At 70.6% G+C, this 52,897-nt stretch carries 61 protein-coding genes and 1 tRNA gene (1 of these 62 cut by a window edge); 34 read left to right on the forward strand and 28 right to left on the reverse strand.

Annotated elements, in window-relative coordinates:
• Window positions 1-259 precede the first annotated feature (259 nt).
• A complete protein-coding gene (locus DW296_RS06040; protein ID WP_240743010.1) occupies window positions 260-1,477 on the forward strand; it encodes an ROK family transcriptional regulator in 1,218 nt (405 codons plus the stop codon).
• On the opposite strand, the gene DW296_RS06045 is transcribed toward DW296_RS06040, so the two are convergent.
• Window positions 1,429-2,565: a Gfo/Idh/MocA family protein gene (locus tag DW296_RS06045; RefSeq protein WP_136051505.1), complete on the reverse strand. Its 1,137-nt coding sequence runs from the start codon at window positions 2,563-2,565 to the stop codon at window positions 1,429-1,431. The genes DW296_RS06040 and DW296_RS06045 overlap by 49 nt on opposite strands.
• Window positions 2,565-3,371 (reverse strand): sugar phosphate isomerase/epimerase family protein, encoded by an 807-nt coding sequence (locus DW296_RS06050; protein ID WP_136051506.1) that lies wholly within the window; start codon window positions 3,369-3,371, stop codon window positions 2,565-2,567. Before DW296_RS06050 ends, DW296_RS06045 begins: the two co-directional genes overlap by 1 nt.
• 106 nt (window positions 3,372-3,477) lie before the next feature.
• Between DW296_RS06050 and DW296_RS06055 the strand changes: the two genes are divergently transcribed.
• Genes DW296_RS06055 through DW296_RS06065 form a run of 3 tightly spaced genes read left to right on the forward strand, consistent with a single transcriptional unit; the run spans window position 3,478 to window position 5,750 of the window.
• Window positions 3,478-4,125, forward strand: coding sequence for a TetR/AcrR family transcriptional regulator (locus DW296_RS06055; protein WP_136051507.1), 648 nt, complete (start codon window positions 3,478-3,480; stop codon window positions 4,123-4,125).
• Between the two features lie 9 nt (window positions 4,126-4,134).
• Window positions 4,135-4,767, forward strand: coding sequence for a DUF4166 domain-containing protein (locus tag DW296_RS06060; protein WP_136051508.1), 633 nt, complete (start codon window positions 4,135-4,137; stop codon window positions 4,765-4,767).
• Window positions 4,764-5,750 carry an epimerase gene (locus tag DW296_RS06065; RefSeq protein WP_136051509.1) on the forward strand — a complete coding sequence of 329 codons (987 nt, stop codon included), beginning with the start codon at window positions 4,764-4,766 and terminating at the stop codon, window positions 5,748-5,750. The genes DW296_RS06060 and DW296_RS06065 overlap by 4 nt, the downstream gene beginning before the upstream one ends.
• A 22-nt stretch (window positions 5,751-5,772) precedes the next feature.
• On the opposite strand, the gene DW296_RS06070 is transcribed toward DW296_RS06065, so the two are convergent.
• From DW296_RS06070 to DW296_RS06085, 4 genes are read right to left on the reverse strand one after another with little or no spacing between them, the layout of a single operon-like run.
• Entirely contained in the window at window positions 5,773-6,717 is a 945-nt protein-coding gene (locus tag DW296_RS06070) for a DUF1214 domain-containing protein (protein ID WP_136051510.1), read from the reverse strand.
• A 33-nt stretch (window positions 6,718-6,750) separates the two neighbouring features.
• Complete coding sequence (locus DW296_RS06075; RefSeq protein ID WP_136051511.1) at window positions 6,751-7,137, reverse strand: PLDc N-terminal domain-containing protein; 387 nt, start codon at window positions 7,135-7,137, stop codon at window positions 6,751-6,753.
• 39 nt (window positions 7,138-7,176) lie between these two features.
• Window positions 7,177-8,106 carry an aldo/keto reductase gene (locus tag DW296_RS06080; RefSeq protein ID WP_136051512.1) on the reverse strand — a complete coding sequence of 310 codons (930 nt, stop codon included), beginning with the start codon at window positions 8,104-8,106 and terminating at the stop codon, window positions 7,177-7,179.
• A 55-nt stretch (window positions 8,107-8,161) separates the two neighbouring features.
• Window positions 8,162-8,356 carry a helix-turn-helix domain-containing protein gene (locus tag DW296_RS06085; RefSeq protein WP_136051513.1) on the reverse strand — a complete coding sequence of 65 codons (195 nt, stop codon included), beginning with the start codon at window positions 8,354-8,356 and terminating at the stop codon, window positions 8,162-8,164.
• A gap of 118 nt (window positions 8,357-8,474) precedes the next feature.
• Between DW296_RS06085 and DW296_RS06090 the strand changes: the two genes are divergently transcribed.
• From DW296_RS06090 to DW296_RS06100, 3 genes are read left to right on the forward strand one after another with little or no spacing between them, the layout of a single operon-like run.
• Window positions 8,475-8,846: a helix-turn-helix domain-containing protein gene (locus DW296_RS06090; protein ID WP_240743011.1), complete on the forward strand. Its 372-nt coding sequence runs from the start codon at window positions 8,475-8,477 to the stop codon at window positions 8,844-8,846.
• 24 nt (window positions 8,847-8,870) lie between these two features.
• Window positions 8,871-9,266, forward strand: coding sequence for an ImmA/IrrE family metallo-endopeptidase (locus DW296_RS06095; RefSeq protein WP_136051515.1), 396 nt, complete (start codon window positions 8,871-8,873; stop codon window positions 9,264-9,266).
• 38 nt (window positions 9,267-9,304) lie between these two features.
• Complete coding sequence (locus DW296_RS06100; RefSeq protein WP_136051516.1) at window positions 9,305-9,907, forward strand: GNAT family N-acetyltransferase; 603 nt, start codon at window positions 9,305-9,307, stop codon at window positions 9,905-9,907.
• A 24-nt stretch (window positions 9,908-9,931) separates the two neighbouring features.
• Here DW296_RS06100 and DW296_RS06105 read toward each other — a convergent pair whose 3' ends face one another.
• On the reverse strand, window positions 9,932-10,138 hold the full coding sequence (locus tag DW296_RS06105) for a hypothetical protein (protein ID WP_025105563.1): 207 nt from the start codon (window positions 10,136-10,138) through the stop codon (window positions 9,932-9,934).
• An 88-nt stretch (window positions 10,139-10,226) separates the two neighbouring features.
• Between DW296_RS06105 and DW296_RS06110 the strand changes: the two genes are divergently transcribed.
• Entirely contained in the window at window positions 10,227-10,838 is a 612-nt protein-coding gene (locus DW296_RS06110; RefSeq protein WP_136051517.1) for a flavodoxin family protein, read from the forward strand.
• 9 nt (window positions 10,839-10,847) lie between these two features.
• Here DW296_RS06110 and DW296_RS06115 read toward each other — a convergent pair whose 3' ends face one another.
• The 4 genes from DW296_RS06115 to galU all read right to left on the reverse strand — a co-directional run bounded on the left by DW296_RS06115 (window position 10,848) and on the right by galU (window position 13,798).
• On the reverse strand, window positions 10,848-11,159 hold the full coding sequence (locus tag DW296_RS06115; protein ID WP_136051518.1) for a DUF7882 family protein: 312 nt from the start codon (window positions 11,157-11,159) through the stop codon (window positions 10,848-10,850).
• A gap of 148 nt (window positions 11,160-11,307) precedes the next feature.
• A complete protein-coding gene (locus DW296_RS06120; protein WP_136051519.1) occupies window positions 11,308-12,171 on the reverse strand; it encodes a hypothetical protein in 864 nt (287 codons plus the stop codon).
• A gap of 82 nt (window positions 12,172-12,253) precedes the next feature.
• Window positions 12,254-12,865 (reverse strand): GNAT family N-acetyltransferase, encoded by a 612-nt coding sequence (locus tag DW296_RS06125; RefSeq protein ID WP_060921801.1) that lies wholly within the window; start codon window positions 12,863-12,865, stop codon window positions 12,254-12,256.
• A gap of 45 nt (window positions 12,866-12,910) precedes the next feature.
• Complete coding sequence (galU, locus tag DW296_RS06130; RefSeq protein WP_136051520.1) at window positions 12,911-13,798, reverse strand: UTP--glucose-1-phosphate uridylyltransferase GalU; 888 nt, start codon at window positions 13,796-13,798, stop codon at window positions 12,911-12,913.
• 40 nt (window positions 13,799-13,838) lie between these two features.
• Between galU and DW296_RS06135 the strand changes: the two genes are divergently transcribed.
• From DW296_RS06135 to mscL, 3 genes are read left to right on the forward strand one after another with little or no spacing between them, the layout of a single operon-like run.
• A complete protein-coding gene (locus DW296_RS06135) occupies window positions 13,839-14,435 on the forward strand; it encodes a 5-formyltetrahydrofolate cyclo-ligase (protein ID WP_071328804.1) in 597 nt (198 codons plus the stop codon).
• 15 nt (window positions 14,436-14,450) lie between these two features.
• A complete protein-coding gene (locus tag DW296_RS06140) occupies window positions 14,451-14,723 on the forward strand; it encodes an FmdB family zinc ribbon protein (RefSeq protein WP_025105556.1) in 273 nt (90 codons plus the stop codon).
• Between the two features lie 24 nt (window positions 14,724-14,747).
• Entirely contained in the window at window positions 14,748-15,179 is a 432-nt protein-coding gene (mscL, locus tag DW296_RS06145; RefSeq protein WP_062636366.1) for a large conductance mechanosensitive channel protein MscL, read from the forward strand.
• Window positions 15,180-15,247: 68 nt separating this feature from the next.
• On the opposite strand, the gene DW296_RS06150 is transcribed toward mscL, so the two are convergent.
• Window positions 15,248-15,445, reverse strand: coding sequence for a hypothetical protein (locus tag DW296_RS06150; protein ID WP_136051521.1), 198 nt, complete (start codon window positions 15,443-15,445; stop codon window positions 15,248-15,250).
• Window positions 15,438-19,118 (reverse strand): AAA family ATPase, encoded by a 3,681-nt coding sequence (locus tag DW296_RS06155; protein ID WP_240743012.1) that lies wholly within the window; start codon window positions 19,116-19,118, stop codon window positions 15,438-15,440. The genes DW296_RS06150 and DW296_RS06155 overlap by 8 nt, the downstream gene beginning before the upstream one ends.
• A 227-nt stretch (window positions 19,119-19,345) precedes the next feature.
• Here DW296_RS06155 and DW296_RS06160 point away from each other — a divergent pair, with 227 nt between their 5' ends.
• On the forward strand, window positions 19,346-19,858 hold the full coding sequence (locus DW296_RS06160; protein ID WP_136051522.1) for a methylated-DNA--[protein]-cysteine S-methyltransferase: 513 nt from the start codon (window positions 19,346-19,348) through the stop codon (window positions 19,856-19,858).
• Window positions 19,859-19,920: 62 nt separating this feature from the next.
• On the opposite strand, the gene DW296_RS06165 is transcribed toward DW296_RS06160, so the two are convergent.
• Together DW296_RS06165 and DW296_RS06170 are read right to left on the reverse strand one after the other, a co-directional pair.
• Window positions 19,921-21,558 carry a solute symporter family protein gene (locus DW296_RS06165; RefSeq protein WP_136051523.1) on the reverse strand — a complete coding sequence of 546 codons (1,638 nt, stop codon included), beginning with the start codon at window positions 21,556-21,558 and terminating at the stop codon, window positions 19,921-19,923.
• Window positions 21,555-21,902: a DUF485 domain-containing protein gene (locus tag DW296_RS06170; protein ID WP_136051524.1), complete on the reverse strand. Its 348-nt coding sequence runs from the start codon at window positions 21,900-21,902 to the stop codon at window positions 21,555-21,557. Before DW296_RS06170 ends, DW296_RS06165 begins: the two co-directional genes overlap by 4 nt.
• Window positions 21,903-22,011: 109 nt before the next feature.
• Between DW296_RS06170 and DW296_RS06175 the strand changes: the two genes are divergently transcribed.
• Both DW296_RS06175 and DW296_RS06180 read left to right on the forward strand, forming a co-directional pair.
• Window positions 22,012-22,863: a LuxR C-terminal-related transcriptional regulator gene (locus DW296_RS06175; protein ID WP_136051525.1), complete on the forward strand. Its 852-nt coding sequence runs from the start codon at window positions 22,012-22,014 to the stop codon at window positions 22,861-22,863.
• 89 nt (window positions 22,864-22,952) lie between these two features.
• The gene (locus tag DW296_RS06180; protein WP_062636350.1) at window positions 22,953-23,312 is read left to right on the forward strand and encodes a histone-like nucleoid-structuring protein Lsr2; all 360 of its coding nucleotides are present in this window, start codon (window positions 22,953-22,955) and stop codon (window positions 23,310-23,312) included.
• A gap of 17 nt (window positions 23,313-23,329) precedes the next feature.
• Here DW296_RS06180 and DW296_RS06185 read toward each other — a convergent pair whose 3' ends face one another.
• The gene (locus tag DW296_RS06185) at window positions 23,330-23,962 is read right to left on the reverse strand and encodes a MarR family winged helix-turn-helix transcriptional regulator (RefSeq protein WP_136051526.1); all 633 of its coding nucleotides are present in this window, start codon (window positions 23,960-23,962) and stop codon (window positions 23,330-23,332) included.
• A gap of 75 nt (window positions 23,963-24,037) precedes the next feature.
• Here DW296_RS06185 and idi point away from each other — a divergent pair, with 75 nt between their 5' ends.
• The 8 genes from idi to DW296_RS06225 are packed head-to-tail and all read left to right on the forward strand — an operon-like array spanning window position 24,038 to window position 31,942.
• A complete protein-coding gene (gene idi, locus DW296_RS06190) occupies window positions 24,038-24,559 on the forward strand; it encodes an isopentenyl-diphosphate Delta-isomerase (RefSeq protein ID WP_102209005.1) in 522 nt (173 codons plus the stop codon).
• A 3-nt stretch (window positions 24,560-24,562) separates the two neighbouring features.
• Window positions 24,563-25,645, forward strand: a complete 1,083-nt coding sequence (locus DW296_RS06195; RefSeq protein WP_136051527.1) for a polyprenyl synthetase family protein — start codon at window positions 24,563-24,565, stop codon at window positions 25,643-25,645.
• Window positions 25,642-26,550, forward strand: coding sequence for a phytoene/squalene synthase family protein (locus DW296_RS06200; RefSeq protein WP_136051528.1), 909 nt, complete (start codon window positions 25,642-25,644; stop codon window positions 26,548-26,550). The genes DW296_RS06195 and DW296_RS06200 overlap by 4 nt, the downstream gene beginning before the upstream one ends.
• Entirely contained in the window at window positions 26,547-28,139 is a 1,593-nt protein-coding gene (gene crtI, locus DW296_RS06205; RefSeq protein ID WP_136051529.1) for a phytoene desaturase family protein, read from the forward strand. The genes DW296_RS06200 and crtI overlap by 4 nt, the downstream gene beginning before the upstream one ends.
• A complete protein-coding gene (locus DW296_RS06210) occupies window positions 28,139-28,486 on the forward strand; it encodes a lycopene cyclase domain-containing protein (RefSeq protein ID WP_136051580.1) in 348 nt (115 codons plus the stop codon). The genes crtI and DW296_RS06210 overlap by 1 nt, the downstream gene beginning before the upstream one ends.
• Window positions 28,483-28,821 carry a lycopene cyclase domain-containing protein gene (locus DW296_RS06215; protein WP_136051530.1) on the forward strand — a complete coding sequence of 113 codons (339 nt, stop codon included), beginning with the start codon at window positions 28,483-28,485 and terminating at the stop codon, window positions 28,819-28,821. Before DW296_RS06210 ends, DW296_RS06215 begins: the two co-directional genes overlap by 4 nt.
• Window positions 28,818-29,711 (forward strand): prenyltransferase, encoded by an 894-nt coding sequence (locus tag DW296_RS06220; RefSeq protein ID WP_136051531.1) that lies wholly within the window; start codon window positions 28,818-28,820, stop codon window positions 29,709-29,711. The genes DW296_RS06215 and DW296_RS06220 overlap by 4 nt, the downstream gene beginning before the upstream one ends.
• A gap of 44 nt (window positions 29,712-29,755) precedes the next feature.
• Window positions 29,756-31,942: an MMPL family transporter gene (locus tag DW296_RS06225; RefSeq protein WP_136051532.1), complete on the forward strand. Its 2,187-nt coding sequence runs from the start codon at window positions 29,756-29,758 to the stop codon at window positions 31,940-31,942.
• An 18-nt stretch (window positions 31,943-31,960) separates the two neighbouring features.
• Here DW296_RS06225 and DW296_RS06230 read toward each other — a convergent pair.
• The 4 genes from DW296_RS06230 to DW296_RS06245 form a co-directional block, all read right to left on the reverse strand.
• Window positions 31,961-32,034, reverse strand: a tRNA-Arg gene (locus DW296_RS06230).
• A gap of 48 nt (window positions 32,035-32,082) precedes the next feature.
• Window positions 32,083-32,580 carry an HNH endonuclease gene (locus tag DW296_RS06235; protein WP_060921795.1) on the reverse strand — a complete coding sequence of 166 codons (498 nt, stop codon included), beginning with the start codon at window positions 32,578-32,580 and terminating at the stop codon, window positions 32,083-32,085.
• A gap of 306 nt (window positions 32,581-32,886) precedes the next feature.
• Window positions 32,887-33,606, reverse strand: coding sequence for a M23 family metallopeptidase (locus DW296_RS06240; protein ID WP_240743013.1), 720 nt, complete (start codon window positions 33,604-33,606; stop codon window positions 32,887-32,889).
• Window positions 33,607-33,948: 342 nt separating this feature from the next.
• Window positions 33,949-34,650 (reverse strand): metal-dependent transcriptional regulator, encoded by a 702-nt coding sequence (locus DW296_RS06245; protein ID WP_025105536.1) that lies wholly within the window; start codon window positions 34,648-34,650, stop codon window positions 33,949-33,951.
• A gap of 101 nt (window positions 34,651-34,751) precedes the next feature.
• Here DW296_RS06245 and serC point away from each other — a divergent pair, with 101 nt between their 5' ends.
• Window positions 34,752-35,864: a phosphoserine transaminase gene (gene serC, locus DW296_RS06250; protein ID WP_136051534.1), complete on the forward strand. Its 1,113-nt coding sequence runs from the start codon at window positions 34,752-34,754 to the stop codon at window positions 35,862-35,864.
• Between the two features lie 9 nt (window positions 35,865-35,873).
• Here serC and DW296_RS06255 read toward each other — a convergent pair whose 3' ends face one another.
• Entirely contained in the window at window positions 35,874-36,476 is a 603-nt protein-coding gene (locus tag DW296_RS06255) for a DUF3027 domain-containing protein (protein WP_136051535.1), read from the reverse strand.
• Window positions 36,460-36,840, reverse strand: a complete 381-nt coding sequence (locus DW296_RS06260) for a cold-shock protein (protein ID WP_025105533.1) — start codon at window positions 36,838-36,840, stop codon at window positions 36,460-36,462. Before DW296_RS06260 ends, DW296_RS06255 begins: the two co-directional genes overlap by 17 nt.
• Window positions 36,841-36,953: 113 nt before the next feature.
• Between DW296_RS06260 and DW296_RS06265 the strand changes: the two genes are divergently transcribed.
• From DW296_RS06265 to DW296_RS06275, 3 genes are read left to right on the forward strand one after another with little or no spacing between them, the layout of a single operon-like run.
• Window positions 36,954-37,229 (forward strand): hypothetical protein, encoded by a 276-nt coding sequence (locus tag DW296_RS06265; RefSeq protein WP_060921798.1) that lies wholly within the window; start codon window positions 36,954-36,956, stop codon window positions 37,227-37,229.
• A gap of 10 nt (window positions 37,230-37,239) precedes the next feature.
• A complete protein-coding gene (locus tag DW296_RS06270) occupies window positions 37,240-38,943 on the forward strand; it encodes a helicase-associated domain-containing protein (RefSeq protein ID WP_136051536.1) in 1,704 nt (567 codons plus the stop codon).
• A gap of 36 nt (window positions 38,944-38,979) precedes the next feature.
• Window positions 38,980-40,620: a DNA repair helicase XPB gene (locus tag DW296_RS06275; protein WP_071328824.1), complete on the forward strand. Its 1,641-nt coding sequence runs from the start codon at window positions 38,980-38,982 to the stop codon at window positions 40,618-40,620.
• Window positions 40,621-40,635: 15 nt separating this feature from the next.
• On the opposite strand, the gene DW296_RS06280 is transcribed toward DW296_RS06275, so the two are convergent.
• Entirely contained in the window at window positions 40,636-41,643 is a 1,008-nt protein-coding gene (locus tag DW296_RS06280) for a CPBP family intramembrane glutamic endopeptidase (RefSeq protein ID WP_168428991.1), read from the reverse strand.
• Between the two features lie 118 nt (window positions 41,644-41,761).
• Here DW296_RS06280 and DW296_RS06285 point away from each other — a divergent pair, with 118 nt between their 5' ends.
• The 3 genes from DW296_RS06285 to DW296_RS06295 all read left to right on the forward strand — a co-directional run bounded on the left by DW296_RS06285 (window position 41,762) and on the right by DW296_RS06295 (window position 44,613).
• Window positions 41,762-42,454, forward strand: coding sequence for a response regulator transcription factor (locus DW296_RS06285; protein WP_025105529.1), 693 nt, complete (start codon window positions 41,762-41,764; stop codon window positions 42,452-42,454).
• A gap of 61 nt (window positions 42,455-42,515) precedes the next feature.
• The gene (locus DW296_RS06290) at window positions 42,516-44,204 is read left to right on the forward strand and encodes a sensor histidine kinase (protein WP_136051538.1); all 1,689 of its coding nucleotides are present in this window, start codon (window positions 42,516-42,518) and stop codon (window positions 44,202-44,204) included.
• A 121-nt stretch (window positions 44,205-44,325) separates the two neighbouring features.
• Window positions 44,326-44,613, forward strand: coding sequence for a WXG100 family type VII secretion target (locus tag DW296_RS06295; RefSeq protein ID WP_136051539.1), 288 nt, complete (start codon window positions 44,326-44,328; stop codon window positions 44,611-44,613).
• Window positions 44,614-44,681: 68 nt separating this feature from the next.
• Here the strand turns inward: DW296_RS06295 and groL are convergent, their stop codons facing one another.
• From groL to DW296_RS06315, 4 genes are all read right to left on the reverse strand, one after another.
• Window positions 44,682-46,301 carry a chaperonin GroEL gene (groL, locus tag DW296_RS06300; protein WP_136051540.1) on the reverse strand — a complete coding sequence of 540 codons (1,620 nt, stop codon included), beginning with the start codon at window positions 46,299-46,301 and terminating at the stop codon, window positions 44,682-44,684.
• Between the two features lie 124 nt (window positions 46,302-46,425).
• Window positions 46,426-46,992, reverse strand: a complete 567-nt coding sequence (locus tag DW296_RS06305; protein WP_240743014.1) for a LytR C-terminal domain-containing protein — start codon at window positions 46,990-46,992, stop codon at window positions 46,426-46,428.
• A gap of 66 nt (window positions 46,993-47,058) precedes the next feature.
• Window positions 47,059-47,319: a DUF3263 domain-containing protein gene (locus DW296_RS06310; RefSeq protein ID WP_136051541.1), complete on the reverse strand. Its 261-nt coding sequence runs from the start codon at window positions 47,317-47,319 to the stop codon at window positions 47,059-47,061.
• 9 nt (window positions 47,320-47,328) lie between these two features.
• Window positions 47,329-48,321 (reverse strand): DUF2332 domain-containing protein, encoded by a 993-nt coding sequence (locus tag DW296_RS06315; RefSeq protein ID WP_136051542.1) that lies wholly within the window; start codon window positions 48,319-48,321, stop codon window positions 47,329-47,331.
• Window positions 48,322-48,392: 71 nt separating this feature from the next.
• On the opposite strand from DW296_RS06315, the gene msrB reads away from it, so the two are divergent.
• Window positions 48,393-48,797: a peptide-methionine (R)-S-oxide reductase MsrB gene (gene msrB, locus DW296_RS06320; protein ID WP_136051543.1), complete on the forward strand. Its 405-nt coding sequence runs from the start codon at window positions 48,393-48,395 to the stop codon at window positions 48,795-48,797.
• Entirely contained in the window at window positions 48,794-49,480 is a 687-nt protein-coding gene (locus DW296_RS06325; RefSeq protein ID WP_136051544.1) for a nitroreductase family protein, read from the forward strand. The genes msrB and DW296_RS06325 overlap by 4 nt, the downstream gene beginning before the upstream one ends.
• On the opposite strand, the gene DW296_RS06330 is transcribed toward DW296_RS06325, so the two are convergent.
• Window positions 49,477-50,391, reverse strand: a complete 915-nt coding sequence (locus tag DW296_RS06330) for a DMT family transporter (protein WP_136051582.1) — start codon at window positions 50,389-50,391, stop codon at window positions 49,477-49,479. The genes DW296_RS06325 and DW296_RS06330 overlap by 4 nt on opposite strands.
• Window positions 50,392-50,555: 164 nt before the next feature.
• On the opposite strand from DW296_RS06330, the gene DW296_RS06335 reads away from it, so the two are divergent.
• The 3 genes in view from DW296_RS06335 to DW296_RS06345 are tightly spaced (at most 8 nt apart) and all read left to right on the forward strand, a layout consistent with a single transcriptional unit that may run on beyond the window.
• A complete protein-coding gene (locus DW296_RS06335) occupies window positions 50,556-51,467 on the forward strand; it encodes an ABC transporter ATP-binding protein (protein ID WP_071329116.1) in 912 nt (303 codons plus the stop codon).
• Window positions 51,464-52,288 (forward strand): ABC transporter permease, encoded by an 825-nt coding sequence (locus tag DW296_RS06340; protein WP_136051545.1) that lies wholly within the window; start codon window positions 51,464-51,466, stop codon window positions 52,286-52,288. Before DW296_RS06335 ends, DW296_RS06340 begins: the two co-directional genes overlap by 4 nt.
• 8 nt (window positions 52,289-52,296) lie before the next feature.
• Window positions 52,297-52,897: the beginning of a sensor histidine kinase gene (locus tag DW296_RS06345; RefSeq protein WP_240743015.1), read on the forward strand. The gene runs 668 nt beyond the window's last position; only the first 601 of its 1,269 coding nucleotides appear in the window; its start codon is at window positions 52,297-52,299; the stop codon falls past the right edge of the window.

Below are 52,897 nucleotides of genomic sequence, written 5' to 3' on the forward strand. Positions count from 1 at the left end.
GCCCTCGGCGGACCGGGTGGCGACGGCGCGCAGCGCGCCGCCCGCGTCTCGGGCGGCCGTGCGGTGCACGCGGGCCATGAAGCCCCCGCCGAGGATCCCGGTTCGGATCGTCCCGAGACCGGTGTCAGTGACATCCGTTGTCATGCCGGTGAGTCTGACACAGCGGCGACTACTTTTGCTAGTCCCTCGTCAAAAGTTGTTTGTAACGAATCCGAAGTCGCACAGCCGACTGCGAGAAGTGCTGTGCTTTACTGACGCCATGGTTGACGTGCTGAGACCGCTCGCGGCGCCCTCCCCCGGGACCGGCGAGATCTTCCAGATCCTCCGCGACGGACACGCGCGCACCAAGGCGGAGCTCGCCGCCCTCACCGGCCTCGCCCGCTCCACCGTCGCCTCCCGGGTCGACGCGCTGCTGGCCGCCGACCTCCTCCGACCCGCGGGGGAAGCGGTGTCGACGGGCGGCCGCCCTCCGGCCCGCGTCGCCTTCAACCCCCGCGCCGGACTCGTCCTCGCCGTCGACCTCGGAGCCACGCACGCGACCGTGGCCGTGGCCGACCTCGCGGGCGTGATCCTGGACGCGCGCACCCGCACCATCGACATCGGCGACGGCCCCGAGGCCCTGCTCGACGCGATCCTCGCGGAGGGGACCGCCCTGCTCGCCGCGGTCGCCGAGGGCCTTCCCCTCGTGGGCGTGGGCATCGGCGTGCCCGGCCCCGTCGAGCACTCCACGGGGCGCCCGACGAACCCGCCGATCATGCCGGGCTGGGACCGCTTCGACGTGCCCGGCTACGTGCAGCGCACCCTCGACGTCCCGGTCCTCGTCGACAACGACGTGAACATCCTCGCCCTCGGCGAGCAGGCCACGAGCTGGCCCCGGGTGGACGACCTCGTGTTCGTGAAGGTGTCGACGGGCATCGGCGCCGGCATCATCGCCGGCGGTCAGCTCCAGCGGGGTGCCCAGGGGTCGGCGGGCGACATGGGGCACGTCCAGGTGCCGATGAGTGCGGGATCGGCACGGGAGCCGGGCGACGAACGGGATCTCGAGGCCCTCGCGAGCGGATCGGCTCTCGCCGACGCCCTGCGCGCCGAAGGGCACGACGTGCACAGCGCCTCCGACGTCGTCGACCTCGTGCGCGCCGGCAACGCCGCGGCCATCGAGGCCACCCGTCAGGCCGGACGCGATGTCGGCGAGGTGCTCGCGACGGTCGTGAACCTGCTCAACCCGTCGATCATCGTGCTCGGCGGCAGCATCGCCCGCGCCGGCGAGCACCTGCTCGCCGGCGTCCGCGAGGTCGTCTACCGGCGTTCGATCCCGCTCGCCACCCAGCACCTCGCGATCGTGCAGTCGCAGGCGGGCGACCGCGCGGCGGTGCTGGGGGCGGCGATCATGGTCGCCCGCGAGGTGCTCTCCCCCGCGAACGTGGACCGCTACGTCGCCGCGAAGGGATCGAAGTCGGCGGGCAGCGCTCCCACCTGATCCAGCGTGCTCGCGACTTCCACGAACGTGCGCCGCGCTGCGGCCTCCTCGATCGAGAGGAGCGTGTCGAGCACGTGGTACCCGAACTCGCCGGTGGCGACGTGGGGTCGGTCCTCCGCGATCGCGCGCACCATGTCGAGCAGCCCGAGCCCGCGCCCCGCGAGCACCCCCTCCGGCGCGACATCGACGACCTCCTGCACCACCGGCTCCGGGGGCACGAAGTGCCGGGACAGCGGCCGGGTGATCGTGATCGGTCCCCCGAACGTGTTCGGGTCGGGGATGACGAGGGTGCCCTCGGTTCCCGTGATCTCCACGATGCCCTGCCGCACCAGCGGCGAGTCCGTGCTGTAGAGGCTCTGTGCCTGCCCTCCGCCTTCGAAGTCCATCAGGACGCTGAGCGTGGACGGGATCTCGACCGGAAACTCCTCGCCGGCACGGTCGCCGACCTGCACGCGGCGGGTCGGCGACCCCTGCAGCCCGAGGGCGGCCACGGCGGCCACCGGCCCGAAGACGTGGACCAGGGTCGAGACGTAGTACGGCCCCATGTCGAGGAGCGGCCCCGCCCCCTTCGCGTAAAGGAACGCGGGGTTCGGGTGGAAGATCTCCGGCCCCTGCCACTGGAAGGTCGTCTGGCCGAACAGCGGACGGCCGATGTCGCCGCGGGCGATGGCGCGCTTCGCGGTCTGCACGCCGGGGCCGAGGACGGTGTCGGGCGCGACGCCGACACGGAGCCCGGCCGACGCAGCGGCCTCCAGCAGACGTCCCGCCTCCTCGCGGTCCACGCCGAGCGGCTTCTCCGTCCACACGTGCTTCCCGGCGGCGACGATCGCCTCCGAGACGGCGACGTGGGCGGCCGGGATCGTGAGGTTCACGACGATGTCGATGTCGGGATCGTCGAGCACGACCTCGACACCCCCAGCCTGCGGTACGCCGTACGCCGTGGCCTGCGCGCGTGCCCGCTCCTCGACGAGGTCGCCGATCGCGCGCACCTCCACGTCCGGGAAGCGCGTGAGGTTCTGCAGGTACTGGTCGCTGATGTTGCCCGCGCCGATGAGGCCGACGCCGACGGCTCCGCCGCCCCGCACCATCAGCGCGCCGTCCCGGCGTCGAGGAACACCCGGCTGCGCTCGATGGCGTCGAACAGGTCACCCTCGTAGTGGTCGAACTCCACGATGGCGAGTTCGAGCGCGGGCGCGGCGGCCATGGCCTCCCGGAGCGGCACGGTCCCGTCGCCCGCGGGCACCTGATCGGCCGGCGGGTAGGCGTCCAGCAGCGCGGGGTCGAGGGTGCCGTCCTTCGCGTGCACGGCGATCACGCGCTCGCCGAGACGCTCCACGAGGGCCACCGGGTCGACGCCGCCGCGGGCGACCCAGTACAGGTCGACCTCCAGCACGACGCGCTCGTCGAGGTGCTCCGCGAGGATCTCCAACCCGGTCACCCCGTCGAACACGGCCTCCAGCTCGTGCGCGTGGTTGTGATAGCCGACCCGCACACCCGCCTCGGTGCCGATCTCCGCCGCCTCGTTGAGCAACCGGGCGGTCTCGACGATCTGGTCGATCGATTCCCAACGCGCCGGCTCGGTGTAGGGATCGATCACCGTGTCCATGCCGAGCGTGCGCGCGGCGGCGAAGACCTCGGCGGGCGGCGGGACGGGAGCCGTGGTGCCGGAGCCGTCAGGGCGCACGAAGGTCGGCGTGGCCAGGAAAGCGTGCCCGGAGGGGGCGGTCAGCCCGGCGGCCGACACCGCGGCGGCCATGGCCTCCGCCCTGCGCACGAAGTCGTAGGGCTCGACCGCGGTGAATCCGCGCGCCGCCACCGCGGCGAGCGTGCCCTCGAGGTCGGCCTCCAGCTGCTCGCGGATCGTGAACAGCTGCAGAGAGGTCTGGATCGTCATCGGTCGTGCTCCTCGGTCGTCGGTGACAGGAGGGCGTCGCGCGCCCTGCAGGCACGCTAGCACCGAATACCTCCATGTGGAAGTTTCTTCTCGATAGACTCCGAGCATGCCCACCGCACCCGCAGCCGCCGAGGACTCCGAGCGCCCGCGCCCCCGTGGCGCCTATGCGAAGGGGATCGCACGACGGCAGGAGATCCTGGATCGCGCGATCGAGGTCTTCGCCGCCCGGGGCGCCGACCGCACGAGCCTGCGGGCGATCGCGCGCGAGGTGGGCGTGACGCACGCCGCCCTCTCCCATTACTTCGGGTCGCTCGAGGAGCTGCTCGTCGCGGTCTACGTGGAGAGCAACGCCCCGGGACGGAAGACCGACCCGGAACCGGTCAACCCCGTCGAGGGGATGATCCGGTCGGCCAGGGCCAACCGCGAGGTGCCGGGCCTCGTGCAGTTGTACTCCACCCTCGTGGCCAGCGCTCTCGAGGAGGGGCATCCCGCCGCCCGCACCTTCGCGACCGAGCGCTTCGCCCGCCTCCGGGCCGACATCGCCGAGACCGTCCGGGAGCAGCAGCGGGAGGGGCGCCTCCGCTCCGACGCCGATCCCTCCGCGGTCGCCGCACTCGTCGTCGCGGCCTCCGACGGTCTGCAGACGCAGTGGCTGCTGGACGACGCGGCCCCGCAGCACGAGGCCCTCGCCCTCCTCGACCGCCTGCTCCGCCCGGCGGACGCCCCGGGCCGGGACGGCACTTCCGCGGACTAGGCTCGAACCGTGACGCCCGTGCCGCAGTCCCCGTATGCGAGGGCGCTCGGCGAGCGCCTGGCCGAGCTGCACCCCCGGCTGCGGACCTACTTCCAGGCGGTCCCGGAGGGGATGGTCGGCGTCGGCGAAGGCACGTTCCAGCGCGTCGGCACGCCCCGCCGCGCGCTCTGGCCGCTCCTCCGCCGCCTCGAACGGCGCGGGGTGATCGCCGCACGTTGGGAGCGCGACGTGCCCTTCCGGATCGAGAACCGCACCATCGCCTCCCGTGCGATCGCCGAGCGCACCTTCCTGTTCGCGAGCGGGCCATGGGTGATGCGCGACGCCGTGGCACCGACGCGGCACGGCCGCATCGTCGACGAGCTCGGCGAGCCCGGGCTTGTCGTAGCCTGCTTCGCCGTGGAGCCCCGCGCGGGCGCCCTGCACCTGACCAGTCGCGCGGTGGGCATCCGCCTCGGGCGCTTCCGGCTCCGCATCCCGCGGATGGTGGCTCCCGTGGTCCGGCTCGTCGAGCGCTGGGACGACGAGGCCGGTCGTCAGCGGGTGCGCCTGACGGTCGACGCCCCGATCCTCGGCCGCCTCTACGAGTACCGGGGCGACTTCGACTACGCCCTCGAACCCGATCGGAAGGACGACAGCGCATGAGCACGGACCGGGTGGTCATCGGCGGGGCCACAGGATTCATGGGGCGCTTCCTCTCGGCACGGCTCCGGGATGCCGGGCGCGAGGTCGTCACGATCTCCCGCTCGGGAAGCGACCTCACCTGGAGCGATCAGGACGGCATCGACGCCGCCGTCGACGGGGCCTCGCTCGTGATCGGTCTGGCGGGCAAGAGTGTGAACTGCCGCTACACGCCGCGCAACCGTGCCGAGATCTTCCGCTCCCGCCTGGACACGACCGCGGCCTTGAGCCGCGCCATCTCCCGCGCGGCCACCCCGCCGCCGCTGTGGATCAATTCCTCGACGGCCACGATCTATCGGCACGCGGAAGACCGCCCGATGACGGAGTCCTCCGGCGAGATCGGCACGGGCTTCTCGGTCGAGGTCGCCAAGGCGTGGGAGCGTGCCCTCTTCGCCGACGCGCTCCCCGGCACCCGCCGCGTGGCCCTCCGCACTGCCATCGTCCTCGGCGACGGCGGCGTGCTGGAACCGCTGCGCACGCTCGCACGGCGGGGACTCGGCGGCCCGCAGTACGACGGGTTCTGGCCGGTCGGTCCCGCGCGCCGCGCCGCCGGCACCGCACACCTTCCCGGCGCCCGTCGCGGTCGGCAGCGCTTCAGCTGGATCCACATCGAGGATGTGGCGCACATCATCGAGTTCCTCGAAGAGACCCCCGCTCTGGACGGGCCGGTCAACGCCGCCTCACCGCACCCCGTCGACAACGCCGCCTTCATGGCCACCGTGCGCCGCGTGCTGGGGGCGAAGGTCGGCCCGCCGATGCCGCGCTGGATGCTCGAGCTCGGCGCCATCGGCATCCGCACCGAGACCGAGCTCATCCTCAAGAGCCGCTGGGTGCTCCCCGAGAAGCTCACCGCCGCCGGCTTCACCTTCCGCTACCCGGACCTCGAGGAGGCCGTCCGTGCCTCCTTCGCCGCCGCGGACGCGAACGCCCGGACGCACGTGGCCTGACCGCGGTCGCGCGAAGAGCCCGTCAAGCCGACTCCGGGAGCGTCGGGAACGTCCAGCTGCCGTCGAGCACCTCGGGGCGAGGGCGGTAGAGCCGGACGAGGTAGTTCCAGCCCTCCGTGATCGGCAGCACGTTCGGCACGCCCTCCGGATGGTCGCCGAAGCGGACGGTGATCGTGCCGTCGTCGTTGCGGACGCCGGTGATGTCGTTGATCGTGTAGGCGTCGCGATCGTTCGGCTCGAAGAAGCCGTCCGCGTTGTACACCGAGATCGACCAGAAGCCGTCGACCGGCACCTCGCCGACCGTGAGCTCGTACCGGCCCACCGGCAGACGGGGGTCGACGCCGATGTAGCTCGCCTCGGATGACGGCAGCCCACCCCAGCCCGCCGCCGTGCCGATGAGGTGCCGCACCGGGTCGACCTCGTCCTCACTGCCGAACATGCGGTCGAAGCCTCGCAGGTTCCGCGCCAGCGCGAGCAGCGCCTGGCGGGTCTCGTCGAGGCTGACGGTGTCGTAGTCCGGCATCGCGAAGGGCGTGGACGACCCGCTGTGCAGCGCGATGCGGTCCTGCAGCGCCCCCACCGCCGCCACATCCGCCGGGTCCGCGGGGTCCACGAGGATGCGCACGGCCAGCACGACGTACGGCGTCCCGAACTGCGCCACCGTCAGCGTGTGCTCGCCCGCCTCGTGGAAGATCGCATCGACGTAGTGGTGCTCGTTGACGACCATCGCCGAGAGGTAGCGCTCGCCGTGCTCCGGGATGGTGAACGTCGCGCCCTCGCTGATGTCGAGGACCGCGAAGCTGTACAGGGTGTCCCGGTTCAGCCGGATCACGGTCTGCCGGTCGATCGCGGCCGGAGCCCTGTTGTGCAGGAACCGATCCACACCCCCGGCCTCCTTCTGGAGGTCGCGCATCATGCGGTGGGTCTCGGCGAGGGCGAAGTTGTCGACGTTCACGAGGATGCTCATGACGGCATCCTGGCAGGCTGGACCGCTCGGCGGCTAGGACGAAGGAAGAGCGTCGTCTCCCCGCTCCCGACGCCGCTTCTCGATCTCCTCGCGGAGCCGCCACTCCTCGATCTCGCGGTCGAGGTCCGCGATCTGCTGCTCGGTGGAGCGGACGTCGACCGGCGGCGCGGGGCGTGCGACCGTGGTCGTCGGGGCGGTCGGGCGCTCGGCGCGTCGCATCCGCGGGAGCGGGACCCCTGCCTCCCCGTACTCGCGGCCGATCGCGAACCACAGCGCGCTGCCGATCAGCGGCAGGAGGATCACGATGATGATCCAGACCATCTTCGGCAGGTACTTCACCTGGGAGTCGTCGCGCGTGATGATGTCGATCAGCGCACCGATCATCAGCGCGATGACCAGAAGCGAGAACAGGAACGGCATGGGTTCAGGGTAGACGACGCACGGGCCGGAGCCGAGGGTTCACGGCAGCAGGTGTCCGGCGGCGCGGAAGAGCTCGTACCACTCGGCCCGGGTGAGCACGACGTCCACCCCGGCCGCCGCCTCCTGCACGCGGTGCGGGGTCGTGGTGCCGAGCACGACCTGCATCCCGGCGGGGTGCCGCGTGATCCAGGCGGTGGCGATCGCGGTCGGTGTCACTCCATGGATTCCGGCCAGACGCTCGATCACCGCGTTGAGCTCGGGGTAGTCCGGGTGTCCGAGGAAGACGCCGCCGCCGAAACCGCTCTGGTAGGGCGACCAGGCCTGCACGGTGATGCCATGGATCCGGCAGTAGTCCACGATGCCGCCGCCGTCGCGCCCGATGCTCTGATCGTGCCCGGCCATGTTCGCGGCCACCGGCTGCGCGATGATCGGCGCGTGCGTGAGGGACAGCTGCAGCTGGTTCGCGACCAGGGGCTGCCGCACTGCGGTCTTCAGCAGCTCGATCTGCGAGGGCGTGTGATTCGACACCCCGAACGCCCGGACCTTGCCCGAGGACTCGAGGTGGTCGAAGGCGCGGGCCACCTCGTCCGGCTCGACCAGAGCGTCCGGCCGGTGCAGCAGGAGCACATCGATGCGGTCGGTGCGCAGAGCCGCGAGCGAGCCCTCCACCTGCCCGACGATGTGGTCGTAGGAGAAATCGAACATGCCCTGCGCCGGCACGATGCCGCACTTGGTCTGCAGCACGATCTCGTCGCGCTCCGCGCCGCCGAGCCGGAGAGCGTCCGCGAAGCGCGCCTCGCAGTGGTGCATCTGGCCGCCGTAGATGTCCGCGTGGTCGAAGAAGTCGATCCCGGCGTCGCGTGCGGTCGTGTACAGCGCGCGGATCTGCTCGTCGTCGAGGCTGTCGATGCGCATCATCCCGGCGACCAGGGCCGGAGCGGTCGTCGATCCGAAGGGAACGGTCTTCATGCGCCCACGCTACTTCATCGCGTCACGCCCGGCCGAGGCCCGAGCGGGCACCGCCTCAGGGCGCGCACGGAAGCAGGCGCGTGACGGGGACGCCGAGGACCATCGCGATCCCCGCGACATCCTCCATCGTGAAATCCGCACGCTCCTCGAGGAGGTCTGCCAGGGCGGGAGGTGCGATCCCGGCCTGCTCCGCGAGCTCCATGAACGACACTCCGGCGTGCAATCGCGCCGCCTCTACCGCCGATGCCATCAGATGACGCAATTCTGTCCCCATGCGCCTACGGTACCGCCACGCACGGACACCCACGCTCCCAGAACCCACCAATATGACGGCATCCTGCTGTCGGCGCGCTGCTAAGGTGAGCCGAATGAAGACACCAGCCGAGCAGTTCAACGAGGCGATCGGTCGTCAGATGCGGGCGGAGATCGCGGCGGCACGCAGCAGCATCGCCGCCATGGCGCGCGACGTGGGCATCGCCCGGAGCGCGCTCGACAATTACGTGACGGGCAAGCGCGCCATTCCCGTCCCCGTGGTCTACGCGGTATGCGCCACGCTCGGGGTCGAGCCGCACGTCCTTGTCGCCCGGGCCGAGGAGCGCCTGGCCGCCGACGGCATGTCGGCGATCATCACCCCCTTCCGGCGCCGCACCGATGTCGCCACCCCGCGCGACAATACCCGCGAGGTCGCCTTCGAATCCGGATCCACCCGCGAGACGGACACCGACGACCTCTACGAGTAGACGACACCGACCGGACGGAGGCCCATGCAGCAGCTTCTCCGCCTGGCCGACGAGCTCGGTCTCCGTGTGATCGAACGCACAGGTCCCACCCCCGGGGGCTTCCAACCCGTCACCCGGACCATCCGGCTCGCCCCGGGGATGAGCAGGCGTACCGCCCGCAGCGTGCTCGCCCACGAGCTCGGCCACGCCCACCTCGGCCATCAGCCCACATGGCAAGCCGCCTTTCGCGCGCGACAGGAGCGGCAGGCCGATGAGTGGGCCGCGCGATGTCTGATCACGCCGGCGGCGTACGCAGCGGCGGAGCAGCTCCGCGGCACCCACCTGGCCAGCCTGGCGTTCGAACTCGACGTGACGATCGAGATCGTCCTCGCGTTCCAGCGCGTGCTCCTCCGGAAGCACGCGTCCGTCTCCGCCGCCTAATGATCGGGGTCGGCGGGCGACGCTGGTTGAATGACCTCATGGTCTTCCTCGTCACCCCCGCCCCCGTCACTCTCACCGGCGAGCTCGTCGAGCTCCGCCCTCTCGACCGGTCGCACGTCGACGGACTCGTCGAAGCGGTCACCGAGGGCGACCTGTGGAGGACGGCCTGGTACACCTCGGTTCCAGCGCCCGACGGAGTCGCGGCTGAGGTCGACCGCCGCCTGGGCCTCGTCACCACCGGCGAGATGGTGCCCTTCACGGCCTTCGACACCGCCGGCCGTGTGCTGGGCCTCACGTCGTACTACGACATCGTCGCCGACGTCCCCCGGCTGCACATCGGATACACCTGGAACCGCCCGTCCGCGCACGGCACGGGCACCAATGCGGAGTCGAAGCTGCTGCTCCTCCGCCACGCCTTCGAGACGCTGGGGGTGTTCCGGGTCGGTCTGACGACCCAGTGGGTGAACTTCCAGTCCCGCGCGGCGATCGAACGGCTGGGAGCGAAGCAGGACGGTGTGATGCGGGCCATGAGCCGCTACCGCAACGGCGCACTCCGCGACAGCGTGGAGTACTCCATCATCGAGCCGGAATGGCCCGCGGTGCAGGCGAACCTCGAAGCGAGGCTCGCCCGGCGACGGTGAGCGCGGGGCGCCGCCCCGCGCTGGTCACTCGGTCGGGCTGCCGGTCCAGTTCTTGGAGCGACGTGTGGCGGAACCGCGCTGACGCATCGCGAACCCGAGGGCCAGCGAGACGAGCAGGATGCCGCCGACGAACGTGAGCGCGGCGAGCGTGTCCGGCATCTCGTGGGCGATCCCCAGCAGCCAGAAGCCTCCGAGGAACATGATCATGAAGAAGAGGAAGCTGAGGATCACGGGATCTCCTGTCGTCGGTGCTCTACCAGGATAGCCCGGACCCGGAAAGGCCCTGTGCCGCCGCCCGGATGTCTGGTGGGGTCGGAGCATGGACACCTCCCTCACCGCCCTCGCGATCTCCTGCACCCTCAAGCCCTCCCCCGCATCGTCGAGCTCCGATCTGCTCGCGCGTCAGCTCCTCGATGCCCTCGCCGAGCACGGGGTGACGGGCGACCTCGTCCGTGCCGTCGACCTCGACATCCGCCCCGGCGTCGAGAAGGACATGGGCGACGGCGACCAGTGGCCGACCCTGCGTCAGCGCGTCCTCGACGCTGACATCCTCGTGTTCGTCACGCCGACGTGGATGGGACAGCACTCCAGCGTCGCCCAGCGCGTGCTGGAGCGTCTCGACGCCGAGCTCAGCGAGACCGACGAGCAGGGCCGCCCGATCCTGTTCGACAAGGTCGCCATCGCCGGTGTGCTCGGTAACGAGGACGGCGCGCACCACATCTCCGCGATCCTCTTCCAGGCGCTGAACGACATCGGCTACACGATCCCCGCGCAGACCTCGGTGTACTGGAACGGCGAGGCCATGCAGACCGTGGACTACAAGGACCTCGACGAGACCCCGGAGGCCGTGAGCTCCGCGATCACGACAGCATCCCGGAACGCGGCGCACCTCGCGCGGCAGCTTGCCGCGCAGGCATACCCCGCCGAGTAGCGGAGCCGCTCAGTCGGCCGGGCCGTCGATGACCTCGTCGACGAGGCTGATGCCTCCGGACGAGCTCGCCTCGACCATGAGGGCCTGGACCCACTTCACGTTCAGCTCCGGCGTCTCCGGCTCCGAGAAGGTGAAGCGCAGCGGAATCGACGGATGCAGCCAGATCGTGGAGCGCCCGGGGACGTCGCCATCGGGGTGCTTCCAGGACAGCGTGAAGCTCTCGTTCCGGCGGAGCTTGGTCGCGATCGCGACCTTCAGATGGGCCAGGGCGCGGTCCTCGATCTGGATCTCGCTGCCGGAGCCGTACTGCATGGTTCCCATCCCCCGACTCTACGGGTGGACACGGCGCCGACGCGAGCAGCGACACTCTCGCGCGTCTTCGGCGCGCCGGTACGGACGGGGTGTCGGCATCGCTCTCGGAGAGCGGCACCGAGGCGTCAGCGGTGCAGACCCGCGCTCACCGCGACGGTCATCCGGCGGCCCGACGCTGGAGAAGCTGGCGGACGTGCGCCTCGATCTCGGCGTCGTCGACGAAGCCCATGCGCGCGTACGGGGATTCCGCTGCTGCCGCCGGCGCTGCCGGGAGACTGACGGGCGCTGCCGGCGCCATCTCCTCGGCGCGGGCACGGAGCGCGGCGACCCGAGCGGCCTTGCGGCGCTCCTCCTGCGCATCGATCTCGGCGCGAGCCGCCTGGGCGCGCGATCCCGCGACCGACACCATCGGCTCTGGCAGCGGGCGCGGGGTCCAGGTGGCGGGGCCCTGGTCGTGCAGTGCCGGGGCCACTCTCTCCTCGACGGCCTCGACGACCGCGGGCTGCGGACGACGGGCAGCGCGTACCGCGACCGCAGCCATCCGCTGCAGGACGATGGTGGCGATGAGGGCTGCCACCCCACCGCTCCAGAGGAGCACCGCTCCCCCGGTGGCCAGGAGCTGCCAGACGCCGAGCCCGACGGCGGCGAGGCCGAGGACGAGCGCGACAGTCGCCGACAGCCGCACCCGTCGGCGGGCGCGGGCCCGACGGATCACGGGATCGGCGCGGGTGGCGGCGAGCTCCTGGCGGAGCGCCTCGAGCTCTGCGGCCTCTCTCTCGGCCTGCAGCCGCTTCGCGAGCTTCTGCTGGGCGACGACGGTGCGGGCGTTGAGCTCCATGTGCACCTCGCTGGGCGTCTCACTCGTCTCGGCGAGGATCCGCAGCGCCTGGTTCAGCCGTACGGCGTTCCGCTCGGCCGCGTTGTACTGGAAGCGACCGCGCCACGAGGGCAGCAGGTACAGCATCCACAGGAGCACGGCGACGAGCACGATCACTCCCCCGCTCAGCACCGGCCCGTCCATAGGTCAACGGTAACGGCGGCAGACCGGCCGCGCCGTGCAGTCGGGGCGCGTGTCGCGGCGTGTCCTTCCGCAACGGGCGATGTCAGAGGCTGATGCGGTCCGCCGGCGGGATCGTCGCCGCGTGCGGCGGCACCTGTCCGTGGATCCACCGGGCGAGGACGCCCTGGGGAACCTCCTCCTGCGTGAGGGCGAAGGCGTAGTGGTCGCGCCAGTCCCCGTCGATGTGGATGTACCGACGGCGCAGCCCCTCGTACCGGAAGCCGAGTTTCTGGACCACCCGGAGACTCGCGGCGTTCTCGGGCCGGATGCAGATCTCCATCCGGTGCAGCCCGTACTCGGTGAAGCAGGCATCGGTCGCGAGCGCGACCGCGGTCGGGGTGATCCCCCGACCCGCGAAGCGCTCACTCACCCAGTAGCCGATCGTCGCCGAGCACAGCGAGCCCCGGGCGACACCCCAGACGTTCAGCTGTCCGGCGACCTCACCGTCGTACTCCATGACGAACGGGTAGCCTCCGCCGTCCCGATACTGCTGGAGCAACCGACGGATGCTGACCCGCATGTCGAAGGAGACCGCCCCGTGCGGGATCGTCGCCTCCCACGGCTGCAGCCACGCGCGGTTCGCGAGCAGCTCCTGCTGCAGAGGCCGCGCGTCCTTCGTCCGGATCAGACGCAGCTCGACCGGTCCGTGCCGCATCCCCGTCGACAGCTCCACGCCGCACCTCCGACGACCGCGAGGCGCCTAGAGGCGCTCCGCGAAGTCCTTGAGCCAGGGGCGCAGCTCCGCGCCCAGGTCGTCGCGGTCGGTCGCGAGCTGCACGATCGCCTTGATGTAGTCCACGCGGTCGCCGGTGTCGTAGCGGCGACCCCCGAAGACGACGCCGACCACGCCCGGTCCGCCGTCCGCCGTCGCGAGCTCCTGCAGGGCGTCGGTGAGCTGGATCTCTCCGCCCTTGCCTGGTTCGGTGCGCTCGAGGATCTCGAAGACCGACGCAGGGAGCACGTAGCGTCCGATGATCGCGAGGTTGGACGGGGCGTCCTCCTTCGCGGGCTTCTCGACGAGACCCGTGACGCGCACGGCGTCGGATCCCTCGATCGCCTCGACGGCGGCGGCGCCGTACATGTGGATGCTGTCCGGGTCGACCTCCATGAGGGCGATGACGGCGGCGCCCGTGCGCTCGTGCTCCGCGATCATCTCCGTGAGCAGCGGGTCGCGCTCGTCGATGAGGTCGTCGCCGAGCAGCACCGCGAACGAGCTGTCGCCGACGTGCGTCCTGGCGCGGAGCACGGCGTGCCCGAGACCCTTGGGCTCGCCCTGGCGGACGAAGTGGATGTCGGCGAGGTCGCTCGACTTCATCACGCGCTCCAGCCGACCGGTGTCGCCCTTCTCCATGAGCTTCACCTCGAGCTCCGGCACGGAGTCGAAGTGGTTGGAGATCGCGTTCTTGTTGCGTCCGATGATCACGAGGATGTCCTCGATCCCGGCGTTCGCCGCCTCCTCGACGACGTACTGGATCGCCGGCTTGTCGACGACGGGGAGCATCTCCTTCGGCATCGCCTTCGTCGCGGGCAGGAATCGTGTCCCCAGTCCGGCGGCGGGAATGACAGCCTTGATCTTCTCGTGAGCCATTCCCACAGCCTACCGGTGGGGGCCGCCCTAGACTCGGACCATGGCTAACGACGTCGAGCACGCCAAGCGAGCCCTCCGCGCGGAGTTGCGGGAGCGGCGTCAGCTGCTGTCCGATCCCCAGCGCGAAGCCGCCGCCGCAGCGATCGGCGAACGGCTCGACGCCCTCGTCGACGAGCTCGGCGCCCGCTCCGTCTCCTGCTTCCTCTCCACCACCACGGAGCCGGGCACCAGGGAGTTCGTCACCCGCGCGGTCCGCCGCGGGATCCGGGTCCTCCTCCCCGTCACTCGCTCCGACGGACTGCTCGACTGGGCGGTCGCCGACGACACCGACGAGATCGCGGAAGGCCTGTACGGGCTGCCGGAGCCCACCGGCGAAGTGCTGGGGCCGATCGCGGTGAACGACGTCGACCTCATGATCGTCCCCGCCGCCGCCGTCGACCGCTCGGGGATGCGCATGGGCTGGGGCCGCGGCTACTTCGACAAGACCATCGGCTCCATGGAGAAATGCCCTCCGGTGTACGCGGTGATCTATGATTCCGAGGTACTCGACGAACTGCCGCGCGAGGTGCACGATCAGCCGGTCGACGGCATCGTGACCCCGTCGCAGACGCTGCATCTGTCGCCTCGGCGACGCTGACCCGCAAGGACCGCCATGCCCACCTACGCCTATGCCTGCACCGCGTGCGGGCACCAGTTCGACGCCGTCCAGAGCTTCTCCGACGACGCGCTCACGGTCTGCCCCGAATGCGGCGGCGCACTGCGCAAGCAGTACGGCTCGATCGGCGTGACCTTCAACGGCTCCGGCTTCTATCGCACGGACTCGCGCGCCAAATCCGGGGGTTCGAAGGATGCTTCGGCATCATCGAAGTCGGATTCGACGACGAGCGCCAAACCGGCTGCTGCGTCGACTCCCGCCTCGAACTGAGGCCCAGTCGACTTGGGGGTATCCATGCTCAAAGGATTCAAGGACTTCCTGCTCCGCGGGAACGTCATCGATCTGGCCGTCGCGGTCGTCATCGGCACCGCCTTCACGGCCGTCGTGACGGCCGTGGTGAACAGCGTCATCAACCCGCTCATCGCGCTCTTCCTCAAGGCCGATGCAGCCGGCAAGTTCGGCATCCAGATCACGAACATCTACGGCGAGAAGGTCACCTTCCCGATCGGCGACCTCATCTCGGCGATCATCAGCTTCCTCGCCGTCGCGGTCGTGGTCTACTTCGTCTTCGTCCTGCCGATGAACACGTTCAAGGCCCACGTCGAGGCACGCAAGGGCACGCCGGCCGAGGAGCCGGAGGAGGAGCCGGCCGCCGCGACCGAGGCGGAGCTGCTCGTCGAGATCCGTGATCTGCTCAAGACGCAGCAGGGACCGCGCGGCGTCTGACCACACCGCCCTCACGACCCACGGCTCTCCTCGGAGGGCCGTGGGTCTTCCACTTTCCGGGGGCCGCGTCAGTAGTGCGGGGGCACGTCGCGGAGGAGCTGGTCGTCGTTGGGACCCTTGCGGTCGCCCGGGGCGGACCGCCGCGGCGCCTGGCCCTCCGGGACCTCCGGCGCCGGGTCGCTGCCCTCGACCGGCGTCAGGCGCGCCCGCCGGGAGCCCGGCACCCGGACGACCCGCTGACGCGGCTCGTCCCGGCCGTCAGTCATTCCGGTGGTCGCCGAGGTCGAGCGGCTGCGTGTCGTTCTCCGCGCGGGGGGCCGTCTCCGAGATGCCGAGCACCGTCGCGATCCGGGACGCCACAGTGCGCGGGTCGCTGTAGAGGTCGAACGCGTGCACGCGGACGTAGTGCCAGCCGAGGCGGCGGAGCACGTGAGGGCGCAGCCGGAGCGTCTCGCGCAGGGACTCCCCCCGGGACTCCGGATCGGACTCGATCACGACGGCCTTGCCGTTGTGCTGCGCCACGAGCGGCAGGAGTCCCCGGTAGTCGACGTCGACGGACGCCCCGAGACGCCGGAGCTCCCTGGCCAGTGCGAGCGTGAGCGGGTCGGCCAGATCCTCCAGGCGCGCGTCGCGGGCACGCGCCGCGAGACCGCCGAGGATCGACATGAGCGTCGCCGCGCCGTGCTCGAGACGGCCGTCGTCGAAGGCCGAGGGGCGGATGGAGGACACGATCACCATCGAGCGCCGCGCCCGGGTCATCCCGACCGTCAGCAGCCGCTCGCCGTCCGGCGTCGACAGATCGCCGAAGTCGCTGAGGACCCGGCCGTGCTTGGTCAGCCCGAAGCCGAGGGAGAAGATGACGCGGTCGCGGCTCTCCGCGACGGACTCCTCGAGCGTGAGCACGGCGAACGGCTCCGCGGTGTCGCGGGCGACGAAGTCGGCGACGTCCGAGCGGCCGGCGAAGGCGGCGGTCACGGCGGCGCGCACACGCTCCGCGTGACGGGTGCTGGCGGTGACCACCATGAGCGACTCCGTCGGGCGGTGCACCGCGTGCTCGACGACGAGGGTGACGACGCGGGCGACCTCGGCGTCCGGGCTCTCGACGGCGCCGGAGACGGGGTCGGGCGTCCCGGTGCCCCCTTCGACGTAGTCGACGGTGAGGCTGCCACGGCCCAGGTACGAACCGGCCCACGGAAGGGAGACGATCTCGCCGCCGTAGAACGCATCGTTGATGAGCTCCGCAAGATCCTCGCCACCGGCGCGGTAGCTCCGGGTCAGCGTCATCACGGGGAACAGCTCGGACAGGCGCTCGAAGACGGAGACCTCGTCGAACGGGACCTCCTCCTCCCAGTCCTCCGCGGGGTCGACCGCGATGCGGAAGGGAGAGGGTCGCTGGGTGACCGGGTCGCCGAACGCGACGACCTGGCGGGCACGGCGGATCGCCGGGGCCGCCTCGGCGAGATTGATGGCCGCCGCGTCGACGAGGAGCACGGTGTCGAACTCCACCGCGTCCGGGATCTCCGGGACGAGGTAGGGCGACGAGATCCAGACCGGAGCCAGGACGTCGACGAGGGTCGGTGCGGCGCTGACGACCTCGGCCGCCGTGGTCGCGGACTGGGTCAGGGCGCGGCGCAGGTTCTGCGACTGCTCGGGCTCGTCGACGATCGCGATGCGCCACTGGTTCGCGAGCTGCCAGGCGAGCAGCGGTCCGGCCATGGCCGCGTGCGCCTCGTCCACCAGCCGGAAGTCGCGCTCGAGGCGGTCGACCACGGCCGTGTTCGCTCCGAGCAGCGCGCGGTTGTCCTGCAGGGCGCGCTCGAGGAGGGACTGCCACCAGGCGAACTCGAGCTCGTCCCCCACCCGCGCTTCGGAGACGTGGCGCACCGAGAGCTCGGTCAGCAGCGGTTCCAGGCCGAGGAGGGCGAGCTTGTCGCGCAGCTGCGCGCGCTCGACGAGGTTCTCGAAGACGTCGGACTTCGCGGCGAGACCCGCGAGCATGCGCACGAGTCGCGCGACCGGCAGCGAGGACAGCGGTTCGCGGCGCCCGAGTGCCGCGTCCAGCTCGGCCAGCTCGGCCTCCACCCGCTGCCAGGCGGCGAACACGTCGGCGAGACCGAGCGGGATCTCCGGGGCGACGCCCACGTCGACGTAGCGCTGCCACTGGGTGCGCTGGGTCTGGATGCGCAGCAGCGCCTCGTGCATCTCCGTCACGTGCACGCCGGGGCGGACGTACTCCTTGGCGAGCCGGCGGAGCCGACGGCGGTTGGCCCCGGACATGCCGGGCGCGTCCCTTCGCGAGCCGTGCGCCTGGATGAGCTCGCCGAGCGGACGCTCGAACACCGTCGGGCTGAACCGATCCAGGGTGTCGCGGATGCCCTGCAGCAGCTCGAGGTAATCACCGAGCTCGTCGATCGTGGAGAACGGCCGCATGTGGGTCTGCGCGATCAGTTCGTAGCCGCGCTCCAGCAGGGCCGGCACGCTGACGGCGTGCAGGCGCCCGGCGAGTTCATGGGCGGCGCGGGCGGCCTCGGTGCTGCCGAAGGTCACGCCGTACCAGGGCGAGTCGTTCGGGCCGACGCGGAACTCGCCGAGCCGCGCGGCGTGCGCCAGGGCGGCGGCCGCGTCGCTGCGGTCCTTCGCGAGCCTCCGCAGGGAGTCCACGCTCAGTCGGGCTGTGGTCGACGGCGGGACCGGCAGCGACGCGAGGCGGGTGAGGTGCCGAGTCGCGTCCAGGACGGAGGCGTCGAGGCCGGGGATCGGGACGGTCAGCGCATCGCGGTAGTCGCGCAGTACCGTGCGCAGCCGCACGAGCGCGTCGTCGACCTCGCTCACCTTGGGCGCGGTGGCCTTCTCGTTCCTGCCGATCGCACGGACGAGGTCGCGGCGCAGGCTCGCCGGGGACACCGCGAGGCTGTCGAGGCCGATGCCGGCGAGGCGGTGGCGCACCCCGTCGAGCGTCGACCGGCGGGCCGAGACGACGAGCACCTTCTTGCCTGCGCGGACGAGCTCGCCCAGCGCGTTGATGACGGTCTGGGTGCCGCCGGTGCCCGGCAGCGTCGCCACGGTGAGGGAGTGACCGGCGGTGATGCGGGCCAGCACCGCCTCCTGCTCGGCATCCGCGTCGAGGAGCAGCGTGTCCGAGGCGGGCGCGCGGTCGTCCGGGCCGACGTGGTGCGGGACGGCGCGCGGTGCCGTGACCTGCTCGCGATCGCCGACGTGGCCGCCGAGCGCGTTGAGGACCGGGTGGTCGAAGGTGCCGCCGTCCTGAGCCATGGCACCCGCGACGTCGGCGAAGGTGGAGACGACGAGTCGCGGCTCGACGGAGAACGTCTCGATGGATTGGGTCAGTGCGCGCAGGCTGTCGATCACGGGCTGGGGCTTGAAGATGCCGCCGTCGTAGGCGAGCGCGGCGAGGGCCGCGGCGTCGAGGGCCAGACCGAAGTGCTCGCGGGCGACGCGGACGAGCTCCGGATTCACCTCGAACGCCCCCTGCAGCTTGAGCTCGAAGTCGGTGTGGTGGCGACGGATCGCGAGCGGGCGCAGCAGGACGGGCGCGGCGAACGTCGCCCCGCCGATACGCCACCGGGCGACGCCGACGGCGAGGTGCACCGCCTCGATGCCGCGCACCGTGCGCAGCTCGGTGTTCTTGGCCGTGATCCGCTCGGCGGCCAGTCGCGCGGTGCGCAGGCCCACCTCGTCGCGGAAGAGGTTGGACAGGAGCGTCGACTTGCCGGTGATGAACTGCGGAAGGCTGCCAGGGTGCGCCTTGGAGATGTCGATCCCGGATTCCGGCCCGTCGCGGAAGCTGCTCAGCGGGGAAGGACCGCCGAGATCGGCGGCTTCGGCCCGCAGGCGCGTGCGCTCGGCCTCGGCGGCGTGCGCGATGCCGACTCCGGTGGACGAGTCGTGCAGGTCACCGAGGGACACAGCGCTGTCCACCGCTGTGTTGTTCGCAGACCTGCTTTCCCGTCGCCACACACTCACACCCTAGGCGCGACACCGCCGGAGATCGGTATCCACGGCGGGTTTCCGGTGAAAAACAGCCGGTACGACGCCCGCTCGGACTGCTCCTCCCCGCGCGGTCGGGCGCTCACGTTGTCCACGGAACGCGCGACCGGGCCGGCGACCGGTTCTCTCGTGTCGAGCGGGCCGGTCAGGATGGGGACATGACTTTCCGCTACGACTTCGCTCCGACGCCCTTCGGCGACGCCCTCGCGGTCTTCTCCGACGAGGGCATCGTGCGCTTCGATCTCTCCGAGTCCGCAGACCCGCAGGTGCCGTGGCTGCTCGAGAGCGTGTCGCGGCAGCTCGGTGCGGTCCCGGAGCCCGAGCCTGGCGCCGCCGACGACCTCGTCCCGCTCCTCGACGCGTACTTCGACGGCGAGCCCGTCCGCTTCGACGAGCACATCCGTCTCGACTGGCGCCTCGTGGACGGTTTCCACCGGACGGCGCTGCACACCGTGAGCGACATCCCCTGGGGCCAGACCCTGAGCTACGGGGAGGTCGCCGTGCTCGCCGGGCATCCGGGAGCGGCCCGCGCCGTCGGGACGGCGTGCCGCCTCACGCCGTTCTCGATCATCGTGCCCGTGCACCGGGTCGTGCGATCCGACGGCTCGCCGGGGCACTATGGCGGCCATCCGGAGCGGAAGCGCTTCCTGCTGGACCTCGAGTCCCGGTGAGCCCGCTCCTGGGGCGCGGGCCCGGCGAGTAGGCCGCCGGGCCCGCACCCGAGGAGGGCGCGTCAGTGGTCGACGGCCTTCTCCGCACCGAAGCCGGTGAGCGAGCGCACCTCCATCTCGGCTGCCAGCTCGGGAGACTCGCGTCGGGTGCTGGTGACGGTTCCGAGCCAGCCGAGCGCGAACCCGAGCGGTATGGACACGATGCCCGGGTTGTTCAACGGCCAGATGGCGATGTCGATCCCGGGGATCATCGACGTCGGCGTGCCGGAGAACACGGGCGACAGGATGATGAGGATGATCGCCGAGCCGAGCCCTCCGTACATGCTCCACACCGCTCCCCGCGTCGTGAACCGGCGCCAGAACAGGGAATAGAGGATCGTCGGCAGGTTGGCGGAGGCCGCCACCGCGAAAGCGAGAGCCACGAGGAAGGCGATGTTCTGCCCCTGCGCACCGATGCCGCCGACGATCGCGAGGATGCCGATGACGATGACCGTCCGGCGAGCGACCCGCACCTCGCCGTTGGGGTCGGCCTCGACCGGCTTGCCCTCCGCGTCTTTCCGTCCCTTCTGGATGACGTTCGCATAGATGTCGTGGGCGAACGACGCCGCCGCCGTGATGGTGAGTCCGGCGACGACCGCCAGGATCGTGGCGAACGCCACCGCGGAGATGAACCCGAGGAGCACGGGACCGCCGAGTTTCAACGCCAGCAGCGGCGCAGCCGAGTTCACTCCCCCGGGTGCCGCGGCGATCACATCGGCGCCGACGAGCGCACCGGCTCCGTAACCGAGCACCAGCGTGAGCAGGTAGAACCCGCCGATCAGCCAGATCGCCCACACCACCGAACGCCGCGCCTCCTTGGCGGTCGGCACGGTGTAGAAGCGCATGAGCACGTGCGGCAGCCCCGCGGTGCCGAGCACCAGCGCCATGCCCAAGGACAGGAAGTCCCACGGGTTGGCGCCGTACTGCAGGCCCGGCGCCAGCACCGCCTCGCCCTTGTCGGAGTTGGCCACGGCAGCCTCCAACAGGGTGTTCAGGCTGAAGCCGTTGATCGCGAGGACCCAGATCGTCATCGCCAGTGCACCGCCGATGAGGAGGACCGCCTTGACGATCTGCACCCAGGTGGTGCCCTTCATCCCGCCGATCAGCACGTAGACGATCATGAGGATGCCGACGACGGCGATGACGACCGACTGCCCGACACGCCCGTCGATCCCGAGCAGCAGGGACACGAGGCCGCCCGCCCCCGCCATCTGCGCGAGGAGGTAGAAGAAGCAGACAGCGAGCGTGGTGATCGCCGCCGCCATGCGCACCGGGCGCTGCTTCAAGCGGAACGAGAGCACGTCCGCCATCGTGAACTTGCCCGTGTTGCGCATGAGCTCTGCCACGAGCAGCAGCGCGACCAGCCAGGCGACGAGGAATCCGATCGAGTAGAGGAATCCGTCGTACCCGTTGATCGCGATGGCACCGCAGATGCCGAGGAACGATGCCGCGGACAGGTAGTCGCCCGCGATCGCGAAACCGTTCTGGGGTCCCGTGAAGGAGCGCCCGGCCGCGTAGTAGTCGGCGGCCGTCTTGTTGTTCCGACTGGCGCGGATGACGATGAACAACGTCACCGCGACGAAGGCCAGGAAGATCGAGATGTTGAACACCGGGTTGATGTCGAGTGCGACATCCTCGGCGGCCGTACGGATGATGATCATGCGTCCGCCTGCGCCTTCTCGAGTTCTTCACGGATCTCCGACGCCAGCGGATCGAGCTTCCTATTCGCGAATGCGACATACGCCATCGTGATGGCGAATGTCGTCACGAACTGACCGAGCCCGAAGAGCAGCCCGACGGTGATATCGCCCCAGACGCGCTGGGCCATGAAATCGCGGGCGAATGCCGCCAGCAGTACGTAGACGAAATACCACACGAGGAAGAACGCGGCGAGGGGGAAGATGAAGGACCGCTGCGTCCGTTTCAACCGCAGGAATCGAGGGGATTGCTCGACGGCGACGTAATCGATCGCACCGTTCTGAGGGGTCGGAATTGGTTCGCTCATGGGGCCTCCTTGCCACATGTCCGCTGCACGCGCGGCCGTCGCCGCCCGAGTGGTAGGGTCGACGCTACGAAACGGGGAACGGTGCCGTCACCCCCGAAAGTAGGTATTCGTGAGCTCTCCGATCACCGTCGAATCCGAGGCGGAGCTCGTCGCCAACGCGGTGCGCGAGCTGGCGCGGCGCACCCGCTTCCCCGTCGCGTTCGGCGGGCTGATCGACGAGGGCGTCGTGAGCGTCACGAGCATCGTCGGGGCCCGCACGCGTGCGCTCGACGGGCTCCGCGTGCGCCCCGAGCGCGGCCTCGGCGGCCGGGCGATGATGGAGCTGCGTCCGCGGATGACGAGCGACTACGGGTCGTCCCGCCAGATCACCCACGACTACGACGTCTTCGTGCTCGGCGAGGGCCTGCGGACGCTGCTCGCCCTGCCGATCGTCGTCCAGGGCCGCCCCCGCGGCGTGCTCTATGCCGGGGCCTGGGCCGAGGAGAGGATCGGCGGCGTGACGACGGCCCCGGCCATGCAGGTCGCGCAGTCCGTCGCCGATGAGCTGCGTATCCGGGACGAGGTGCAGCGCCGCCTCCGCGCTGCATCGCCCGCCGCGGTCGCGCCGGCACAGCGCGAGGAGCTGCGCGAGAGCTTCGCCGAGCTCCGCAGCATCGCCGCCACGGTCGACGACGCCGACATCCGCGCACGACTGGCGCAGGTCGAGCACCGACTGCTGACCCTCGCCGGAGACGACCTCCCGACCACGACCGGGCCGGTCCCCGTCATCCACCTCTCCCCGCGCGAGACGGATGTGCTCGCGTGCGCCGCCCTCGGATCGACGAATGCGGAGATCGCCGCCCACCTCGGTCTGCGCGAAGGCACTGTCAAGGCCTATCTCGGAACCGCGATGTCGAAATTGGATGCGTCGACGCGGCACGCCGCCGTGGCCAAAGCGCGTCGAGCGGGCCTGCTCCCCTGAATCGGTATTGTCGGCGGACGCGTCACACGACGCCATGAACGAGCGACGTTTGTTGTGGGCATTCCCGCCGCCGCGATAAAGTCGCTGGCATGGCGAGAAGAATTGTGCACCAGCTGGTCGACGATATCGACGGCACCGTCCTGGAGGTCGGAGAAGGCGAGACCGTGCATTTCTCGCTGAACGGCACCTCCTACGAGATCGATCTGAATTCCGCGCACGCCGAGGAATTGCGCCAGGCACTCGAGCCATACATCACGGCAGGGCGTCGGGCGGGATCCGGTGCGTCCACCGGCGGAGGGCGCTCCTCGTCCTCCTCATCGCGGAAGCGGCCCTCACGCAACCCCGAGGTCGCGGCGATCCGCGCCTGGGCGAAGGAGAACGGCTACACGCTCTCGGAGCGGGGACGAGTTCCGGCCCCCATCCTGGACGCCTACCGCGCCGCTCATTGATCCGGTCCCGCCCCACCTCACGGTCGGGCGGGATCTTCGTGTGCGCCCTGCGTGGCCCACGGCTCGTCACGCAGGGTGATCTCCTCCGTCATGTCCTGGAGGAACCGGATCACCACATCGCGCTCCGCCGCCGACAACCGCGCGGCCGCGTAGAAGCGCTTGGCCTGCTGCCGCCCGACCGTCTCCATCGCGGCGTGCCTGGTCTCCGGAGTGATCGTGATCGCGAGAGCTCGTCGGTCGGTGGGATGCGGCGAGCGCCGGATGTGCCCGCCCTTCTCCAGCCGATCGAGCAGCTTCGTCGTCGCCGCGGTCGAGACTCCGAGGTGATGGGCGATCCCGCTGGGTGTCGCCACCAGCGACCGATTCGCGCACACGATCAGATAGTGCAGCGCCCGCATGTCGGTCTCGTTCAGCTGCATGTACCGGCGCGACGCCTGCGACAGCCGCTGCTCGGCGTCGCGCAATCCGCCGAGCGCCTCCATGACGCGAGCGATCTGCCGCAGATCCTCCGGCGCGACGCCGGAGCGGTCGATGAGCGTGCTGCGCGGATCGCTGGCCTCGACGTCGTAGATCGCGCCATGGGTCAGGTCGTCCGGCCCCGCGGTCGCCGGCGCCTCGGCGACCGGGGTGGTGCGGGGCTCGGAGTGCATGCGATCATGTTACACACCAACAGCTTCATGCTAAGTTGATATTTCGCCAGGTTAGCTAAACGACGAGAGGGCGCCATGGACAACGTCACACTCCTCGCCGAAGACGGGACTGCCGTCGGCATCCTGCCCAAGAGCGAAGTCCACACGACCGACACGCCCCTCCACCTCGCCTTCTCCTGCTACGTGCAGGATCGTGAGGGACGCCTGCTCGTCACCCGTCGCGCCCTCGGCAAGAGCACGTGGCCCGGCGTCTGGACCAACAGCTTCTGCGGGCACCCGCAGCCCGGCGAGGACATGACCGACGCGGTGCGCCGGCGCGGCTCCGACGAACTGGGCATCCAGGTGACCGAGATCCGTCTCGCCCTCCCCGACTACCGCTACCGCGCCGTGGACGCGAGCGGCATCGTGGAGAACGAGATCTGCCCGGTGCACGTCGCCGTGATCGACGGGCAGCCCGCCGCGAATCCCGACGAGGTGGCGGAGTGGGAATGGGTCGACGTGGACGACCTGCTCGCCGCGGTCATCCGCACCCCCTTCGCCTTCAGCCCCTGGCTCGCGGAGCAGCTCCCGCTCCTCCGACGACACGGAGAGGTCTGAGCCATGGCCGTCACCGTGACAGAGGAAGACCTCGGCATCCGCATCGAGGCGGTGCTGCGACGACGGTTCGCCGAGCGCACGGTCGCCGCCGAGCACTACGGGGCGGAGTTCGCCGCGCTGTGGCACACCGCGTCCGAGCACGCCCTCGGCGGGAAGCTCCTGCGTCCGCGCATGCTCATGGACCTCCTGTCCGCACTCACCACGGCTCCCCTCACGGCGGAGGACACCGCCCGAGCGATCGACGTGGCCGCTCATGTCGAGCTCCTGCACTTCGCGTTCCTCCTGCACGACGACGTGATCGACGGCGACCTCACGCGCCGCCGCCGACCCAACCTCATCGGCTCCCTCGTCTCCCGTCGTCCCGATGCCGGAGCCGAGGCGGCGCTGCACTGGGGCCGGTCGAGCGCCATCCTCCTCGGAGACCTCCTCCTGTCCAGTGCCGTGCTCGGGTTCGCCCGCGCCGACATCCCCGCCGCGCGACGGGAGCGGCTCCTCGCCCTCCTCGAGACGACGGTGTTCGAGACCGTCGCCGGCGAGCACTCGGACGTGGCCCTCAGCGACGGCATCATCGCGGCTGACCTCCGCACCATCCTCGCCACGAGCGCGTCGAAGACGGCCGCCTATTCGTTCGTCCTCCCCCTCCGCGCGGCGGCCATCCTGTCGGGGGCGTCGACGGCAGCCGAGGAGCAGCTGACCGAGATCGGCGGCCACCTCGGCCTCGCCTACCAGCTGCAGGACGACCTGCTGTGCGTGTTCGGGGATCCGGAGACGCACGGCAAGGACCCCTATTCGGACCTCCGCGAGGGCAAGGAGACCGCGATCATCGCATACGCGCGGATGACCAGCCACTGGCCCAGCATCGAGCTGCGGTTCGGGGCCACCGACCTGAGCGTCGAGGACGCGGCGGAGATGCGCGACCGCCTCCGCGAATGCGGTGCGGAGGGCTTCGTCCGCGGTCTCGTGGAGGAGCAGCTCGCCGCCGTCTCGACGGTGCTCGCGGAAGCGGAGGAGGCGGGCACGCTCTCCGCCGACGCGGGACGCGTCGTCCTCGCGCTCGCCGACCGGATCGAGGGCCGCAGCCGATGACCGCGACCCCCGCCGAGCACCGCGACGACGCGGCGCTGCGCCGCTTCAGCCGCACCGCCGAGATCGCGACCTCCGACGTGATCCGCACCTACTCGACGTCGTTCGGCCTGGCCACTCGCCTCCTCGGGCGACGCCATCGTCAGCACGTCCGCAACATCTACGCCATGGTGCGCATCGCGGACGAGATCGTCGACGGAGTCGCCGCCGAGGCCGGGCTCGACGCGGGCGCCCAGGCCGCCGCCCTGGACTCGTACATCGCGGAGACCCATCGGTCGATGCGGACCGGCTACAGCAGCGACCTCATCCTGCACGCGTTCGCGCGGACAGCGCGCGAGTGCGGGATCGGCCAAGAGCTCACGCAGCCGTTCTTCGACTCGATGCGCGCCGACATCGCCGGCCCGTCCGGCTTCACGGCCTACGACGCCGACGCGCACGCCGCCTACGTCTACGGGTCGGCGGAGGTCGTCGGCCTCATGTGCCTGCGGGTCTTCCTCCGCGACGCCACGCGCACGCCGGCCGAACTCGAGATCCTCGACCGCGGGGCGCGACGGCTGGGAGCCGCGTTCCAGAACGTGAACTTCCTCCGCGACCTCGCCGACGACACCGACCGCCTGCAGCGCGGCTACCTGGGCGGCACGGAACGGCTCACCGACGCCGATCGCGACGCCTGGGTCGACACCGTCCACCGTCAGCTCGCCGACGCGAGAGCCGCGATCCCGCTGCTCCCGAAGGACGCCCGTGCCGCTGTCCGGAGCGCCCTCGCCCTCTTCGCCGCCCTGACGCACCGCGTCGCGCGGACCCCTGCAGCCGAGCTGTACCGCCGCCGGGTCCGCGTGCCGGATCCGATCAAGGCGCTGCTCGCCGCGCGCGCCGTCGTCGTCACGAGCCTGGAGCGGGACAGATGAGCCGCATCGTCATCATCGGCGCCGGTGTGGCCGGCCTGGCCACGGCCGGGCTGCTCGCGCGCGACGGGCACGACGTCGTGGTGCTGGAGAAGAACGACCGCGTCGGCGGACGGGCGGGCACCATCGAGCGCGACGGCTTCCGGTTCGACTCCGGCCCATCGTGGTACCTCATGCCCGAGGTGTTCGACCACTACTTCGCGATGATGGGGACCAGCACCGCGGAGCAGCTCGACCTGACGCTGCTCGATCCGGGCTATCGCGTCTTCCGTTCCCCCGAGTCCGGCGACGATCCGGTGACGGTCCCCGCCGGGCGGGAAGCCGTCGCGGAGCTGTTCGAGTCGATGGAACCGGGGTCCGCCGCCGCCCTCGACACCTACCTCACCTCCGCCCACGACGCCGGCGCCATGGCGAGGAGCTACTTCCTCTACAACCCGTTCACCCGGACCAGGACGCTGGCCGCGCCCGAGGTGGTGCGCGCGCTGCCTCGGCTCTTCTCGCTGCTCGGCACGCGTCTCCAGGCCTTCGCCGCCCGGCGCTTCCGGCACCCGGTGCTGCGGCAGATCCTCGGCTACCCCGCCGTCTTCCTGGGCACCGACCCGAGGACGGCGCCGGCGATGTACCACCTGATGAGCGCGCTCGACCTCGACCAGGGCGTGCTGTATCCGCAGGGCGGCTTCTGGCGTGTCGTCGAGCGGTTGGCGGCGCTGGCCCAGGATGCCGGCGCGCGGATCGTCACCGGGGCGGAGGTCACCGGGATCCGCACCCAGGATGCGGCCGGTGCGACGCACGTGACCGGCGTCGGCTGGGTGGACCGCGACGGCCACCAGCACGTGGAGGACGCGGACATCGTGGTCTCCGGCGCCGACCTCCACCACACCGAGACGACGCTGCTGCCCCCCACGCTGCAGTCCTACCCGGAGTCCTGGTGGGCGCGCCGCACGAGCGGGCCCGGCGGGGTGCTCGTGATGCTCGGCGTCCGCGGCACGCTGCCCCAGCTCCCGCATCACTCGCTCTTCTTCACCGACGACTGGGACGCGAACTTCGACGCGATCTTCGGTCGCACCCCTGCCGTGCCGACCCCGGCGTCCACCTACGTCTGCCGCCCCAGCGCCACCGACGCCGAGGTCGCGCCCGACGGGTACGAGAACCTCTTCGTGCTCGTCCCGGTGCCGGCGGACGTCGAGCTCGGCCACGGGGGAAGCGACGGCGCCGGCTCCCCGGGCGTCGAGGAGGCCGCGGACGCCGCGATCGACATGATCGCGACGTGGGCGGGGATCCCCGATCTGCGGGAGCGGATCGTCGTCCGGGAGACCGTGGGGCCGGCCGACTTCCGCGACGACTACCACTCCTGGCGGGGCGGCATCCTCGGACCCGCGCACATCCTCTCGCAGAGCGCGATGTTCCGAGCGCAGAACGCCTCCCGCCGTGTGCAGGGGCTGTACTACGCCGGGGCGACCACCGCACCGGGCGTCGGGGTGCCGATGTGCCTCATCAGCGCCGAGATCGTGCTCAAGCGCATCCGCGGCGACCACTCCCCCGGTCCGCTGCCAGAGCCGGCCCCACGACCGGCGAGCGCGGGGCGGGCATGATGGGCGCGATCTACCTGACCGCGCTCCTCGTTTCCCTCGGCTGCATGCTGCTGCTGGACTGGAGATTCCGCCTCTTCTTCTGGCGCGACGCCGTGGCGGCGGCCGTCGTCACCGTCGTCGGCCTCGCCTTCTTCCTCGTCTGGGATGTGGCCGGTATCGCGGCGGGGATCTTCTTCCGCGGCGAGGCCGCGATCGCCACGGGCATCGTCCTGGCTCCCGAGCTCCCCCTCGAAGAGCCGATCTTCCTGGTCTTCCTCGTCGTCTGCACGATGGTGCTCTACGGCGGCGCCGTGCGCCTCCTGGACAGCCGCCGGAGCCGCACGGACGCGGAAGGAGCGGCGCGATGACCTACCTTCAGCTCTCCGCCGTGTTCCTCGCCGTCGCTGCCCTGGCTGCTGTCGCCCTCTGCGTCGCCGCGCGCCGCACTCCGCACCTCGGCGCCCTCGCGCTGACCGCCCTCGCCCTTCTCGTGCTGACGGCCGTGTTCGACACCGCGATGATCGCCACCGGACTCTTCCACTACGCCCCCGGCCCACTCGCCGGCGTGCACATCGGACTCGCCCCGCTCGAGGACTTCGCCTATCCGCTGGCCGGGGCGCTGCTGCTCCCTGCACTGTGGACCGCCCTCCGCGCGCGCCGATCCCGGACACGCCCCGCCGCCCGACAGGAGGAGCAGGTATGACCGACCAGACGTCCCGCACTGGGGGCCTTGGCCGCGACATCGCCCAGATCGTGCTCTCCTCCCGACCGATCAGCTGGATCAACACGGCTTTCCCCTTCGCCGCCGCGTACCTGCTGAGCACCAGGGAGGTCGACGCGACGTTCGTGATCGGCACGCTGTACTTCCTCGTCCCGTACAACCTCGCCATGTACGGCATCAACGACGTCTTCGACTACGCCTCCGATCTGGCCAACCCGCGCAAGGGCGGGATCGAGGGCGCGCTGCTGTCCCCGCGCATCCATCGCGCGACGCTGTGGGCGGCCGCAGCGACGAACGTGCCGTTCCTCGTCTATCTGTTCGCGGTCGGCACCCCGGCGTCGTGGCTGTGGCTCGCCGTCAGCGTGTTCGCCGTCCTCGCCTACTCCGCGCCGGTGCTGCGGTTCAAGGAGCGTCCCTTCCTGGACTCCGTGACCTCCAGCACCCACTTCGTCAGCCCCGCCCTCGTCGGACTCTCGCTCGCCGGAGCCCCCGTCACCACGACCGCCGTCCTCGTCCTCGTCGCCTTCTTCCTCTGGGGCATGGCCGCCCACGCCTTCGGCGCCGTGCAGGACATCGGGCCCGACCGCGAGGGCGGGATCTCGTCCATCGCGACCGTGATCGGAGCCAGGGCCACCGTCCGGCTCTCCCTCGTGCTGTGGGCGATCGCGGGCGGCGCGATGCTGCTGACCCCTTGGCCCGGCCCGCTCGCCGCCGTTCTCGCTGTGCCCTACATCGTCAACGCCGCGCCGTGGTGGAACGTCACCGACGAGACATCGGCCGGCACGAACCGCGCCTGGCGCCGGTTCATCGCGCTCAACTACATCGCCGGCTTCCTCGCCACGATGATCCTCATCCTCGCCTGGGTCTCCTGACTCCCACGCCGCCTCACCCCGCCACCGCTCCCGAAAGGACCCCGATGTCCCGCCCCGCCCCCGCACCGACGCCGCCGACCCGCGCGCGCACCCGACGCCATTCCTGGCTGCGGGTGTTCCTGCCCGTCGCTCTCATCCTGGTGTGGCTGGCGGGTGCGTCCCTCGGCGGTCCGCTGTTCGGGAAGGTCGACGAGGTGTCGTCGAACGACCAGACCACCTACCTCCCGGAGTCTGCGGACGCGACGACCGTCCAGCAGCTCCTCGGCGAGTTCACGGACAGCGACGCGATCCCGGCGATCGCGGTGTTCACCTCGGAGGAGGAGCTGACGCCGTCCGAGCTCGAGGCGATCTCGGACGCGGTGGCCGACGCGCCGGACGTGGAGGGCGTCGCGGACGACGTCTCCCCGGCGCTTCCGTCCGAGGACGGCCGAGCCGTGCAGGCCTTCATCCCGATCGACGGCGATGCCGAGCTCAGCGATGCCACCACCGCTCTCGGCGATGAGCTGCGCGCCGCGGTGCCGGACGGCATCACGGTCTACATCACCGGACCTGCGGGCTTCACGGCCGACCTCGCCGCCGGCTTCGCCGGGATCGACGGCCTCCTTCTCGGCGTCGCCCTGCTCGCCGTGCTCGTGATCCTCGTCCTCGTCTACCGCTCGTTCCTGCTGCCCCTCGTCGTGCTCTCCACGAGCCTGTTCGCGCTGTGCGTCGCGCTGCTCGTCGTGTGGTGGCTGGCGAAGTGGGAGATCCTGCTGCTCAGCGGGCAGACCCAGGGCATCCTCTTCATCCTCGTGATCGGCGCCGCCACCGACTATGCGCTGCTGTTCGTCGCGCGGTTCCGGGAGGAACTGCGGGTCGCGCAGGACAAGGGCGTCGCCCTCCTCGCCGCGTGGAAAGGATCGGTCGAGCCGATCGTCGCCTCCGGCGGCACCGTGATCGCGGGACTCCTGTGCCTGCTGCTCAGCGATCTGAAGTCGAACAGCACCCTCGGCCCGGTCGCGGCGATCGGCATCGTGTTCGCGATGCTCTCGGCCCTCACGCTCCTGCCCGCACTGCTGCTGCTGTTCGGGCGCGCGGTCTTCTGGCCCCGGCGTCCCCGATTCGAGCCGGAGGTCGTGGCCGAGGAGCATGGCATGCGCACCACGGGCCTCTGGGCGCGGCTGTCCGGCCTCATCAAGAAGCGCCCCCGCGTGATCTGGATCGCGACCACACTCGTCCTCCTCGCGGGCGCGGCCGGGGTGACCCAGCTGGACGCGCAGGGCGTTCCGCAGTCCGACCTCGTCCTCGGGGCGTCGGAGGCGCGCGACGGCCAGGTCGCGCTCGGTGAGCACTTCCCCGGTGGCTCGGGGAGCCCGGTCTCCGTGATCGTCGACGAGGACCGCCTGCAGGATGCCGCCGACGTGCTCCTCGCGAACGACGGGATCGACGGGGTGACCGTCACCGCGGCCGATTCCCCGAGCGGGTCCGCCCCGGTGACGCCCGACGGGATCACGGCCGTCGGCCCTCCCGGGACCCCCGCTCCGGAGCCCACGACGGTCGACGGTCAGGTGCTCCTGCAGGGGACCCTGACGGACGCCGCAGACTCTGCGGCCGCGGCCTCCACCGTGCGCGAGCTGCGGGGAGAGCTCGACGACCTCGGCGCCGTGGTGGGCGGGGTGACGGCCACCTCGATCGATACGAACGACGCGTCCATCCACGACCGCAACCTCATCATCCCGGTCATCCTCGTCGTGATCATGATCATCCTCATGCTGCTGCTGCGCTCGATCCTCGCGCCCGTGCTGCTCATCCTCACGACGGTGCTGTCCTTCGGCACGGCCATGGGCGTCTCCGCACTCGTGTTCAACGGCATCTTCGACTTCCCCGGAGCCGACCCCGCCGTCCCCCTCTACGGCTTCGTGTTCCTCGTCGCCCTGGGCATCGACTACAACATCTTCCTCATGACGCGGGTGCGGGAGGAGTCGAAACAGCACGGGACGACGGAGGGCATCCTCCGCGGGCTCTCGATCACCGGAGGCGTCATCACCTCCGCGGGCCTGGTGCTGGCGGCGACCTTCGCGGCGCTGTCGGTGATCCCGATCCTCTTCCTCGTGCAGCTCGCCTTCATCGTCGCCTTCGGAGTTCTGCTGGACACCTTCGTCGTGCGCTCGCTGCTCGTGCCGGCGCTGGCCTACGACATCGGCAAGGCCATCTGGTGGCCGTCGAAGCTCTGGCGGCGCGGCCGGCCTTGACGCGTGCGGAAACGGGAGTGCCCTCGACAGGATTCGAACCTGCGACCTGCCCTTTAGGAGAGGGCTGCTCTATCCTGCTGAGCTACGAGGGCGCGCAGCCAAGTCTACGGGACCACGGCTGCGCGCCCTCGCGCTGTCCGTCACGCGGCGAGTGCGAGGTAGGGCTCCCAGCGAGGATCGCTGCGCTCCACCCCGCGTACCGTCCACGCCGTTCCGTGCGGCGGGCGCGGCGTGAACCGCAGCTGCCATCGCATCTCCTGCGGGGTGCGGTTGCTCTTGAGGTTGTTGCAACGCAGGCAGCACGCGACGAGGTTCTCCCAGGAGTCCGCGCCGCCGCGCGACCGTGGCAGGACATGGTCGATGGTCGCAGCGGCCTTGCCGCAGTATCCGCAGCGATGCCCGTCACGCCGCAGCACGCCACGTCGCGTGACCGGCACGCGACGGCTGAGGGGGACGCGCACGTAGCGGGAGAGGATGATCACCGCCGGGCGATCGTAGACGCCGTGGGTACCCCAGACAGGGTCGTCCTCGACTCTCTCGATGACCGTCGCCTTGTCGTTCATCACCAGGACGAGGGCTCTCTTGAAGGACACGATCGCCAACGGCTCGTATCCGGCGTTCAGGACCAGTGTGCGCATTCGTCATCCTCTCGATCCGCCGGGACGGCTTCCCGGCACTCTCGACTCACACGACGTCGTGCAGGAGGAAGAGTGTTCGCAGGGACGAAAAAAGCGCCGTCTACAGACGGCGCCTCTCGCGCGCGGCAGCACCGCGGCATCCCTGCGGGCAATGCCGAAGGACGTGACGACCGAGAGCGTCCATGGTTCGGATGCTCGGTGTTCGCTCCATCAGCCTCTCCCGCCTGTATGACGACGGGTTCAGGCTAACCCATCCCACGAGGACCGGGGCGGAACGGGAGATGAATGCTCGAGAACGTGTCCCGGTCAGCCGGCGTTGACGGAGAGCCAGGACATCGGCTCGACGAGCCCGCCGTTGATCCAGACCTCGAAGTGGAGGTGGTTCGCGGTCGACCGTCCCGTACTGCCCACATAACCGATCAGCTGTCCGGCGGCGACGGTCTGGCCGGCCTGCACCTGGCGCGACCCGTAGAGCATGTGACCGTAGGTGGTCTGGACCTGCTGACCGCCCACGACGCTGTCCAGCATGACGGCGACGCCGTAGCCGCCGATGCTCTCCGCGGAGGCGCGCACGACGCCGGCCGCGGCTGCGTAGATCGGCGTGCCGGCGGGCGCGAGCATGTCGGCACCGTTGTGGCCGCCGCCGACGGTGCGACTGACGTTCCAGGAGCCGAGCGGCAGCGGGTAGCGGACCTGGCCGGAGCCGGGGGCGACGAGCGCGTAGCCGGACGTGTTGAAGGTGCCGGAGGACGGCGCGGACGCGGACGCAGCGGCAGCGGCAGCACGGGCCGCAGCGGCGGCCGCTTCTTCTGCCTTCTTCTTCTCGATCTCTTCCGGCGTGGTCGCGCTGAAGGCGCCACGGACGAGCGGAGCCGCCGTGGCCTCCGACGCGACGACGAGCGACTGCGCGTCGACCGCGGCGAGCTGCTGCACGGTCTGCGCCGTGGCGTCCGTCGGCTTGGAGGCCGCGTAGGCGGGCAGCGCGACGGCGGCGACGAGCGCACTGACGGCACCGAAGATCGCCACCGACCGGAGAGGGGCTGCGATCTTCCGAGCACTGACCCTGGCACCGGTGCGCCGGGCGGGTACTCGATCTTCAGATGTCTTCGCGGTCGGTTCGATGTCTGCGGCCAAAACGTGGTCCTCCTGAGCCCTCGCACCTCGGGTGGCGCTGGCTCGTCGGCCTCTGCCCCAGGGCAGAGATGCACTGCTCGGGTTCGAGCGCATCCCTCTCGGGAAGACGACGAGCCGGAAGGCGGATCTTCGCGGTTCGCCCCCAGCGGGCTTCTTCGCTGAGGACCTGACCGAGGTTACCGGAAGATAACGATCATGTCACCCTGGGAAACTGACAATCCTCGGTGAGGGTTCTCAGGCCGGTTCGCCGACGAGGAAGATGTGCGAGGCCAGCTCCACCGGAAGCTCCAGGCCCTCCTCCTTGCCGTCCATCTGGATGAGCACGTACCCCTCGTTGAAGCGGAAGTCTCCGCGCGCACCCGGGACGACGCCCGCGTCACGCAGCTGCTCCAGGAGCTCGGGGTCGACCTGGGCCGGCTCAGCGAGACGGCGGACCGTCCCCTCGACCGGCTCGCCTGCCGCATTCAGCCGCTGCACGAGACCGATCACGCCCTCGTCGAAGGTGCGGGCGGGAAGGTCGCCGAGCTGGTCGAGGCCCGGGATCGGGTTGCCGTACGGCGACTCGGTGGGGTGACCGAGCAGCTCGACGAGACGGCGCTCGACCTGCTCGCTCATGACGTGCTCCCAGCGACAGGCCTCCTCGTGCACGAACGCCCAGTCCAGCCCGATCACGTCGGACAGCAGGCGCTCGGCGAGGCGGTGCTTGCGCATGACGTCGACGGCCTTGCGGCGTCCGGCGTCGGTGAGCTCGAGCGTGCGGTCTTCGGACACCACGACGAGGCCGTCGCGCTCCATGCGTCCGACGGTCTGCGAGACGGTGGGACCGGAGTGGCCGAGGCGCTCCGAGATGCGCGCCCGCAGCGGCACGATGTTCTCCTCCTCGAGCTCGAGGATGGTGCGGAGATACATCTCCGTGGTGTCGATCAGATCCGTCATGTGGCCCTCCGAAAGTTCTTAGGCAAGCCTACATTCCTCCGGCGACATCGGACGGGGCGTGGGCGGGAGGAACGCCGGCGTGATCCCCCTAGAATCTAGCCATGGCGATCGAGATTCCCCGTGACCTCCTGCCCACAGACGGCCGCTTCGGCTGCGGCCCCTCGAAGGTGCGCGGCGCGCAGCTCGAGGCGCTCGTCACGACGGGAGCCTCGATCCTGGGCACATCGCATCGCCAAGCGCCCGTGAAGAACCTCGTCGGCAGCGTCCGCGAGCAGCTGGCCGCCCTCTTCCGTCTCCCGGAGGGATACGAGATCATCCTCGGCAACGGCGGCTCGACGGCGTTCTGGGACGCCGCGGCCTTCGGTCTGATCGAGCGTCGCAGCCAGAACCTCGTGTTCGGCGAGTTCGGCGGGAAGTTCGCCAAGGCCGCAGGCGCCCCCTGGCTGGAGGCTCCCGACGTCCGCTCCGCCGACCCCGGCTCGCGCAGCACCGCAGAGCTCGTCGAGGGTGTGGACGTGTACGCCTGGCCCCACAACGAGACCTCCACCGGCGTGGCCGCGCCGATCGAGCGCGTCCACGCGGAAGGAGCGCTCACCGTGATCGACGCGACGAGCGCCGCGGGCGGCATCGACCTCGACATGGCGCAGGCCGACGTCTACTACTTCGCCCCGCAGAAGAACCTCGGCTCCGACGGCGGACTCTGGTTCGCCGCGGTCTCCCCCGCCGCGATCGACCGCATCGAGCGGATCGCCGCCTCGGGGCGGTACATCCCGGAGTTCCTGAGCCTGAAGCACGCGGTGGACAACTCCCGGCTCAACCAGACCCTCAACACCCCCGCCCTCACGACGCTGCTGCTCCTGGACGACCAGCTGCGGTGGATCCTCGACAACGGCGGGCTCTCCTGGGCTGCGGCACGGACGGCGGAGTCGTCGTCGGTGCTCTACGACTGGGCCGAGGCGTCCGCCGTGGCGACCCCCTTCGTCGCCGACCCGGCGCACCGCTCGCCCGTGGTCGCGACCATCGATTTCGACGAGAGCGTCGACGCCGCGGCGATCGCGAAGGCGCTGCGCGCCAACGGCATCGTCGATACCGAGCCGTACCGCAAGCTCGGCCGCAACCAGCTGCGGGTGGCGACCTTCGTCTCGATCGAGCCGGACGACGTGCGTCAGCTCATCCGGGCCATCGACTTCGTGCAGGAGAACCTGGGCGGCTGACCGCCCGGCTCACTCCTCTTCGTCGCCGGCGTCCGCATCGCGGGCGTCGGCGTCGTCGTCTTCGGAGTCCTCTGCCTCGTCGTCTTCGTCGACGTCGTCGTCGTCGCCGGACGCGTCCTCCTCGTCGGAGTCGTCGAGCTCGTCGATGTCCACGCCGTCGAGATCGCCGGCGTGGAGGATGTCGGAGCCATCCTCATCGAGCTCGTCATCGTCGAGGTCGCCGTCGGCGTCCTCGTCGTCCCCGTCGGCAGCTTCGTCCTCACCGGCGGCTGCCGCGGCCTCGGCCAGCTCCGCCTGATGCGCACGGTACTCGGCGAGGCGCTCCGCCCACGGGACCCATTCCGGGGCCAGGAGCGCTCCGTCGCCGGGGAGCAGCTCGACCTCGAGGACGGTCGGCTCCTCGTCGTCGACCCGAGCGACCGTCACGGTCCAGTACCACCCCGGGTAACCGGGGAGACGGTTCTCGAACCGCAGCGAGACGGATCCGTCGTCCTCCGGCGTGAAACCCGCAGCCGGCCCGATCGTGGCGGCGGGAGTGATCTCGCGCAGTGCGGAGAGCGCGAGGTCATGCGCCTCGACGAGACGCGCGTCGGCGTCAGGCTTCGAGGTCATCGGCGACCTTGCGCAGGACGGCCGCGATCTTGCGGCCATGGCTGGAGGAGGGGTAGCGGCCGCGGCGCAGATCGCCGCCGATGCCGTCGAGGAGCTTCACGAGGTCCTCGATGATGATGGCCATGTCGTCGGCGGGCTTGCGCTTCGCCTTCGCCAGGCTGGGCGGCGCTTCGAGCACGCGCACCGACAGCGCCTGGAGGCCGCGCTTGCCGTCGGCCACGCCGAACTCCACGCGTGCACCGGCCTTCACCGCGGTGCCGGCCGGCATCGCGGAGGCGTGCAGGAAGACATCCTGGCCGTCATCGCTGGCGATGAAGCCGAAACCCTTGTCTTCGTCGTAGAACCTGACCTTGCCGGTGGGCATGGGAGAACCTCGCTGGATCGAATGCTGACGGAACGCGCTCGTGCGCGTGCCCCCAGCCTACCGGTCACGGGCGGAACGGAACCGCTCCCGCGCGTGCGAGTAGGCTGGGGCCGATGAGTACGCAGAGTCCCGGACCGGAGGTCCCCATCCGTCGGATCGACCGCATCCTGGCGTTCACCGCGCTCGGCATCGCGGCGGCGTCGGTGATCTGCTTCTTTGTCATCATCATCGGCACGGCACTCGGCATGGACCGGGCCGCGTTCGGCGAAGGCCTCTGGCCGGTGATCGCGGCGATCCCATACTGGGGGCTGCCTCTCGCCTTCATCATGATCATCGTGCTGCTGGTGATGAGCTTCGTGCGGAAGGGCCGCGCCGAGTCGCGTCGTTGAGGCCGCATCGATGAGCACGCACGCACGCCCGTTGGCCGACGACCTGGCTGCGGCGAGCGATCACGAGCTGACGGCGCTGCTGACCGCGCGCGGCGTGCGTCCCGACGCCGCCTGGCAGGATCTCTTCGACGCCGCGGAGGCCCTGCTGGAGCCCTCGTCGATCGGCCGCGTGCTCCCGACCCTCACCGCCGCGGAGGCCGCCGCGCTCGTCGATGCTGCGACGGGAGGCGACGCCGGCGCCGGGCGTGAGCGCCTGACCGCACTCGCCCTGCTCCGCCCCGACGGCACGCCGCATCCCCCGGTCGCCGACGCCGTCGCCGGGAGACCACGGCCTGCTCCGCTCGATGAGACGCCCGCACCGGCCGCGGAGGAATCCGCGGCCGCGCACGCCGCCGAACGGGCGTTCACCACTGTCGGCGTGCTCGCCGACATCCTCCTGCTCGCCAGAGAGCAGCCGTTCGCGCTCCTCATGGGCGGGGCGGTGAGCGCAGGCCAGAAGCGCCAGCTCGCCGAGGCGGGTCTCGCCGTCGAGAGCGTGGACCCGCTGGTTGCTCTCGCCGTGCGAGCTGGCCTGGCCACCCCGGTCGAGCGACTGCTGCGCACCACACCCGCAGCAGAGGAATGGCTCCGCTCCCCCGCTCCCGCCCGCTGGGGCCTCCTGGCCACGACCTTCCGCGACACCCTCCCTCACGGGATCCGCACCGCGACGGGCGGCTGGCTGCCACCGAGCCAATGGCCTCTGGCTCACCCGTGGGATCCCGCCTGGCCGGAAGAGGCAGCCCGACAGCTCGAGGCCGCTCGTCTGCTCGGCCTCATCGCCGAGGACGGCTCCGAGCCCCCCTGGTCCCGGCCGTTGCGAAGCGGTGAGGCTGCGGACCCCTCGCCCTTGTCGACGCTCCTGCCCGCGGAGGTGGATCGGATCTTCCTCCAGAACGACCTCACGGCGATCGCCCCCGGTCCGCTGCAGCCCGCACTGGACGTGCGCCTGCGCGCCATGGCCCGCCGAGAGTCCGCCTCCCAGGCCTCGTCGTACCGGTTCACGGCGGAGTCCGTCGCGCACGCCTTCGCCGCGGGAGAGGACGAGGTGTCGATCCTGGAGTTCCTCGGTGGGATCTCGCTCACGGGCATCCCGCAGCCCCTGGGCTACCTCGTCGCGCAGACCGCGCAGCGTCACGGGCTCGTACGGGTCTCGGTCGACGACGAGACCGGACGCACACGGGTGGAGAGCGCTGATGCGCACCTCCTCCAGGCCATGGCGGTCGACCAGTCACTGCGCCCCCTCGGGCTGGCTGTGCACGTGGGATCACTGACGACCAAAGTCGGGCAGGACACCGTCTACTGGGCGCTGACCGACGCCCGGTATCCGGCGACGCTCGTCGATGGCGACGGGACCGTCGCGGTGCGCACACGCCATCCGGCCGCCGTGCCGGATCCCGACTCCGACCCCGACTACGGACCGCTGATCGCGCGACTGCGCGAACGCCAGGGTCCTGACGCGGACGCCGCGTGGCTGGACAGGGAGCTGGAGGCGGCTGTGCGCGCGAAGGCCGTGCTGCGGGTGACCGTCGGCATGCCGGACGGTTCCACCAGGGACCTCCTCCTCGAAGCCACCGGGATCGGCGGTGGACGACTGCGCGGGAGGGACAGGGCGGCTGACGTCGAGCGCACCCTGCCCGTGTCGAGCATCCGCGCCGCGACCGTCGTCCCGTCCTAGGCCCCGTGCAGCCAGGGGCCGGTAGACTGGTCAGCTATGTCTGATGGCCCCCTGATCGTCCAGAGCGACCGCACCGTGCTCCTCGAGGTCGCCCACGCCGACGCCGAGAGCGCCCGCCACGAGCTCGCGATCTTCGCCGAGCTGGAGCGCGCGCCCGAGCACATCCACACGTACCGGATCACGCGGCTCGGCCTGTGGAACGCCCGCGCGGCCGGGCACACCGCCGAGGACATGCTGGAGACGCTCGACCGCTGGTCGCGCTTCCCCGTGCCGCCCTCCGTCGCGGTCGACCTGCGCGAGACGGTCAACCGGTACGGGCGCCTGGTCATCGAGCGCGACGACGAGGGCGTGCTCATCCTGCGCTCGACCGACCCCGCCGTGCTGGCCCAGGTCGCGAACAACAAGCGCATCCAACCGCTGCTCATCGGGCACCCGACGCCGGAGACGTTCGTCGTGGACGCCTGGGCACGCGGTCAGATCAAGCAGGAGCTCCTGAAAATCGGCTGGCCCGCGGAAGACCTCGCCGGCTATACGCCGGGCACCCCCCACGAGATCGAGCTCGCCGAAGACGGGTGGGCCATCCGCCCCTATCAGCAGGACGCCGTCGACGCGTTCTCGAAGGACGGGTCGGGCGTGGTCGTGCTCCCCTGTGGCGCAGGCAAGACGATCGTGGGCGCCGGAGCCATGGCGGCGACCAAGACGACGACGCTCATCCTCGTGACGAACACGGTGTCCGCACGGCAGTGGCGGGACGAGCTGCTCAAGCGCACCAGTCTCACCCCTGAGGAGATCGGCGAGTACTCCGGACAGGCCAAGGAGGTCAAGCCCGTCACGATCGCGACCTACCAGATCCTCACGGCGAAGCGGAAGGGCGAGTACGCGCACCTCGCGCTCCTCGACGCGCTGGACTGGGGCCTCATCGTGTACGACGAGGTGCACCTGCTCCCGGCGCCGGTGTTCAAGCTCACCGCCGACCTGCAGGCGCGGCGCCGGATCGGCCTCACCGCGACCCTGGTCCGCGAGGACGGCCGCGAGGGCGACGTGTTCAGTCTCATCGGCCCCAAGCGCTTCGATGCCCCCTGGAAGCAGATCGAGGCACAGGGGTTCATCTCCCCCGCCGCCTGCTTCGAGGTGCGCGTCGATCTCCCCCCGGCGGATCGCCTGGAGTACGCGGCGGCCACCGACGACGAGCGCTACCGGCTCGCGGCCTCCGCCCCGGCGAAGATCGACGCGGTGCGTGAGCTGATCGCGGCGCACGAGGGCGAGCAGATCCTCGTCATCGGCCAGTACCTCGACCAGCTCGACGCCCTGTCTCAGGCGCTCGACGCCCCGCAGATCACCGGGTCCACTCCGGTCGAGGAGCGCGAGGAGCTCTACCGGGCGTTCCGCGAGGGCGACATCTCGCTGCTCGTGGTGTCCAAGGTCGCGAACTTCTCCATCGACCTCCCCGAGGCGTCGGTGGCCATCCAGGTGTCCGGCTCGTTCGGCTCACGGCAGGAGGAGGCCCAGCGTCTCGGGCGACTCCTCCGCCCCAAGCAGTCCGGCCACACCGCGAGCTTCTACACGCTCGTGGCCCGCGACACGATCGATCAGGACTACGCGCAGAACCGGCAGCGGTTCCTCGCGGAGCAGGGCTACAGCTACACGATCATGGACGCCGAGGCGATCGCCGCCTGACCGGCGTGCGGACGCTCAGCCTCGCAGCATCCGCGGGAGCTGATGCGTCCCCGCCGCGCCGTCGGTGATCGCCGCGGTCCGAGTGATCCCTCGGCGGCCCGCCCAGCGGTCCGCGACGACGGCGAAAACGAGCATCGCCATCGCGGATCCCAGCAGATCCAGCGGCGTCCCCGAGGTGGCGTTCGCATCGACCACGGCGACGGAGCCGAGCAGGAAGATCATCAGGTTGTTGACGATGTGCAGCGCGATGGCCGCTTCCAGGCCGCCGGTGCGCCAGGTGAGCCACGCGGCGACGACGGCGAAGAGGCCGACGCTCGCCGCGCCCCAGACGTCGTAGCCGTGCCCCAGCACGAACAGCGGCACCGGCAGCAGGATGGCGAAGGCGGGGTGCCGGAGCCAGCTCCCGACGAGCTGCATCAGGTAGCCGCGGAAGACGTACTCCTCCGCGGCGGCCTGGAACGGGATCAGCACGAGCAGGAGCACCACCATGAGCGGGAGCCCCGGGTGGGAGAATTCCGGCGTCACCGCATCGCCCGCGGCCGCCGACCAGCCGAGCACCACCGCGAAGTAGACGACGAACACCGCGAGCGCCAGCGCGAGGGTCCGGCCGAGCCAGCCCATCCGCAACCGCCCGGTGACCGACGACAGCAGGCCGACGCCTCGTCCCTGGACGACCCGCGAGGCCAGCAGCAGCGCCGGGATCATGAGGATGAGCGGGAGCACGAGCGCCACCAGGAGCCACGGACGGTCGAGCTGGAAGTAGGCGGTGGTGCGGAAGAGCATCTGCAGCTCCGCTCCCCATTCCGGGACGAGGGCCGCCACGATCACGAGCGGCACGATCACGAGCACGAGGATCGCGAGGTAGAAGGCGATGCCGAGGAGGCCGGTGAGCAACGGCTTCCACCACCGGGGGCGGGGACGGAGGAGCGCCAGACGGTGGTACTCGACCCCGCCTGCGGACGCCTCCGACGAGGGAACGGACGGGGAGACGGGGGCGGCGGTGGCGTCCTCGATCGAACTCATGCCTCGATCCTCCCCCGGACGGCTGTGCGGCACATCCACCGACCGACGGATCGACCGCATCCACGCCGTTCCGCAGGATAATCAGCCCGCGCATGGCCGAAGTCACCATAATGGGGTCATGACTGCTGCGCGCATCCTGGTCGTCGACGACGAGCCCAACATCCGCGACCTGCTTTCCACGGGTCTCAGCTTCGCCGGGTTCCAGGTGAAGACGGTGGCCAACGGCGCCGCCACGATCTCCGCCGTCCTCGAGGAGGAGCCGGACCTCATCATCCTCGACGTCATGCTCCCCGACATGAACGGGTTCAGCGTGACCAAGCGCCTCCGCGGCGCCGGCTTCACCGCACCCATCCTCTTCCTCACCGCCAAGGACGGCACGGAGGACAAGATCGAGGGCCTGAACGCCGGCGGCGACGACTACGTCACGAAGCCGTTCAGCCTGGATGAGATCGTCGCCAGAGCCCAGGCCATCCTCCGCCGCACCATGCAGGCCGACGAGGAGTCGATCATCCGCGCCGGCGAGCTCTCCATGGACCAGGACACGCACGACGTGCACGTCGGCAAGGAGCCGATCGACCTCAGCCCCACCGAGTTCAAGCTCCTGCGCTACCTCATGCTGAATCCGAACCGGGTGCTGTCGAAGGCGCAGATCCTCGACCACGTCTGGGAGTACGACTTCAACGGCGACGCCGGCATCGTGGAGAGCTACATCTCGTACCTGCGTCGCAAGATCGATCCGCACACCGAGGAGTCGCTGATCCAGACGAAGCGCGGCTTCGGGTACATGCTCAAGGTGGGCAAGACGGTCTGACACCGTCGACCCCGTACCCGCCGTCCGTCGACGGCACCGCCGTCGCAGCAGGGAGGACCGCATGGCGCACAAGCCGGATGCGGTCACCGCGTGGTGGCGGCGGATCAGCCTTCGCGCCAAGGTCACCGGCGTCACCGTGGCCGTCCTCGCGCTGGGCCTGCTCGTCGCGGGCATCGGCACGGTGCCGCTGCTGCGCAACGCCCTCGTGGAGAACATCAATGCGCAGCTCCCTGCACTGGTGACCAGCGACCTCGTCAACCGCTACTTCGACACGACGACGATCGACGGGGTCACCACCTACACGCCGAGAGACGAGAAGCCCCGTGACTTCTCGTTCGCGATCTACGACGCGGAGGGTTCTCTGCGCGCGACCGCGCCCAGTGCCTCCGGCCGGGCTCCGGTCTTCCCCGCCGAGTACTCCCTGTCCGACGCCCAGGCGAACGAGGACCAGGTGCTCGCTCTCGAGGACACGGACGGCCGGGTCTACCACGCCACCGCGGCCGTCGTGCAGCAGGAGGGCGACCCGCTCAGCATCCAGATGGTGGCGCTCCCCCTCGCCGAAGCCGACCGCATCATCAGCCAGTACTTCGGGATCTACATCACCATCGCCCTGATCACCATCCTCGTCGCGGCACTGCTCACCCGCGGTCTGGTGACCCTGACCTTCCGACGACTCGGGCAGGTGGAGCAGACCGCCATGTCGATCGCCGCCGGCGACTTCCGACAGCGGCTCACCGACCTGGAGCCGACCACGGAGGTCGGCCGCCTCAACGCGGCCATCAACACCATGCTCGACCGCGTGGATCGCTCCCTCGCCCAGCGCGACCGCACGGTGCAGCACATGCGCCGGTTCATCGGAGACGCCAGTCACGAGCTGCGGACCCCGCTGGTTAGCGTCCGCGGGTACGCGGAGCTATACCGCATGGGCGCGATCAAGGGCGAGGAGGACACCGCCCGGGCGATGGAGCGCATCGAGAAGGAAGCGATCCGCATGGGCGTCCTCGTGGAGGACCTGCTGGCGCTCGCCCGTCTGGATGAGGAGCGGGAGCCGCAGATCGTTCCTCTCGACCTCCGTCCCATCGCCCGCGACGCCGCCTTGGACGTGCGCGCCGCCGCCCCCGGCCGGGTGATCTCGGTGATCGACCGCACGGTCGAGAACGTGCCGACAGCCCCCATCCGCACGCCTGTGGTCCCCATCACCCCGGAGCCCGCCCCCAAGACGCGTCCCCGGGCCACCCTGTCGCGGCTGCGCCGTCGCCCGCGGACGCCGGAGCAGCCTCCGGCCATCGATTTCACCGAGGTGGCGGACATCCCGGTCCGGACGCCGCCGATCGTGCTCGGCGAGGAGAACAAGGTCCGACAGGTGGTGACGAATCTCCTGGGCAATGCACGCCGATTCTCGCCGGAAGACAGCCCGATCGAGATCGTCGTGGACTCGGATCGCGTCGCTGGGACCGCGAGCATCTCGATCGTCGACCACGGCGAGGGCGTGCCACCGCAGATCCGCGAGCAGATCTTCGAGCGGTTCTGGCGCGCCGACACGTCGCGGGCGCGCGAGACCGGCGGGTCCGGTCTGGGGCTCGCCATCGTCGCCTCGATCCTCAAGGCGCTCAATGGCGACATCGCCGTCTCCGAGAGTCCCGGAGGCGGGGCCACCTTCACCGTGACCCTGCCGCTGGCTCCGGCGCGTTCGACACCGGAGCATCTTCTGGAGGACACACAGCCGTTGGACCGCCTCGACCAGCCGTAGCGGCCGCTCCTGCACAGACGGCCCTCATGGGGCGTTCTCCCGTCCCCTGCGCGGTGATCCGACTCCCGCCGCGTCGTCACTGCCGTCGGCGTATCGTCGGGCTTCCTCGAAGGGAGTTCCCATGACCGTCTTCACCGTCGACACCGACGCCGTCCATGCGGCGGAAGCCGCGACCCGCGCCACCATCGAGCGCCTGCGCACCGAATCCGCCACCCTCATGTCTCAGCTCAGGCAGCTGCAGACCGCGTGGGTCGGCACCGCCGCCACGGCGTTCCAAGGCTGCGTCGAAGAGTGGCAGGGCGCTCAGCAGCACGTCGAGCTCGTCCTGGACGGGATCGGGACGTCGCTCGGCGCTGTGGCCACCCAGTACGCCGAAGCGGATCAGTACTCGGCGAGCCTGTTCCGCTGAGACGCAGAAAGCCCCCTGCCGGAGCCGGGGGCTTTCTGTGAGACGGAGTCTCTGAACCTCTCAGAGGGTCAGAAGTCCATGCCGCCCGTGGGGTCACCCGCGGGAGCGGCGGCCTTCTCCGGCTTGTCGGCGACGACGGCCTCGGTCGTCAGGAACAGACCGGCGATCGACGCGGCGTTCTGCAGCGCAGAGCGCGTGACCTTCGCCGGGTCGATGATGCCCTGTGCGAACATGTCGCCGTACTCGCCGCTCGCGGCGTTGAGGCCCTGGCCCGCGGGGAGCTCGGACACCTTGTTGGCGACGACACCCGGCTCGAGACCGGCGTTCAGCGCGATCTGCTTCAGCGGAGCCTCGATCGCCACGCGGACGATGTTCGCGCCGGTCGCCTCGTCGCCCTCGAGCGAGAGAGCGTCGAGAGCCTTCGTGCCGGACTGGATGAGGGCGACGCCACCACCGGGGACGATGCCCTCCTCGACGGCGGCCTTCGCGTTGCGGACGGCGTCCTCGATGCGGTGCTTGCGCTCCTTGAGCTCGACCTCGGTCGCCGCACCGGCCTTGATGACGGCCACACCACCGGCGAGCTTCGCCAGGCGCTCCTGCAGCTTCTCGCGGTCGTAGTCGCTGTCGGTGTTCTCGATCTCGCGACGGATCTGCGTGACGCGACCCTCGATCTGGTCGGCCTCGCCGGCACCCTCGACGATCGTGGTCTCGTCCTTGGTGACGATGACCTTGCGCGCACGACCCAGCAGGTCGAGCGTGGCGTTCTCGAGCTTCAGGCCCACCTCTTCGGTGATGACCTGGCCACCCGTGAGGATCGCGATGTCCTGCAGCTGCGCCTTGCGACGGTCGCCGAAGCCGGGAGCCTTGACGGCGACCGACTTGAAGATGCCCTTGAGCTTGTTCAGCACGAGGGTCGCGAGGGCCTCACCCTCGACGTCCTCGGCGATGATGACGAGCTCCTTGCCGTCCTGGATCACCTTGTCGACGATGGGCAGCAGGTCCTTGATGTTGGAGACCTTCTGGTTCGCGATGAGGATGTACGGGTCCTCGAAGACGGCTTCCTGGCGCTCCGGGTCCGTGACGAAGTACGGGTTCAGGTAGCCCTTGTCGAAGCGCATGCCCTCGGTGAGCTCGAGCTCGGTGCCGAAGGTCTGCGACTCCTCGACGGTGACGACGCCTTCCTTGCCCACCTTGTCGATGGCCTCGGCGATGAGCTCGCCGATCGCGGGGTCGGCGGCGGAGATGGAGGCGGTCGCGGCGATCTGCTCCTTGGAGTCGATCTCCTTCGCCGAGCTCAGCAGCTCCTCGGTGATGGCGGCGACGGCCTTCTCGATGCCGCGCTTGAGGGAGATGGGGTCGGCGCCGGCCGCGACGTTGCGCAGGCCCTCGCGGACCAGGGCCTGGGCGAGGACCGTGGCGGTCGTCGTGCCGTCACCGGCGACGTCGTCGGTCTTCTTGGCGACCTCCTTGACGAGCTCCGCGCCGATCTTCTCGTACGGGTCGTCCAGCTCGATCTCCTTGGCGATGGAGACACCGTCGTTCGTGATCGTGGGGGCGCCCCACTTCTTCTCGAGCACGACGTTGCGACCACGCGGGCCGAGGGTCACCTTGACCGCGTCGGCGAGGATGTTGAGGCCACGCTCGAGGCCGCGGCGGGCCTCCTCATCGAAGGCGATGATCTTTGCCATGAGTTTTGTCGTCCCTCCTGGACGTAGACGGTGGGTTTAGCACTCAGAGTGAGAGAGTGCTAACGCCATTCTGGCACTCGACACCATCGAGTGCAAGCCGCGTCATCCGGGAGTCGGGCGAGGGTCAGGGCGCGGGAGTCCCGGGCACCGATGCGGCCCGGTCGACGCCGATCACGATGGTGAGCTGCTTCTGCCCGTCCTCCGTCTGGCCGGCGTAGTAGTCGCTCTGCTGCACCTCGGCGCCGCCGATGACGCCGGCGAGGCCCTTCGCGGCCTCCTCGTCCTCGGCGCTGACGTAGTAGACGGTCGTCGTCTCGAAATCGTCGCTGGCGCTGTCGCTCGCGAGCACGGTGTCCGCGGCCCAGCCCGCATTGATGAGGGTGTCGCGCATCTGATCGTCGAGCCCGCTGTCGGGCGTCGCGTTGAGGATGAGCACCGAGTAGGTCGGATCGATCACCCCGGTCTGCTCCGGCGTGGGGGCGACGGACGAGGTGGGCTCCGGAAAGAGGTCGATCCGTCCCATGACGGCCAGAGCGCCGAAGATGCCGGCGATGATGAGCACGAGAGCGGCGACGAACGACCACAGGAGCACGACCCAGCCGTTCATCCCCGGAGCTTCGGCGCGGTGTGCTCCCACACGTCCGGTGGAACGGGGGACCTCGTCGAAACGGTCACGGGGGGGCTTGGACACCCCTCGATGCTAGCGGCACGTCCCTGGCAAACCGTTCTACGACGAGCCTGACCCCGCAGGATCAGGTCATCCGGTGAATCCGGGGATCCGGGACGAGCGCCGTGCGCTTCTGGCGTCCCGCAGCCGACGCAGTCGGCCGACGAGGATCGGATCGAAGGCGAGGGCCGCCTCGGAGTCGATGAGACGGGCGAGGAGCTGGTAGTACCGCGCCGCGCTCATGCCCAGTCGCACGCGGATGGCCTCCTCTTTCATACCGCCGTGGCGCGGCCAGGCGGCCTCCAGGGCGAGGATCGCGCGATCGCGCTCCGTGAGGTGGTCAGCGGGCATGCCCTCAGACTAGGTCGTGGTCGACGGATCGCCCGCGCGCCACTCCCACCGGGCGCCGAGCGGGTCGGCAGCGGCGCGCACCCGCCCGTCGAGCGCGACGACGAATCCGGGCCAGGCCTCACCGGCGACCGGTGGGTCCCAGACGTCGAGGAGAGCGGGCGGGTCGATCGTGACCCAGCGCGCGGGCAGCGCCGCGATCGTCTCGATCAGCGCCTCGCGCTGCTCCCGGGGGATGTGCACGAGAACCCCGGGGGTCGTGATCACCAGCGTGGCGTCGGCCGGCGCGGCTCCTGCCAGTTCCTCCAGATGGGCGATCGCGTCCCCGGCGACGAGAAGCGGCGGTTCGGCGGCCGCGATGTCGAGGGCGGCGGTGATGCGCTGCTCCCTCCCCTCCTCTCCCGGCCAGACGAGGGCCCGCAACCAGCGCCGATCCTCGTCGTCGGCGGCGTCCAGCGGGGCGAGGTCGATCCCGGCGCGCCACACCACCTCCGGCATGCGCAGCGGGGGGAGGTCGCCGGTGACGATGCTCTCCAGCACCACGCTGGAGGGACCGTCGAGGGGGTCGAGCGCGTGACGAACGGACCCGCCGTCGTCGGTGAAACGGTACGAGTAGCGATCGGGGTAGAGGCAGAGGCCTGCGGAGGCGCCGACCTCCAGCAGCGCGATCGGGCCCTCGATCTCGGAGAGCACCGGAAGCAGTGCCGCGGTGCGGAGGGGCTCGTTGGTCTGCAGGGCGCGCCTCGTGCATTCCTCGACGAGTCGAGTGGCATTGGTCAGGACGAAGCGACGCCACTCGCGGTACGGACCGTGACCGGCGCCGAGCAGGCGGGACACGGCGAACACCAGCGGAGGCTGGCGACGGGTCGCGGGGATCCGCAGCAGCACCTCGCTGATCTCGCCGTCTTCGGCGACCCCGGCCGCCCACTCCCCGTACAGGGCGCTGCGCCCCGGAGCCTCCGCGGCCGCGAATCGGGCATAGCGCTCCTGCACGGCGTCCTTCATGCGTCCATTCTGACGGGGAGCGCCATGAGGGCCCTGCACAAGGGAGAATGGAGGGGACTCAGGAGGACACGATGCCCTACAGCGTGAACAAGACCGAAGACGAATGGCGCGACGAGCTCGGCGAAGAGCAGTACGCCGTGCTGCGCCAGGCGGCGACCGAGCGGGCGTGGACCGGTGAGCTGCTCGATGAGGAGCGCGCCGGCCTCTACACCTGCGGCGCCTGCGGAGCCGAGCTGTTCAAGAGCGGCACGAAGTTCGATTCCGGCTGCGGCTGGCCGAGCTTCTACGAGTCGGTCCGGCCGGACGCCGTCGAGCTGCTCGAGGACGACAGCCTCGGCATGGTCCGCACCGAGGTCCGCTGCGCATCCTGTGGTTCGCACCTCGGCCACGTCTTCCCGGACGGCTTCGGCACCCCCACCGGTGACCGCTACTGCATGAACTCGATCGCGCTGAACTTCACGCCCGACGAGTCGTGAGCGCCCTCGACGCCGTCCGCGCACGGCAGTCCTGGTCGAAGGTCGGGGACACCGCCCCGGGGCGCGAGGAGCTTGTGGCACTCATCGGCGCCGCCGGTCGCGTCGCCGATCACTCGTCCCTGCGCCCCTGGCGTCTGATCGAGCTGCGCGGCCAGGACCGCGAGGCGCTCGGTGCCGCGATCGCGGAGGCGCAGGGGGACGCCGAGCCGTCTGCGAAACCGCTGAGAGCCCCGCTCCTCATCGCCGTCGTCGCGAGCTACCGGGCGAGCGAGAAGGTCCCACGCTGGGAGCAGGAGGCGGTGGCCTCCGGCGTCGCTCACGTCCTGAGCCTGCTGCTCGACGAGGCGGGATGGGGCGTCATCTGGCGCACCGGCCATTACACGCGCTCGGAACCGGTCGCGCGCATGCACGGGCTGGGACCGGACGAGGAGCTCCTCGGTTGGCTCTATGTCGGGGCGAAACCCGAGGGCAAGAGCCCGGGCCGCCGCAAGACCGTCGACGCCCGCGCGCTCCTGACCCGACCGCCGAGACTCTCTCCGGAGGCGCGTGCGGCTGCTGAGGCGGCCGCACAGGAGGCCGAGAAGCAGAAGGCCGAGAAGAAGGCCTACAAGAAGGCGAAGAAGAAGGAAAAGAAGAAGGAAAAGAAGAAGGCCAAGAAGGCCGCCAAGAAGAACCGCTCCTAGAGCCGGCGTCGACGCCAGGGCACCGCGACCAGCACCGAGCCGACGGCCACGATCACCATCGCGATCACCTGCCACAGCGCCGGTCCCGCCTGCGCCGGCCAGAGCAGGTCGATCACGACGGACGTGATGAGCTGCCCGAGCACCGAGCCCAACCCCATGAGCAGCACGCCGGTGTGCGCGACGATGAACGCACCGAGCAGGATGTACCCCGCCCCGAGGAATCCCCCGAGGTAGAGCCAGGGCTCGGTCGGCAGCGCGGCCGGCCATCCCCGCACGGCGACGCTGGTGCCGGCGGCGACCGCGAGCACCAGCGTCCCGGCGATGAAGCTCATGAGCGTCGCGGCGATCGGCGACTGCACGCGCTGCGCCAGCCGCCCGTTGGTCGCCGCCTGCCAGGCGATGCCGACGCCGGCGGCGAAGGGCAGCAGCAGCATCCACAGCGGGGCGGTCGCCAGCACGTCGCCCGAGAGGGAGATCCCGACCGCGGCGAGCGCCAGTACCCCGCCCATCACCCGACCGGGTGTCACGGCCACGACACCGGCCGGCCCGAAGCCGATGCGGTCGAGGACGAGGCCGTGCAGGGTCTGCCCTGCCACGACACCCACCGTGAAGAGGGAGACGCCGAGGATCCCCGCCGTCAGACCCTGGGTGGACACGGTGAGTGCGCCGCAGGCTCCCCCGAGGAGCATCCAGAACGGGATGCTCCGGTCGCGGATGCCACGCCCGAGACGCATCGCACCGCGGCGCGCCGAAGGCAGGAAGGAGATGACCACGGCGAGGGCCACCAATCCCACCGCGAAGGACAGGAAGCCGGCGACGATGCCATTGTCCACGCGCACTCCCAGAACACCGTTGATGCGCGCCTGGATCGCGGTCATGACCCCGATCGCGACCGCTCCCCCGAGCGCCAGAGGAGCAGGGATGCGGCGGGCAGGGGTCACCTCTCGACACTATCGGAGCCTCCGCGCCCACCTGTCCTCCACCGAGCCGTCCTCCTGGAGGACGAGAGCACCGCACCAGGGAATCGTCCTGCAGGAGGACGCGCGCCGGCCCGCTGATCCGTAGCGTGGTGCCCATGATCACCGCAGAAGGCCTCACCAAGAGATTCGGGGACAAGACCGCCGTCGACGGCGTGTCCTTCACCGTGCAGCCCGGCAGCGTCACCGGCTTCCTCGGACCGAACGGCGCAGGGAAGTCGACGACCATGCGCATGATCGTCGGGCTGGACCGGCCGACGGCGGGCCGGGCCACCGTGGCCGGCCAGGAGTATCGCAAGCTCCGCGCCCCGCTGACCGAGGTCGGCGTGCTCCTCGATGCCAAGGCGGTGCACACCGGTCGGACAGCGCGGGATCACCTCCGCGCGATGGCCGCCACGCACGGCATCCCGACCTCCCGTGTGGACGAGGTCATCGAGCTCGCCGGCATCGGCGCGGTCGCCCGCAAGCGCGCCGGGAAGTTCTCCCTCGGCATGGGGCAGCGTCTGGGGATCGCCTCCGCGCTGCTCGGCGATCCGCACACCCTCATCCTCGACGAGCCGGTCAACGGCCTCGACCCGGAAGGCGTCCGCTGGGTGCGGCAGTTCGTCCGGCATGCCGCCTCCGAGGGGCGGACGGTGCTGCTGTCCAGCCACCTCATGAGCGAGATGGCGCAGACGGCGGACCACGTCATCGTGATGGGACGGGGCAAGGTCCTCGCCGACGCCCCGCTCGCGGAGCTCGTCCGCTCCTGGACGACCAACCGCGTGCGCGTGCGGACACCCCGCCCGACCGACCTCGTGGCCGCCGTGGGCGGTCCGGACGTGGAGATCGTCAGCGCGGCTCCCGATCTGCTCGACATCGCAGGGCTCCCGGCAGCGCGCATCGGCGACCTCGCCGCGGAGCGCGGGATCCCGCTGCACGAACTCACCCCGACCACCGGATCCCTCGAAGAGGCCTACCTCGCCCTCACCGGCGACGCCGTCGAGTACCGCACGAAGGAGCTCTCATGACCGCCGCCCCCGCCGTGACGACCTCGGCCGTCGCGCCGCCCGCCGCCGACTCGGGCCGGCGTCTCACCTTCGCGCGCGCCGTGCGCGGTGAGGCGATCAAGCTCATCACCCTCCGGTCCACCTGGTGGTCCATCGCGATCGCCGCCGCGCTCACGATCGGCATCGCCGTCCTCATCGCCCAGGCGATCGACGCCCCCGGCTTCGACCCGATCCAGGCCGTCGTCATGCCGATCCAGTTCACGATGCTGCTCGCCGGCATCATCGGTGCGATCTCGGTGACCGGCGAATACTCCACCGGGATGATCCGCTCGACACTGACCGCCGACCCGATCCGCGGCTCCGTGCTGCTGGCGAAGTCGCTCGTGCTCGCGGGCTTCCTCTTCCTGTCTTCTCTGGTCATCTTCGGCGTCGCCGCGGTCGCTGTGTCCGCTGTGGTCGCGGGACGGGAGCAGGGCATCGACTGGTCGGACCCCGCCACCTCTGTCCTGCCGATCGTCGTCGCCTCGCTCGCCATGGCCGTCTTCGCGCTGATCGGCGTGGCCTTCGGCTTCATCCTGCGCTCGGGCGCCGGAGCGATCGCGGCGACCGTCGGTCTGCTGTTCGTGCTTCCGATCGTGGCGAGTTTCTTCTCGATGGCAGGAGAGGCGTGGGCCTGGGTGATCGACGCCTCGGCCTACCTGCCGGTCGCCGCCGCGCAGAACGCGATCCTGCCGGGTGACACCGCGACCCTCGATGCGCCGGTCGCCTTCCTCACCCTCGGCTGCTGGGTGGTCGGCGGTCTGCTGGCCGCGTGGGCCGTCCTCCGCACGCGCGACGCGTAGGAGACCGGGTGCCGGCGAAGCGACGCGGAACGGACACCGTCCGGGAGGACGAGGGGCTGCGGCTCCCTCGTCCTCCCGGCGTGTTCCGGCGTTTCTGGGCACGCCATCCCGTCCTCGCCGACGTCCTGCTCACCCTCCTCTGCATCATCCTCACGATCACACCGGCCGCGCGCATCGATGATGCCGACCGTGGGCCGGTCGGGCTCGTGCTCGCCGCCGTGCTGCCGCTCTGCGTGGTCGCCGCCTCCGCCACCCTGCTCTGGCGCCGACGGAAGCCGTGGCTCCCCGCGATCGCGGCGATCGTGCTCGACGTCTTCCTCCTGTTCACCGCGCTGCCGGGGAGCAGCCCGCTGCTGCTGTTCGCCGGCTACTCCCTCGCCGTCTACCGCTCCACCCGTGCCGCGTGGACCGCTTTCGGCATCGGCGTCGCCGCCAGCGCCTCAGGAGCCGGGCTTCTCCTCTGGGCTGGCGTCTTCACACTCCAAGAGGCGGTCAACGCCCTGCTCGGCACGGTCGTGCTCGGCCTCATCGGCACCCTGATCGGCGCGAACGTCGGCAACCGGAAGCGCTACCTGGACGCCGTCATCGAGCGATCCCGGCAGCTCCTCG

The sequence above is a fragment of the Microbacterium sp. K36 genome, from assembly GCF_004794355.1.
Classification (GTDB): domain Bacteria; phylum Actinomycetota; class Actinomycetes; order Actinomycetales; family Microbacteriaceae; genus Microbacterium; species Microbacterium paraoxydans_D.

What these genes read in the sequence shown, in the direction of transcription:
- DW296_RS06335 (WP_071329116.1), top strand. Translation starts at nt 50,556, where the DNA reads ATGATCACCGCAGAAGGCCTCACCAAGAGATTCGGGGACAAGACCGCC.
- DW296_RS06260 (WP_025105533.1), bottom strand. Translation starts at nt 36,840, where the DNA reads ATGCCCACCGGCAAGGTCAGGTTCTACGACGAAGACAAGGGTTTCGGC.
- DW296_RS06140 (WP_025105556.1), top strand. Translation starts at nt 14,451, where the DNA reads ATGCCCACCTACGCCTATGCCTGCACCGCGTGCGGGCACCAGTTCGAC.
- DW296_RS06275 (WP_071328824.1), top strand. Translation starts at nt 38,980, where the DNA reads ATGTCTGATGGCCCCCTGATCGTCCAGAGCGACCGCACCGTGCTCCTC.
- DW296_RS06115 (WP_136051518.1), bottom strand. Translation starts at nt 11,159, where the DNA reads ATGGGAACCATGCAGTACGGCTCCGGCAGCGAGATCCAGATCGAGGAC.
- DW296_RS06235 (WP_060921795.1), bottom strand. Translation starts at nt 32,580, where the DNA reads ATGCGCACACTGGTCCTGAACGCCGGATACGAGCCGTTGGCGATCGTG.
- DW296_RS06195 (WP_136051527.1), top strand. Translation starts at nt 24,563, where the DNA reads ATGGCCGTCACCGTGACAGAGGAAGACCTCGGCATCCGCATCGAGGCG.
- mscL (WP_062636366.1), top strand. Translation starts at nt 14,748, where the DNA reads ATGCTCAAAGGATTCAAGGACTTCCTGCTCCGCGGGAACGTCATCGAT.
- DW296_RS06290 (WP_136051538.1), top strand. Translation starts at nt 42,516, where the DNA reads ATGGCGCACAAGCCGGATGCGGTCACCGCGTGGTGGCGGCGGATCAGC.
- DW296_RS06265 (WP_060921798.1), top strand. Translation starts at nt 36,954, where the DNA reads ATGAGTACGCAGAGTCCCGGACCGGAGGTCCCCATCCGTCGGATCGAC.
- serC (WP_136051534.1), top strand. Translation starts at nt 34,752, where the DNA reads ATGGCGATCGAGATTCCCCGTGACCTCCTGCCCACAGACGGCCGCTTC.
- DW296_RS06125 (WP_060921801.1), bottom strand. Translation starts at nt 12,865, where the DNA reads ATGCGGCACGGACCGGTCGAGCTGCGTCTGATCCGGACGAAGGACGCG.
- DW296_RS06310 (WP_136051541.1), bottom strand. Translation starts at nt 47,319, where the DNA reads ATGCCCGCTGACCACCTCACGGAGCGCGATCGCGCGATCCTCGCCCTG.
- DW296_RS06095 (WP_136051515.1), top strand. Translation starts at nt 8,871, where the DNA reads ATGCAGCAGCTTCTCCGCCTGGCCGACGAGCTCGGTCTCCGTGTGATC.
- DW296_RS06160 (WP_136051522.1), top strand. Translation starts at nt 19,346, where the DNA reads ATGACTTTCCGCTACGACTTCGCTCCGACGCCCTTCGGCGACGCCCTC.
- DW296_RS06055 (WP_136051507.1), top strand. Translation starts at nt 3,478, where the DNA reads ATGCCCACCGCACCCGCAGCCGCCGAGGACTCCGAGCGCCCGCGCCCC.
- DW296_RS06220 (WP_136051531.1), top strand. Translation starts at nt 28,818, where the DNA reads ATGACCGACCAGACGTCCCGCACTGGGGGCCTTGGCCGCGACATCGCC.
- DW296_RS06185 (WP_136051526.1), bottom strand. Translation starts at nt 23,962, where the DNA reads ATGCACTCCGAGCCCCGCACCACCCCGGTCGCCGAGGCGCCGGCGACC.
- msrB (WP_136051543.1), top strand. Translation starts at nt 48,393, where the DNA reads ATGCCCTACAGCGTGAACAAGACCGAAGACGAATGGCGCGACGAGCTC.
- galU (WP_136051520.1), bottom strand. Translation starts at nt 13,798, where the DNA reads ATGGCTCACGAGAAGATCAAGGCTGTCATTCCCGCCGCCGGACTGGGG.
- DW296_RS06210 (WP_136051580.1), top strand. Translation starts at nt 28,139, where the DNA reads ATGGGCGCGATCTACCTGACCGCGCTCCTCGTTTCCCTCGGCTGCATG.
- DW296_RS06340 (WP_136051545.1), top strand. Translation starts at nt 51,464, where the DNA reads ATGACCGCCGCCCCCGCCGTGACGACCTCGGCCGTCGCGCCGCCCGCC.
- DW296_RS06085 (WP_136051513.1), bottom strand. Translation starts at nt 8,356, where the DNA reads ATGGCATCGGCGGTAGAGGCGGCGCGATTGCACGCCGGAGTGTCGTTC.
- idi (WP_102209005.1), top strand. Translation starts at nt 24,038, where the DNA reads ATGGACAACGTCACACTCCTCGCCGAAGACGGGACTGCCGTCGGCATC.
- DW296_RS06200 (WP_136051528.1), top strand. Translation starts at nt 25,642, where the DNA reads ATGACCGCGACCCCCGCCGAGCACCGCGACGACGCGGCGCTGCGCCGC.
- DW296_RS06280 (WP_168428991.1), bottom strand. Translation starts at nt 41,643, where the DNA reads ATGAGTTCGATCGAGGACGCCACCGCCGCCCCCGTCTCCCCGTCCGTT.
- DW296_RS06315 (WP_136051542.1), bottom strand. Translation starts at nt 48,321, where the DNA reads ATGAAGGACGCCGTGCAGGAGCGCTATGCCCGATTCGCGGCCGCGGAG.
- DW296_RS06065 (WP_136051509.1), top strand. Translation starts at nt 4,764, where the DNA reads ATGAGCACGGACCGGGTGGTCATCGGCGGGGCCACAGGATTCATGGGG.
- DW296_RS06075 (WP_136051511.1), bottom strand. Translation starts at nt 7,137, where the DNA reads ATGCCGTTCCTGTTCTCGCTTCTGGTCATCGCGCTGATGATCGGTGCG.
- DW296_RS06135 (WP_071328804.1), top strand. Translation starts at nt 13,839, where the DNA reads ATGGCTAACGACGTCGAGCACGCCAAGCGAGCCCTCCGCGCGGAGTTG.
- DW296_RS06070 (WP_136051510.1), bottom strand. Translation starts at nt 6,717, where the DNA reads ATGAGCATCCTCGTGAACGTCGACAACTTCGCCCTCGCCGAGACCCAC.
- DW296_RS06170 (WP_136051524.1), bottom strand. Translation starts at nt 21,902, where the DNA reads ATGAGCGAACCAATTCCGACCCCTCAGAACGGTGCGATCGATTACGTC.
- DW296_RS06080 (WP_136051512.1), bottom strand. Translation starts at nt 8,106, where the DNA reads ATGAAGACCGTTCCCTTCGGATCGACGACCGCTCCGGCCCTGGTCGCC.
- DW296_RS06295 (WP_136051539.1), top strand. Translation starts at nt 44,326, where the DNA reads ATGACCGTCTTCACCGTCGACACCGACGCCGTCCATGCGGCGGAAGCC.
- DW296_RS06050 (WP_136051506.1), bottom strand. Translation starts at nt 3,371, where the DNA reads ATGACGATCCAGACCTCTCTGCAGCTGTTCACGATCCGCGAGCAGCTG.
- DW296_RS06120 (WP_136051519.1), bottom strand. Translation starts at nt 12,171, where the DNA reads ATGGACGGGCCGGTGCTGAGCGGGGGAGTGATCGTGCTCGTCGCCGTG.
- DW296_RS06285 (WP_025105529.1), top strand. Translation starts at nt 41,762, where the DNA reads ATGACTGCTGCGCGCATCCTGGTCGTCGACGACGAGCCCAACATCCGC.
- DW296_RS06180 (WP_062636350.1), top strand. Translation starts at nt 22,953, where the DNA reads ATGGCGAGAAGAATTGTGCACCAGCTGGTCGACGATATCGACGGCACC.
- DW296_RS06150 (WP_136051521.1), bottom strand. Translation starts at nt 15,445, where the DNA reads ATGACTGACGGCCGGGACGAGCCGCGTCAGCGGGTCGTCCGGGTGCCG.
- DW296_RS06225 (WP_136051532.1), top strand. Translation starts at nt 29,756, where the DNA reads ATGTCCCGCCCCGCCCCCGCACCGACGCCGCCGACCCGCGCGCGCACC.
- DW296_RS06110 (WP_136051517.1), top strand. Translation starts at nt 10,227, where the DNA reads ATGGACACCTCCCTCACCGCCCTCGCGATCTCCTGCACCCTCAAGCCC.
- groL (WP_136051540.1), bottom strand. Translation starts at nt 46,301, where the DNA reads ATGGCAAAGATCATCGCCTTCGATGAGGAGGCCCGCCGCGGCCTCGAG.
- DW296_RS06090 (WP_240743011.1), top strand. Translation starts at nt 8,475, where the DNA reads ATGAAGACACCAGCCGAGCAGTTCAACGAGGCGATCGGTCGTCAGATG.
- DW296_RS06165 (WP_136051523.1), bottom strand. Translation starts at nt 21,558, where the DNA reads ATGATCATCATCCGTACGGCCGCCGAGGATGTCGCACTCGACATCAAC.
- DW296_RS06255 (WP_136051535.1), bottom strand. Translation starts at nt 36,476, where the DNA reads ATGACCTCGAAGCCTGACGCCGACGCGCGTCTCGTCGAGGCGCATGAC.
- DW296_RS06040 (WP_240743010.1), top strand. Translation starts at nt 260, where the DNA reads ATGGTTGACGTGCTGAGACCGCTCGCGGCGCCCTCCCCCGGGACCGGC.
- DW296_RS06045 (WP_136051505.1), bottom strand. Translation starts at nt 2,565, where the DNA reads ATGGTGCGGGGCGGCGGAGCCGTCGGCGTCGGCCTCATCGGCGCGGGC.
- DW296_RS06270 (WP_136051536.1), top strand. Translation starts at nt 37,240, where the DNA reads ATGAGCACGCACGCACGCCCGTTGGCCGACGACCTGGCTGCGGCGAGC.
- DW296_RS06245 (WP_025105536.1), bottom strand. Translation starts at nt 34,650, where the DNA reads ATGACGGATCTGATCGACACCACGGAGATGTATCTCCGCACCATCCTC.
- DW296_RS06215 (WP_136051530.1), top strand. Translation starts at nt 28,483, where the DNA reads ATGACCTACCTTCAGCTCTCCGCCGTGTTCCTCGCCGTCGCTGCCCTG.
- DW296_RS06100 (WP_136051516.1), top strand. Translation starts at nt 9,305, where the DNA reads ATGGTCTTCCTCGTCACCCCCGCCCCCGTCACTCTCACCGGCGAGCTC.
- crtI (WP_136051529.1), top strand. Translation starts at nt 26,547, where the DNA reads ATGAGCCGCATCGTCATCATCGGCGCCGGTGTGGCCGGCCTGGCCACG.